The sequence below is a fragment of the Acidobacteriota bacterium genome, assembly GCA_016713675.1.
Classification (GTDB): Bacteria; Acidobacteriota; Blastocatellia; order Pyrinomonadales; family Pyrinomonadaceae; genus OLB17.
This window is the reverse complement of the sequence record JADJOS010000001.1, coordinates 1,382,768-1,440,438: the sequence shown is the minus strand read 5'-3', so window position 1 is coordinate 1,440,438 and position 57,671 is coordinate 1,382,768. Positions and strand designations below refer to the sequence as shown.

General features: G+C 52.3%; 53 protein-coding genes and 1 pseudogene (2 of these 54 running past the window's edge). 33 read left to right on the top strand and 21 right to left on the bottom strand.

Annotation, left to right across the window (positions count from 1 at the left end; translation table 11 throughout):
* From ribB to IPK01_06535, 3 genes and pseudogenes are all read left to right on the top strand, one after another.
* Positions 1–109 (top strand): annotated as a pseudogene (ribB, locus tag IPK01_06545) (3,4-dihydroxy-2-butanone-4-phosphate synthase); it begins 880 nt to the left of the window's first position.
* Positions 110–124: 15 nt separating this feature from the next.
* Complete coding sequence (locus tag IPK01_06540; protein ID MBK7933150.1) at positions 125–5,260, top strand: translocation/assembly module TamB domain-containing protein; 5,136 nt, start codon at positions 125–127, stop codon at positions 5,258–5,260.
* 9 nt (positions 5,261–5,269) lie between these two features.
* A complete protein-coding gene (locus tag IPK01_06535) occupies positions 5,270–8,605 on the top strand; it encodes a BamA/TamA family outer membrane protein (protein MBK7933149.1) in 3,336 nt (1,111 codons plus the stop codon).
* 3 nt (positions 8,606–8,608) lie between these two features.
* On the opposite strand, the gene IPK01_06530 is transcribed toward IPK01_06535, so the two are convergent.
* Positions 8,609–10,621, bottom strand: coding sequence for a diguanylate cyclase (locus tag IPK01_06530; GenBank protein ID MBK7933148.1), 2,013 nt, complete (start codon positions 10,619–10,621; stop codon positions 8,609–8,611).
* Between the two features lie 218 nt (positions 10,622–10,839).
* Positions 10,840–11,052, bottom strand: a complete 213-nt coding sequence (locus IPK01_06525; GenBank protein ID MBK7933147.1) for a hypothetical protein — start codon at positions 11,050–11,052, stop codon at positions 10,840–10,842.
* Positions 11,053–11,202: 150 nt separating this feature from the next.
* Between IPK01_06525 and IPK01_06520 the strand changes: the two genes are divergently transcribed.
* The 5 genes from IPK01_06520 (at position 11,203) to IPK01_06500 (ending at position 17,398) form a co-directional block, all read left to right on the top strand.
* Positions 11,203–12,141, top strand: a complete 939-nt coding sequence (locus IPK01_06520) for a carbohydrate kinase family protein (GenBank protein MBK7933146.1) — start codon at positions 11,203–11,205, stop codon at positions 12,139–12,141.
* A 116-nt stretch (positions 12,142–12,257) separates the two neighbouring features.
* Complete coding sequence (locus IPK01_06515; GenBank protein ID MBK7933145.1) at positions 12,258–13,469, top strand: GGDEF domain-containing protein; 1,212 nt, start codon at positions 12,258–12,260, stop codon at positions 13,467–13,469.
* Positions 13,470–13,827: 358 nt separating this feature from the next.
* Positions 13,828–14,232: a hypothetical protein gene (locus IPK01_06510; GenBank protein MBK7933144.1), complete on the top strand. Its 405-nt coding sequence runs from the start codon at positions 13,828–13,830 to the stop codon at positions 14,230–14,232.
* Between the two features lie 175 nt (positions 14,233–14,407).
* On the top strand, positions 14,408–14,794 hold the full coding sequence (locus tag IPK01_06505; GenBank protein MBK7933143.1) for a hypothetical protein: 387 nt from the start codon (positions 14,408–14,410) through the stop codon (positions 14,792–14,794).
* Between the two features lie 213 nt (positions 14,795–15,007).
* Complete coding sequence (locus IPK01_06500; GenBank protein ID MBK7933142.1) at positions 15,008–17,398, top strand: DUF4132 domain-containing protein; 2,391 nt, start codon at positions 15,008–15,010, stop codon at positions 17,396–17,398.
* Positions 17,399–17,401: 3 nt separating this feature from the next.
* Here IPK01_06500 and IPK01_06495 read toward each other — a convergent pair whose 3' ends face one another.
* From IPK01_06495 to IPK01_06480, 4 genes are all read right to left on the bottom strand, one after another.
* On the bottom strand, positions 17,402–18,067 hold the full coding sequence (locus IPK01_06495) for a dienelactone hydrolase family protein (GenBank protein ID MBK7933141.1): 666 nt from the start codon (positions 18,065–18,067) through the stop codon (positions 17,402–17,404).
* Positions 18,068–18,079: 12 nt separating this feature from the next.
* Positions 18,080–18,772: a hypothetical protein gene (locus IPK01_06490; GenBank protein MBK7933140.1), complete on the bottom strand. Its 693-nt coding sequence runs from the start codon at positions 18,770–18,772 to the stop codon at positions 18,080–18,082.
* A 61-nt stretch (positions 18,773–18,833) separates the two neighbouring features.
* On the bottom strand, positions 18,834–21,017 hold the full coding sequence (locus tag IPK01_06485; GenBank protein MBK7933139.1) for a TonB-dependent receptor: 2,184 nt from the start codon (positions 21,015–21,017) through the stop codon (positions 18,834–18,836).
* A 122-nt stretch (positions 21,018–21,139) separates the two neighbouring features.
* A complete protein-coding gene (locus tag IPK01_06480) occupies positions 21,140–21,529 on the bottom strand; it encodes a hypothetical protein (GenBank protein MBK7933138.1) in 390 nt (129 codons plus the stop codon).
* Positions 21,530–21,687: 158 nt separating this feature from the next.
* Between IPK01_06480 and IPK01_06475 the strand changes: the two genes are divergently transcribed.
* The 4 genes from IPK01_06475 (at position 21,688) to IPK01_06460 (ending at position 24,792) form a co-directional block, all read left to right on the top strand.
* Positions 21,688–22,185, top strand: coding sequence for a histidine phosphatase family protein (locus IPK01_06475; protein ID MBK7933137.1), 498 nt, complete (start codon positions 21,688–21,690; stop codon positions 22,183–22,185).
* 118 nt (positions 22,186–22,303) lie between these two features.
* On the top strand, positions 22,304–22,990 hold the full coding sequence (locus IPK01_06470; protein MBK7933136.1) for a response regulator transcription factor: 687 nt from the start codon (positions 22,304–22,306) through the stop codon (positions 22,988–22,990).
* On the top strand, positions 22,990–24,042 hold the full coding sequence (locus tag IPK01_06465; GenBank protein ID MBK7933135.1) for a PAS domain-containing protein: 1,053 nt from the start codon (positions 22,990–22,992) through the stop codon (positions 24,040–24,042). The genes IPK01_06470 and IPK01_06465 overlap by 1 nt, the downstream gene beginning before the upstream one ends.
* Positions 24,043–24,339: 297 nt before the next feature.
* On the top strand, positions 24,340–24,792 hold the full coding sequence (locus IPK01_06460; protein MBK7933134.1) for a hypothetical protein: 453 nt from the start codon (positions 24,340–24,342) through the stop codon (positions 24,790–24,792).
* 85 nt (positions 24,793–24,877) lie between these two features.
* Here IPK01_06460 and IPK01_06455 read toward each other — a convergent pair whose 3' ends face one another.
* Complete coding sequence (locus IPK01_06455) at positions 24,878–25,165, bottom strand: hypothetical protein (GenBank protein MBK7933133.1); 288 nt, start codon at positions 25,163–25,165, stop codon at positions 24,878–24,880.
* Between the two features lie 525 nt (positions 25,166–25,690).
* Between IPK01_06455 and IPK01_06450 the strand changes: the two genes are divergently transcribed.
* Positions 25,691–26,152: a hemerythrin domain-containing protein gene (locus tag IPK01_06450; protein ID MBK7933132.1), complete on the top strand. Its 462-nt coding sequence runs from the start codon at positions 25,691–25,693 to the stop codon at positions 26,150–26,152.
* Between the two features lie 71 nt (positions 26,153–26,223).
* Here IPK01_06450 and IPK01_06445 read toward each other — a convergent pair whose 3' ends face one another.
* Positions 26,224–26,544: a hypothetical protein gene (locus IPK01_06445; GenBank protein MBK7933131.1), complete on the bottom strand. Its 321-nt coding sequence runs from the start codon at positions 26,542–26,544 to the stop codon at positions 26,224–26,226.
* A gap of 306 nt (positions 26,545–26,850) precedes the next feature.
* Positions 26,851–27,027 carry a hypothetical protein gene (locus IPK01_06440; protein MBK7933130.1) on the bottom strand — a complete coding sequence of 59 codons (177 nt, stop codon included), beginning with the start codon at positions 27,025–27,027 and terminating at the stop codon, positions 26,851–26,853.
* Positions 27,028–27,201: 174 nt separating this feature from the next.
* Between IPK01_06440 and IPK01_06435 the strand changes: the two genes are divergently transcribed.
* The gene (locus IPK01_06435; GenBank protein MBK7933129.1) at positions 27,202–27,939 is read left to right on the top strand and encodes a Crp/Fnr family transcriptional regulator; all 738 of its coding nucleotides are present in this window, start codon (positions 27,202–27,204) and stop codon (positions 27,937–27,939) included.
* 162 nt (positions 27,940–28,101) lie between these two features.
* Positions 28,102–28,812 carry a Crp/Fnr family transcriptional regulator gene (locus IPK01_06430; protein ID MBK7933128.1) on the top strand — a complete coding sequence of 237 codons (711 nt, stop codon included), beginning with the start codon at positions 28,102–28,104 and terminating at the stop codon, positions 28,810–28,812.
* On the opposite strand, the gene queF is transcribed toward IPK01_06430, so the two are convergent.
* Together queF and IPK01_06420 are read right to left on the bottom strand one after the other, a co-directional pair.
* Complete coding sequence (gene queF / locus IPK01_06425) at positions 28,790–29,140, bottom strand: NADPH-dependent 7-cyano-7-deazaguanine reductase QueF (GenBank protein ID MBK7933127.1); 351 nt, start codon at positions 29,138–29,140, stop codon at positions 28,790–28,792. The genes IPK01_06430 and queF overlap by 23 nt on opposite strands.
* 49 nt (positions 29,141–29,189) lie before the next feature.
* Positions 29,190–30,026, bottom strand: coding sequence for a 3'-5' exoribonuclease (locus IPK01_06420; GenBank protein MBK7933126.1), 837 nt, complete (start codon positions 30,024–30,026; stop codon positions 29,190–29,192).
* 69 nt (positions 30,027–30,095) lie between these two features.
* Here IPK01_06420 and IPK01_06415 point away from each other — a divergent pair, with 69 nt between their 5' ends.
* The 11 genes from IPK01_06415 (at position 30,096) to IPK01_06365 (ending at position 38,983) form a co-directional block, all read left to right on the top strand.
* Positions 30,096–30,668 carry an orotate phosphoribosyltransferase gene (locus IPK01_06415; GenBank protein MBK7933125.1) on the top strand — a complete coding sequence of 191 codons (573 nt, stop codon included), beginning with the start codon at positions 30,096–30,098 and terminating at the stop codon, positions 30,666–30,668.
* Positions 30,665–31,519 (top strand): hypothetical protein, encoded by an 855-nt coding sequence (locus tag IPK01_06410; protein MBK7933124.1) that lies wholly within the window; start codon positions 30,665–30,667, stop codon positions 31,517–31,519. The genes IPK01_06415 and IPK01_06410 overlap by 4 nt, the downstream gene beginning before the upstream one ends.
* A 5-nt stretch (positions 31,520–31,524) precedes the next feature.
* Positions 31,525–31,986 carry an ASCH domain-containing protein gene (locus IPK01_06405; GenBank protein MBK7933123.1) on the top strand — a complete coding sequence of 154 codons (462 nt, stop codon included), beginning with the start codon at positions 31,525–31,527 and terminating at the stop codon, positions 31,984–31,986.
* Entirely contained in the window at positions 31,983–32,735 is a 753-nt protein-coding gene (gene truA, locus IPK01_06400) for a tRNA pseudouridine(38-40) synthase TruA (protein ID MBK7933122.1), read from the top strand. The genes IPK01_06405 and truA overlap by 4 nt, the downstream gene beginning before the upstream one ends.
* Before the next feature lie 50 nt (positions 32,736–32,785).
* Complete coding sequence (locus IPK01_06395; protein ID MBK7933121.1) at positions 32,786–33,130, top strand: DUF952 domain-containing protein; 345 nt, start codon at positions 32,786–32,788, stop codon at positions 33,128–33,130.
* A gap of 62 nt (positions 33,131–33,192) precedes the next feature.
* Positions 33,193–33,966, top strand: coding sequence for an isoprenyl transferase (locus IPK01_06390; protein ID MBK7933120.1), 774 nt, complete (start codon positions 33,193–33,195; stop codon positions 33,964–33,966).
* Positions 33,967–34,089: 123 nt separating this feature from the next.
* Complete coding sequence (locus tag IPK01_06385) at positions 34,090–34,929, top strand: phosphatidate cytidylyltransferase (GenBank protein ID MBK7933119.1); 840 nt, start codon at positions 34,090–34,092, stop codon at positions 34,927–34,929.
* 44 nt (positions 34,930–34,973) lie between these two features.
* Positions 34,974–35,696 (top strand): hypothetical protein, encoded by a 723-nt coding sequence (locus tag IPK01_06380; protein ID MBK7933118.1) that lies wholly within the window; start codon positions 34,974–34,976, stop codon positions 35,694–35,696.
* A gap of 260 nt (positions 35,697–35,956) precedes the next feature.
* Positions 35,957–37,768, top strand: coding sequence for an aspartate--tRNA ligase (aspS, locus tag IPK01_06375; GenBank protein MBK7933117.1), 1,812 nt, complete (start codon positions 35,957–35,959; stop codon positions 37,766–37,768).
* 105 nt (positions 37,769–37,873) lie between these two features.
* Positions 37,874–38,515 carry a hypothetical protein gene (locus IPK01_06370; protein ID MBK7933116.1) on the top strand — a complete coding sequence of 214 codons (642 nt, stop codon included), beginning with the start codon at positions 37,874–37,876 and terminating at the stop codon, positions 38,513–38,515.
* Positions 38,516–38,518: 3 nt separating this feature from the next.
* The gene (locus tag IPK01_06365; GenBank protein MBK7933115.1) at positions 38,519–38,983 is read left to right on the top strand and encodes a zinc ribbon domain-containing protein; all 465 of its coding nucleotides are present in this window, start codon (positions 38,519–38,521) and stop codon (positions 38,981–38,983) included.
* Position 38,984: 1 nt separating this feature from the next.
* Here the strand turns inward: IPK01_06365 and IPK01_06360 are convergent, their stop codons facing one another.
* Positions 38,985–39,353 carry a hypothetical protein gene (locus IPK01_06360; GenBank protein MBK7933114.1) on the bottom strand — a complete coding sequence of 123 codons (369 nt, stop codon included), beginning with the start codon at positions 39,351–39,353 and terminating at the stop codon, positions 38,985–38,987.
* Between the two features lie 12 nt (positions 39,354–39,365).
* A complete protein-coding gene (locus tag IPK01_06355; protein ID MBK7933113.1) occupies positions 39,366–41,066 on the bottom strand; it encodes a carbon starvation protein A in 1,701 nt (566 codons plus the stop codon).
* A 129-nt stretch (positions 41,067–41,195) separates the two neighbouring features.
* On the opposite strand from IPK01_06355, the gene IPK01_06350 reads away from it, so the two are divergent.
* The gene (locus IPK01_06350) at positions 41,196–41,672 is read left to right on the top strand and encodes a PaaI family thioesterase (protein ID MBK7933112.1); all 477 of its coding nucleotides are present in this window, start codon (positions 41,196–41,198) and stop codon (positions 41,670–41,672) included.
* Positions 41,673–41,687: 15 nt separating this feature from the next.
* Complete coding sequence (locus tag IPK01_06345) at positions 41,688–42,233, top strand: DinB family protein (protein MBK7933111.1); 546 nt, start codon at positions 41,688–41,690, stop codon at positions 42,231–42,233.
* On the opposite strand, the gene IPK01_06340 is transcribed toward IPK01_06345, so the two are convergent.
* The gene (locus IPK01_06340) at positions 42,193–42,789 is read right to left on the bottom strand and encodes a hypothetical protein (protein ID MBK7933110.1); all 597 of its coding nucleotides are present in this window, start codon (positions 42,787–42,789) and stop codon (positions 42,193–42,195) included. The genes IPK01_06345 and IPK01_06340 overlap by 41 nt on opposite strands.
* 52 nt (positions 42,790–42,841) lie before the next feature.
* Here IPK01_06340 and IPK01_06335 point away from each other — a divergent pair, with 52 nt between their 5' ends.
* Positions 42,842–43,498, top strand: coding sequence for a YceH family protein (locus IPK01_06335; protein ID MBK7933109.1), 657 nt, complete (start codon positions 42,842–42,844; stop codon positions 43,496–43,498).
* Positions 43,499–43,535: 37 nt separating this feature from the next.
* On the opposite strand, the gene IPK01_06330 is transcribed toward IPK01_06335, so the two are convergent.
* Positions 43,536–44,510, bottom strand: a complete 975-nt coding sequence (locus tag IPK01_06330; protein MBK7933108.1) for a hypothetical protein — start codon at positions 44,508–44,510, stop codon at positions 43,536–43,538.
* 146 nt (positions 44,511–44,656) lie between these two features.
* A complete protein-coding gene (locus tag IPK01_06325; GenBank protein ID MBK7933107.1) occupies positions 44,657–45,985 on the bottom strand; it encodes a hypothetical protein in 1,329 nt (442 codons plus the stop codon).
* Between the two features lie 207 nt (positions 45,986–46,192).
* Here IPK01_06325 and serC point away from each other — a divergent pair, with 207 nt between their 5' ends.
* Positions 46,193–47,281, top strand: coding sequence for a 3-phosphoserine/phosphohydroxythreonine transaminase (gene serC, locus IPK01_06320; GenBank protein ID MBK7933106.1), 1,089 nt, complete (start codon positions 46,193–46,195; stop codon positions 47,279–47,281).
* A gap of 60 nt (positions 47,282–47,341) precedes the next feature.
* Here the strand turns inward: serC and IPK01_06315 are convergent, their stop codons facing one another.
* Positions 47,342–48,715 (bottom strand): L-seryl-tRNA(Sec) selenium transferase, encoded by a 1,374-nt coding sequence (locus tag IPK01_06315; protein ID MBK7933105.1) that lies wholly within the window; start codon positions 48,713–48,715, stop codon positions 47,342–47,344.
* A gap of 146 nt (positions 48,716–48,861) precedes the next feature.
* Here IPK01_06315 and IPK01_06310 point away from each other — a divergent pair, with 146 nt between their 5' ends.
* Positions 48,862–49,182, top strand: coding sequence for a hypothetical protein (locus tag IPK01_06310; protein MBK7933104.1), 321 nt, complete (start codon positions 48,862–48,864; stop codon positions 49,180–49,182).
* A gap of 9 nt (positions 49,183–49,191) precedes the next feature.
* Here IPK01_06310 and IPK01_06305 read toward each other — a convergent pair whose 3' ends face one another.
* A complete protein-coding gene (locus IPK01_06305; protein ID MBK7933103.1) occupies positions 49,192–52,590 on the bottom strand; it encodes a carboxypeptidase regulatory-like domain-containing protein in 3,399 nt (1,132 codons plus the stop codon).
* Positions 52,591–52,920: 330 nt separating this feature from the next.
* Complete coding sequence (locus IPK01_06300; GenBank protein MBK7933102.1) at positions 52,921–53,130, bottom strand: cold-shock protein; 210 nt, start codon at positions 53,128–53,130, stop codon at positions 52,921–52,923.
* Positions 53,131–53,477: 347 nt separating this feature from the next.
* Here IPK01_06300 and IPK01_06295 point away from each other — a divergent pair, with 347 nt between their 5' ends.
* Positions 53,478–54,272 carry a tryptophan 2,3-dioxygenase gene (locus IPK01_06295; GenBank protein ID MBK7933101.1) on the top strand — a complete coding sequence of 265 codons (795 nt, stop codon included), beginning with the start codon at positions 53,478–53,480 and terminating at the stop codon, positions 54,270–54,272.
* A 10-nt stretch (positions 54,273–54,282) separates the two neighbouring features.
* Complete coding sequence (locus tag IPK01_06290; protein ID MBK7933100.1) at positions 54,283–55,794, top strand: 5'-nucleotidase C-terminal domain-containing protein; 1,512 nt, start codon at positions 54,283–54,285, stop codon at positions 55,792–55,794.
* Here IPK01_06290 and hemW read toward each other — a convergent pair.
* Entirely contained in the window at positions 55,791–56,948 is a 1,158-nt protein-coding gene (hemW, locus tag IPK01_06285) for a radical SAM family heme chaperone HemW (protein ID MBK7933099.1), read from the bottom strand. The two genes, IPK01_06290 and hemW, sit on opposite strands and share 4 nt — an antisense overlap.
* Positions 56,949–57,143: 195 nt before the next feature.
* Positions 57,144–57,671 carry the end of a phosphoribosylformylglycinamidine synthase subunit PurL gene (gene purL, locus IPK01_06280; protein ID MBK7933098.1) on the bottom strand. It continues 1,737 nt past the right edge of the window, so 528 of the gene's 2,265 nt are visible here — the last part of the coding sequence; its start codon lies beyond the right edge, outside the window — the gene reads right to left on this strand; it ends in the stop codon at positions 57,144–57,146.

Sequence of the window (57,671 nt, the reverse complement as noted above, 5' to 3'; positions counted from 1 at the left end):
CCTTAAAGATCTAGGAGTGTCGCAGATACGGCTGTTGACCAATCATCCGCCACGTATCAACGCGATCGAGGCATTTGGATTAGAGATCGTCGAGACGGTCAGCGTCTAACTAACAAGTATTTTGATGGCGAAAGACAAGCAGGAAAAATCAGAGGCCGAAATACCTGAAACGGATGCAAAGAAAAGCGTCTTTTCCCGCAGGAATCTGTTTGTCTTCATGGGCGTCTCTGCAATTTCTCTGATCCTCATTTCCCTCATTACTTACGGACTTTACCGCTTCGGAGTTTTTGACCGGTACATCAAGGATCAATTCGTCGCGAAGATGGAGGAGATCGGAGTCGAATTCAAAGCCGAGACCCTTCGGGTCGCTGCATCGCCCCTCGAACTCGTACTTCGTGAAGCGACATTTAACGACAAACTGACCGGCGAAAAACTCTTCTATGTACGTGACGCACGGCTTGGGCTCAGTGTTCTTGATCTGTTCGCTTGGCGAACAAGCCGCGATATCAGCATCGATTCGTCGGATATTAACGGAGCAGAGATTTGGGTAAGGTTTGACGAAAACGGCAAGTCCAATTTTTCGAATCTCAAGTTCGTTGAGGATGAAAAAGGTGGTGCAGTCAATTTCAAATACGAGTCAGTTAACGTAGCGATCCGCGATAGTATCGTCCATTTCGGCGACATTTCGCGAAGCATTTCCGGAAATGCCAAAAATCTCTCGATCTTTCTATCGCCGACCGATATCAAAACAGCTGAGGGCGAAACCAGATACGAATTTGACCTAACCTCCACGGACTCAAATTTTGTCTATGACGGGAAAGAGGTCGAAAAGATCGATCTGCGTGCGGTCGGGATCGCCGATAACAAAGGTGCCGAGATCAAGAGCTTTGATATTCGTACACCTCTCGGCAATACCTCAATGAGCGGCACGCTGACAGACTGGGCCGCTCTGAAATATGAGCTCGACATTACATCGATGGTCGATCTGACCCAAACGTCGACGACCTTCTCAACCGGAACCGCACTTCGCGGCGTTGGTAACTTCACGGGTCATGTTAGCGGACAAGGTGAGAATTATCGTATCGAGGGCACCGCAGCTTCCGAAGCTCTCCGTGCCGACGGAGTCTATCTCAAGGCCGTTAACGTTGCAGCCACCGTAGAGGGAACAAATTCAAATTACAACGCAAACGGCACAGCCGTTGCGGAGATGCTCACTTTTGACGTGTTTCGCGTCGATTTTTTACGGCTGAATGGAAATGTACGTGGTACAGGAACTGATTTTCGCTGGGTCGGCGACTTGCAGGCGATCGCGGCGAAGTCGCCGGGATTGACGCTCGGCGGGCTGTTTCTCGCTGACGCTGTTGCTGAATACAAGGATAAACAACTAATGGCTTCGGTCGGAAATGGCCGGGCGCAGAAATTTGCGATCGGCGATTCCGAGTTTGCTGACCTTCGCACCCGCAACCTTAAATTCTCAATGCCGGGCGACAAGATCGATATCTCCGCCGCAAGCGCCACCGCACAGGCTTTTGTCACAAAAGACTACCGTCTCGATGGTGTGACCGGTCAAAATTTGCGGGTTCGGAATTCGAACGGCAAGACTGACGTCGATGCTTCAAACCTCCGTTCAAACACGGCGAAAATTGCTGGAGCGAATATCGACGACCTCGCGGCCGGGAAATTTGAACTTCGCGATCGCCCAAATTCGACCGGCGTGAGCTTAAAAGATATCAAAGCTCGCCGGGTCGAATCAGACGGCACATACATCGATGGAGTTGAGTCGCCCGAAATAATTATCGACCACGCCGACGGAACCACCGTCGTTTACGCCGATAAATCGCGTGTCGCAAAGATCGATACGGGCTCGGCCGTCCTGGGAAGTTTGAATATTGCGGGCGTTCGCATGACCATTCGCAACGGCATGATCGAGGGCAGGTCGAACGACATTGATGCCGGAAATATCGCATTGACCAGAAATAAAGAAAACCCTGCAGGCGGCAATCTCGAAGCCGTGAAGATCAATCGGCCGGTATTTATCGTTGAAAGATCAGGTCGCTACCGCGCAACCGCTGACATGAGCATCGGCGGTGGCATGTTGGGAAGTGTCGCACTCGGATCTGCTACAGCGAAAGTTAACATCAACAACGACCGTGCCGAACTCAGTGACATTGCAGCAAATGTGATGGACGGCAAACTCGATGGGGTCATAACCGTTGCGTTCGACAATCGTACCCAGTCAAAGATCGACGCGAAATTTGCGGATCTCGACATGTCAAAACTTGCCGCATTGCAAAGCGGGCGTATCATTCCGATCGAAGGAAGCACGACAGGCGAAGCTCATTTTACATTTCAGGGAACCAACCTTCGCTCGGCCTCGGGGACGCTCGACGCCGCTATAACAGCAACCGCGGGGAAAGATGAACGTGCACGCATTCCGATAAACGGTGAGGTCAATCTGAGGGCGGACGAGGGTCTGTTCGAAATTGAAAAGGCCGAATTTTCAACCGGAAAAAGCACCTTGACCGCATTGGGTCGGTTCGATCTGAATGACGACGATTCGAACTTAACGGTTGCACTTCGTTCCGACGACGCAAACGAGGTCCAGAGGGTCGCTGAGGTGACGGAGATCCTGCCCGAACTAGATCGTCAATTCAAGATAATGGAAATGCAGTTTGCCAGGAAACTCGTGTTTGACGGAACGATCACCGGCAATCTCTACGATCCGTCGGTTACCGGAATTGCTTCAGTCGGTTCTTTGATAATGAGAAACCGAGATCTCGGTAGCGTCGCAACAAATATTAGTGTCTATCCGGAGGACATGACCGACGCCGACCGAATTTTGCATCTCGCGGGAGTAGAGCTGCGAAATGGAAAACTCAATGAGACTCTTGGCGGAACCGCAATTTTTGAGATCCTGATCCCTTCCGGCGGTTCAAATAATGTAACGGTGATTGCCGATCTCCGTGGAATTGATGCCGGAAACCTTCTCGCTGCGCTGCCGATCGACCTGCCTTCTCGGATCAGCGATCTGAGCGGGAAAACTACAGGAACGGTCAATATCACCGGTCTGCCAGATAACGCCAATGGTGCGATCGATCTGTTGGCTTTGAAAGGCACGGTCGCGGGGCAAAGCTTTGACAATTTGAAGATCGATGCCACCTTTCGGGGATCGGGAATTATCATTAATACTGTCGAAATGCGAATCGGTGTCGGGCAGGTCACCGCAAAAGGCACGTACGATCGCAAGAGCACCGCTTTCGACCTCGATCTTGCGGGAAAACAGGTTCCGATGCCTCTCTTGCTCGCTTTTCTTCCACCGAATGAAAGCATTCCCGTCATAACAGGAACTGTCGAGGTTACTGCCAAGGCAGTCGGTTTGGGAGAAAATAGTTCAACTTATGATTTCGCATTCGATGGAATCGCCAGGACCGTAACTGTAGGCGAAAATGCTATCGGTGACGTGATATTCAAGGGAGAAACCGTAGATCAGATCTTGTCCGCAAAACTCACGGCGAATCTCGAAGGCAGTACGCAGGTCATTGACGGGACGTTGCGGTTTCGCGACGAAAATTTACCCTATTCTGTCACTACGGTATTTGACCAGAGTCCGCTGTCGCCTTATATTGCGTTCGTCCCGCAGCTAAAAGGGTATCCGATCACCGGAACCGGTACCGGCAGAATCGAACTTAACGGCACACTTCGTTCGCGTAACAGCAAAGGCGAGTTGGTTTTTAGCACTTCAAGCGCGAACGGATCAGCCCAATTTTCACAGCTTGCATTGACAATACAGGATACGCCGCTCGCCGCGGCCGAGCCGATCTCGATCGTTTTTGATCGTAATAAGGTTGTTTTTGAGAACGCCAAATTTGCTGGCGGCGGTTCGAACATGACCATAAGCGGCACAGTAGCTCTGACCAAAGAATCCTCAAGCAACCTCACAGTTGATGGCCAAATCAGCCTAAATTTGCTTAATCTGGCAACTAAAGACACATTTTTTGCCGGCACCGCAGAAGTGGCTGTTCGGTATATTGGCCCATTCGAAACAGCTCGTTTGTCGGGTACGGCTTATACTGAAAACGCTTCGGTAGCGGCGTTTATCGGCACCGACCGGCTTACACTCGAACGAATTAAGACGCGGGTTGTATTTACGGCTGACCAAGCAGAGATCGAAAATGCCACGGGATATCTTGGCGGCGGCAGGTTTAACGCGACCGGTGGAGCATTATTGAACGGCCTCAGCGTTTCGACGTTTCGCTTGTCGCTAAACGGTGACAATGTCACAGTTCCATTGCCGCAGGATTTCCTCACGACCGGCGACGCACGGCTTGAGATCACAGGAATTCGCAATGTTCAGAAAGACAGTTTGCAGATCACTATTGGCGGCCGCGTATTTGCGAAACGAAGTTTATATTCGAAAGACATAGATCTTGCAAATCTTGTCGGGGCCCGCCGTCCAAAATCTCTGTCGGGCAGCAACGGAACTGCCAGCCCACCGCGTTTCGACCTCATAATCGAAGGACGCGATGCACTTATAGTGCGTAATAACATCGCAGACCTAACGGCGTCCGCTTCGCTCGTTTTGACCGGTGACGCCAATGAACCGCGTCTGTCAGGACGAATTACAGCAAATAGCGGAACACTTTTCTATCGAAAGGATAGGTATGAGGTACAGAGGGGAACGCTTGAGTTTCCGCCCGATTCTGAGATCGAGCCTATAATCAATCTTCAGGCGGAAACCGAGATCGGTGGTTATCAGATCTTTATCAATCTTGCAGGCCCGCTCAAAGATACCGAGCGTTTGACCGCCACCGTACGTTCGAGTCCCGCACTGCCAAGCGACGACGTAGTTTCACTAATTACGACCGGCAGTTTGTCGAATACTGCCGGCGGCATTCCCACGCTTGCCCAGTCCGGCATCAATACTGCAGCCGAAATCCTGACCGATTCGATAATCAACAATCCCGCACGTAAGGCAACAGATAAACTTTTTGGCCTAAACGTTTTTGAGATCGACCCGATAATTTCCGGCCAACAGATCAATCCCTCGGCCCGCCTTACGGTCGGACGTCAGATAAATAACAATCTTCGGGTCACGTATTCGACGAATCTTTCACAGGATCAGAATCAGGTACTTGCGTTAGAGTATCGAGTTTCAAACAAACTCTCATTTGTCGCTCTATACGAACAGCGGTCTATTTCGAACGTAACCCGCAACCGTGATAATTTTAGCTTTGAGATCCGTTTCCGGAGGAGGTTCTAATTGCCACTGATGGATCGATCCGCAGTTAAATACATCTTTGTTCCAACCGAAGCTCCGCAGAAGCTCATCGGCCAGTCTTCAGTTGTTTGGATCTTTCTGCTGGTTTGTTCATTTGTTTGCACCTTGGCACTCACGACATCCGCACAAAGCAAATTCGAGGATAAAAGAGTTGATAAGATCGACGTCAGTTACGGAACCGACGAGCTAAACCCTCCTTCGTCGGAGGAGTATCAAAAGATCGTTCGAAGTTTGGTCGACTCCACATATTCGACCCAAAAGATCCACGATTCGATCGTCGCACTTTACAACACAAAAAAGCTGGCGACGGTGACCGTTTCAGCCTCGCAAAACAGCAAAGGCGGCGTTGATCTTCGGTACGAGATCAAGCGAAAGCCCCGCGTCGAAAAGGTCTCGATCGTGGTCGGCAGCCAAACCGGCGATAAGATAACAGAACAAGATCTATTATTTAAGCTCAATCTTCTCACCTCGGGAACGACGATCACGGATCAAACACTTCGAAGCAATTCCGACCTCATCCTCGATTACCTTCGTGAACGGGGCTTTTATAAATCGGACGTAACGTTCACCCAGCAACCTCTTACCGCTGACAATGAGATCGGTGTGGTTTTCAACGTCGCACCGAATGATCAGGCAAAGGTCGCGCGATTTAATGTCAATATCGTTGGTATGACCGAACCGATTACCCCGAAGCAGTTGGAGTTAACCCCCGATGCTTATTTTTCTCGCGAAAAATTAACAAAAGATATCGCGACGATACGCAAATATCTGAGAGAGAGGGACTTTGTCGCCCCCGAACTTAACGAACCACGTGTCCTATACGACAACGAAAAAAATACGATCGAGATCGAACTTATCGGTAAAGTTGGCCCTGTCGTTCGTGTCACGCTCGATACTGAAAAGGAAAAGATCGGCGATTCGACGTTGACCAAGTTACTGCCGATCAAACGCGAAGGTTCGCTCGATTATGCAGCCATCGTCGAGGGCGAACGACGCCTAGAGACATATTACCAGGAACAGGGCTATTTCTTCGTCGATGTTACGTCCGTTTGTTCGGTCGATCCGTCGATAACCGACGGTCAGACAGTTCCGATCCCAAACGATAGTGAATTCTTGTGTTCCGCTCTCGGAAGTGCCGAATTACTGAATCGAACAGTTGACGTAAAATACAAGGTCTCTTTAAACCGCAAACTTCGTCTCGTTAGCATGCGTTTGCGCGGCACCGAATCTCTATCGATAGAAGATGTCCGCCCAGTCCTTGAAACGCAGGAAGCCAATATGCTTGGCATCATTCCCCTTTTCGGCTACGGACGCGGCTATACGAGTCTCAATACGCTTGAGGCCGATGCTTCTACGATCGGTTCGTTGATGGCCGAGCTCGGATATCGCAATGCTGAGGTTCGGGTCAACCAAGGTGTTGCCCCTAACGGCGAGGACCTGATCATTACCTTCGAAGTCGAAGAAGGCCCAAGGACCGAGATCGGCGAGGTAAGCATCGTCGGGAATTCAGCAATCACTAGTGACGAACTGTTTGCTCAGCTGCCTGATCTCAAAGGTACAAGTTACTCGAGGGCAAGGTTCCGCAATTCGGTTCGAAAGCTGGCTGAATTCTATTCAATAAAAGGCTACTACAACGCTCGCGTCTCGTATTCCATAACCGAGCCGCCGGTCGACCCAAAGGCGGATAAACAGATCGTCAAGCTGGAATTCAAGGTCGAGAACGAAGACAAACGGCTTGTGATCAACCGTATACTGATCACCGGCAACGAAGACACCAAAGAATCAGCGGTCTTGAAAGCTTCGCCGCTCCGGATCGGTGAATTCCTTCGCTCGGTCGACGTATATTCGACAGAACAAAATCTCTATGCGACTGATGTCTTTGATCGTGTCGAAGTAAAGCCGGTGCCCGTGGGGGATAATTCCGTAGGCGACCGCCTAACTGACATTGTTATTAACGTGAATGAACAGCCTCCGCGATTGATCACGTATGGCGGAGGCTTTTCAACTGATCTGGGGCTAAATGGATTCTTTGATATTCGCCATGTAAACCTTCTCGGCAATCTCTGGCAGGGCGGTGCCCGCCTTCGAGTTAGCCAGCGTCAACAGCTCATACAATTTGATTTTATCAATCCGCGATTCATTCCCGACGGAGAGAAGAAATTTGCACCACTCACTTTCTCGGCTCAATATCAGCGTGATTCAACGGTAACGCGGTTTTTCAGATCGGCATTTGATAAGGGAACATTTGGCATTGTGCAGCGGATCGATGATAGCGGCAATCCGATCGATCAATTCGGTAACGATGCAGGTAGCCCGACGATCAACCGCCTTACACTTTCGGTTGAAACGAGCCGGACACTAAGTCGCAAAAACCGCAGCATCATCTTTGCTCGCTATCGATTTGAAGATGTACGGCTAGTCAATATTGAAAGCCTTTTGATCAAGGACCTGATCCGGCCCGATGCCCGTGTTCGAATCTCCGGGTTTGGATTCACTTATGTCCGCGACACTCGCGAAAAATGTTCGGCCCAGTTTTCGCTTCTTGAACTCATTGCGAAGGGCGAACCCGGCGATCCGTGCCGTTACAACGCCAGCGATCCGACGCGCGGCAGTTATCTAACTTCGGAATACAACGTTTCATTACCGCAACTAGGCGCCAATATCGGCTTTAATAAGCTCCAGCTCAGCTATAATATCTATTACACTTTCAGACAATTGAAAAACACGACATTTGCAGGTAGGGCGATTCTTGGCCTGGCCCATGTGTTTTCGTCAGCCAACCGCTTTACTGATCCAAATCTCACAGGCCTAAACGGGATCTTGCCCATCAGTGAGCGATTCTTTGGCGGCGGTTCAAATACTATTCGTGGATTTGATTTTGAAGAGGCCGGCCCTCGTGTGGCGGTGGTTCCTCAGGGAACTTTTCGAAATAGTGCTGGCGATCAGGTCTACCTCGACCCGTTCACGATCCCATTTGGAGGAAATGCTCTCGCAGTCGTCAATCTCGAAGCTCGAATTCCGCTTACAAAATCTATTCGTGCCGTGCCGTTCTATGACGGCGGCAATGTTTTTCGCCGAGTTAGTGATATTTTCAATCCGCCCGACGTGCCGCCGAACGATGTGCTTAGGCAGAATCTTAGGGCTCTGTGGACCCATACAGTCGGCTTAGGTCTAAGACTGAAAACACCGGTGGGAGGCGAGTTCGGCGTTGATTACGGATACCTTCTCAATCCGCCGCGGTTCGTGATCCCTCAAACGGTCGGGCCGAACACTATTTACCAATTGCGTAAGGACCAGATCCATTTTCGTTTTTCGCAAGCATTCTAGCGGTCAATTTATTGCCGCCGAATGAACAACGTGGGATTCGTCGAGCTCCACGATCAAGCCTTCACTCGAAACTCTTTCCGGCAATACCATGTTTGGTATGCCGGCAAGCATTTCCTTCGAAACAAATTCGGACAGCGGAGCGGAATGGGGTTGACGGACGGCGGCATTTAACAATTTGCGGCGAGTCTTCCGTTCATACATGGCTTTGTCCGCGGCAACGATCATTTGGTCAAAAGTACTCCCATTACCGTCATATCCGGCAGCACCGAGGCTGACCCCAACCTTCGCGACTTTTCCATCACCGGCGGGCAGTTCAAACTCACCAACAGCTCTCTCAATTCGGCTGCAAAGATCGATCACATCGTCCGGACCTGCATCTGAGATCAGGGCGACAAATTCATCGCCGCCATAGCGCGCCAGAAAATCATATTCGCGAAGCTGTTCAAGGATCACCTGTCCGATACTGTTGAGCATCCTATCGCCGGCTTTATGGCCAAACGTATCATTGACAGCCTTAAATCCGTCAAGGTCAAGCATAAGTACCTGAAATCCATTTCCACCGCGGCCGGCTCGGGCCACTTCGCGTTCGAATTGCATTTGCAGACTGCGGGCATTGGGCAATCCTGTCATCGGATCGGTCAGGGCATGAATCTGTGCCTCGTCGTGCTGTTTTGATTTGGCGATCGCGTCGGCCGCGATACGCGACACCGTTTCGAGAAGACGGATATGTTCATCTGCGTAGTGCGTCAGTTGATGTGAATAGATCGACACCGCTCCGATCAACTCGCCATTGGCAATTAGCGGAAGCGACGCCATCGTTGAATACTCCTGTGCCAGTTCGATCTGGGACAACGCAAAATCAAGATCGGGGTTCACATTGATGATCGTCTCCTTCGTTTTGAGGACGAATCCGGTCGCTCCTTCATTTATGCCAATACGCTTGGCGAGCAGAAGTTCGGAATTTTCGCCTTCGGCGTGGATCACATCGGCGTAACGGGACGACTCATCTACGAGATAGATCGCACATGTATCAAATGGCACAAATTCTCGGATCTTCTTTGTGAACAAAGCTAGAGTTTCCTCTATCTGCATGGATGAACCAAACTCCCTTGCAAGTTCGTACAGAGTAAAAACTTCTTTATTCGCGAGTTTGATCTGCTGGACAAAGCCTTTTGAAATTCCAGTTTCCGAGCTGTGTAGTAATTCACGGCTGTTCGAATACGACAATCCGAGCTGTTCGATCTTTAATTCAAAGTTCGTCAAATGCTTGAGGAACACGTGAACAATATTCGGGTCGAATTGTTTGCCCGCATTAGTCAGCAAGTGCCTTCGAGCTTCATCGCGCGAGAATGCGGCCCGGTATGGGCGATCGATCCGGAGTGTGTCGTAGGCGTCAGCGATCGTAAGGATCCTTGCCGTGAACGGTATATCCTCGCCGGCCAGCTGTTCAGGATAGCCGCTCCCATCCCAAAACTCGTGGTGGTATTTGATAGTTGCGACTACCGGATAATTGAAATCAATTCCCTCAAGGATCGCTGCTCCAATGGTCGAATGGATCTTTGTCTTTTCAAGTTCGGCCGGCGTTAGTGTGGCGGTCTTGCTCAGGATATGATCCGGGATAGCGAGCTTGCCAATGTCGTGAAGTAATGCACCGGTTCGAAGCGCGTTTAATTCATCATCACAAAGCTTGAACAATTCGCCCAAGCTAACGGCGTAGATCTGTGTTCGTCTGACATGTCCGGCTCCTATCTGGTCGCGGGCATCGATTGCGGTCGCAAGGGCCTCGACCGTTGCAAGATGCATGCGGCTCGCTTCCATTATTTGTGCCGTCTTGATCTCAAGTCGGCGAAGGTGAATTCGATACGCAGCGAAACCGACAACGAACATTGGAACAAACACCCAGGCGATGGCAGCTCCGAAATACAAAAATCCAATCACAGCGATCGCAAGCACTGCGAAGGCGCTCGCGATCATCTTTGTCGAGCTTTCGTAATTTGATAATCGTAATAACTTCATCGCAAATGAAACCGGAGGGAAAACACACGCGGCGCAACTGTCGCCGTAATTGACATACAAGTTGCGTGCCAATCAAAAAAGGTCAATTGGGTGTTGGTTTTATTGCAAACTAAATAGTTGTGAGAGGTCAACCTCGGAGGGGCTCGGTCATTTTGCAAGTGCGCAGTGAACGAATTCGGTCAATGTGACGTATTGTGGCGCAAAAGCGCCGGATAGTATCAGTAGCTGTCGTCAAACCCGTAAGCGTCGAAATCGTCACTTGGGTCACGTCCTTCGGCCTCCTCGTCAGGCCTAAGATCCAGTTCGATGGGGTCAAGGCCGACAACAACTAATGTCGCTCCGCATTCGTCGCACGAGACGGTGTCGCCCTGTTCGGACTCGGCATCAACAAATACGTCTTCGGTACATTCGGGGCAGATGGTCGTCGGCATTCTACAATTCTCCAAAAATCATAAGATTTTGTTTGCGTATCACTAATCATGCAAGTGAAAATGGATACGTATAACCAATCTATCGTGTAACGCGACAATTTGGCAAGATTTGAATTACAAATTTATATTGGCCGCCGACATTCGGCATTTATGCAATTTCCATTTCAGATTGATCCGTCAAAAGAGTTCGATTGCGTCGGTTTCGGCACCAATGCAGTGGACTTTTTGATCAGGGTCCCGCATTATCCGGCGTTCAATTCGAAGGTCGAGCTTTCTGGCTATACGCGTGCAGCCGGGGGCGAGATCGCGACGACAATGGCCGGTTTGACCCGACTCGGACTCAAGACCGCTTACGTCGGTCGATTTGGCGACGACGACCCGGGAGAGATCGGGCGGCGTTCTCTTGTGGACGAAGGCGTCGATATCACTTTTTCCGAATCGATCACCGACACTCGCACACAGATCGCGTTTATCATCATTGACGAACGAAACGGCGAACGCACCGTCATCTGGGAGCGCGAATCAAACCTCGCATACAGTGCGAGTGATGCTCCGGTCGAGATCGCGACACGGTGCAAAGTGCTGCATTTCACTCCGCACGACACTGATGCATGCCTCGAGATGGCAAAGGCGGCAAGGTCGGCCGGGGCGATCGTTTCGACGGATATCGACAATGTTTTTGACGGCATCGAGCTCCTTTTGCCTTATATCGACATCCTTATCGCGTCCTCCGATTTCCCTGAAAAGCTCACCAGTATTGCCGACAGGCGCGAAGCTCTCATCGAGATACATCGAAAATACGGCTGTGCTGTCACGGGCGTTACGCTCGGCGAGGCAGGCTCACTGCTGTATTGCGAAGGCGAATTTATCGAATCGAAAGGATTTGAGGTTCCGGGCGGCTGCAAGGACACGACGGGAGCCGGTGATTCGTTTCGTGTCGGTTTGCTCTACGGCCTGTTGACCGGCCAGTCTGTCGAAGAAAGTGCTCGTGCCGCAAATGCTGTTGCGGCGCTCAAATGCCGGGCGGTCGGTGCCCGAACGTCACTGCCTGACGCCGGCGAGCTGGATATGTTCTTAAAAAAAGTATAGACATACCGGTCTTGCATGTACTATCCTTGTTTAGAGGGTTCCCACCCTTGATCTCTCGCTATTCGCCCAAACATCCGTAAATACTAAGCGGTCCTCATATTTTCAGTATCCGATCTATGGACTCGAAGATAGGTTTAATCATTCAGCTCGCCGGAGTTTCCCTTATAACTCTGCTGACGCTATTTCTGCGTCGGTCGTTGAATGTCGTTGCATTAAAACACTGGACGATCGCCTGGTTGTTTTTATCGTTTTCACTATTCTGCCTACGGCTGGCGTTCAGTTATGAAACCTACTCGCTTCAGCTCTTCAGCTTCTATTTCTTAACGGAGTACTTCTTTGGTTTCCTGCTTATTGCCGGTATTCGAAGTCTTGTGGGAAACAATGAAATGAAGGTGCGGGCGGAGCTGTGGATCCTGCCGTTCATATTGGTTGCGTTCGGCCTGCCGTTCCTGGCTGATGATCTAAATCTTGTCCTAAATTCCCAATCGCTTATTCTAGCGGGCTTTTTCTCGATCGCCTTTATTGAATTGTGGAAGACGAAGATAAGGAGCTTTGGCGGAAAGGTGATGCTTATCGCCCTGGCTCTCTTGACTGTCAATTACGGCGGCTACTTTGTGATATTCATGATGGGCCGGTATGCGGATATCGAGACCTCATTCCTTGCTTTCAATTCGGTCATTGATCTTGTTCTACAGATCCTGCTCGGATTTGGCATGGTCATCGTGCTGCTCGAACAGGTCCTGACCGACGCCAAGATCGCCAACGAAAAGTTGCGAAAGGCCCACGAAAGGCTCGAAGAACTTGCACATATCGACCCGCTCACGACGGCACTCAACCGTCACGCGTTCCACGGCTATCTCAACCGCGGCGGCGACAGCGGAAGGGCCGCGACGGGCTGTGTCGGCTTTTTTGACATTGATGATCTAAAGGACATTAACGACCTGTATGGCCACGCCGCAGGCGACATGGCGATCCGTGCTGTGGTGCGTTCGATCCGCGATATCATCCGGGCGGAGGACCTGATCTTCCGCTGGGGCGGCGATGAATTTTTTGTGATAATGGTCGGCCTCGATTCCGACACGGCTCTCGATAGGATGTCGCGTCTCGAGGAAACGCTCTCAAATGTCCGGATCGATGGCCTCACCCGGCCGCTCGCGATCCGCGTTTCGCACGCGTTCGAAGATTTTAACGACCTTGCCAACCTCGAATCTACGATCGAAAAGGCCGACGCCAAAATGTATCTGCAAAAGCAAAAGCGTAAAGCTGTGTTCGCCGACAAACTGCTAACGCCATCGAGATCCATCCGCCACGACCTTTTACCTCGTTAGGTTTGCGACACTCAAATTAGCCGCTGTGTCAGTAACAAGGCCTCCTTGTGACAATAGAATCACCCCTTTGCAACGATCGAAAAGTCCTCTGCGATAATCAGAACATCGCTTGCGAAGCACCAAAAGCCCCCTAGCAACAACCGTAGAACGGCTTGCAACGACAACTCTAAGGCCGGAAATTAGGAAAATAGTAATCTTCACCGGCGTTGTAGTTTCAGTCGAACCTGTCGCCGTTGTCCGAAAGTGACGGCCGATCGCTCCGCATCGGCACAATAATTCACTTCCGATGTGTCGCACACTTGCAACAACCACCCATATATGTTATATTTGTTGTCCGTATTTGGAGGTAAATATAGAGATGGCGAGAAACTGGGAAAGATTCGAAGAGCCCGTGCCGCATGAGAAGAACGAAATTTACGTATCGATAAATTATTTGGGCGATCTGGTGATGAACCGGCACACGTTCGAATCTATGGGGCGGCCCGCAGCGGCATATTTGCTCTACGAAAAGGAAACGGACTCGATCGGGATCGAAAAGACCGAACCGCTAATGCCGAATGCGTTCAAGATCAAACCAAGAAGCGACTGCGGCGGCGCATATATCCGCGCCAAACCGTTCTGCAAAAAGCACGAGATCAAATACGACGGCACTGTCCGCTTCCTCGACAACAAGATCGAAGGCGACACCCTCGTCATCAACCTGTTAAAAACGATACCGGTGATCAGAAAACAAAGCCCGTTGGGACGGAAACGGCGTTCCTAAGATCGGCCTGGTATTCTCCGCTAACGCTCGCCGATGCGAAAAGAAAGAATTTCTCAAAAAGGGCTTAAAAAATCAACGAGAGTTTGGTACATTTGATTGACCGTAACTTCTGCGGTAATCGACCACAATTTGTAAGCGTAAAGGACGGGGAAAGACCATAATCAATACGTTAAGGATAAGAGACGCATTGTCCTTTGATTTCTCGAAAGCGGAAACCAATTTCATAACATTGAATTTTCCGACAGATTTCGTGACTACACGCGAGATAATTCGTGAACGAGTGTTTTCGGAAGTCCGGAATTACAACGAGGAGAAACCCGAAATATTTAGCGGGTTTGTTCAACCAACCGGAGCGGAAAAGCTCCTCAACGGCTTCAGAATGCGGGAAAGGAAGACGATCGACCCTCAGGAGCAGTATAAGAAAGCGGTTGAGGCATTTGAGCGGAACGGCTTCATCATGCTTGTCGACGGTCTCCAAATCGAAACTCTCGATGAACGGATCGAGATCGAGCCTGATATGGAAATTACGTTTCTTAAGCTGGTTCCACTCGTTGGCGGTTAGGTCATGATTCGAAAGATCTTCGAAATAGTTAATGATGTCTTAGGGAACCAAGCGGGAAAGACACGCTCTTCAACAACACCGCTACTTTTGTCCTCTTTGGCTGAAGACCCGGATGATTGGCAAAGGAACGCCTTAACCCTTAAAGCTTACGAGATCGGACGAGTGATACTGTCATCGCAGCCTCAAGAGCAAAAGGAGATCGCGTTATACCTGATGGATTGGCTAACTCGGCAGGAAATAGCGCTACAAGCTAAGCGTCGCAGTCAAAACTACATTCAATGGGACTATAAAATTTCAAGAGCACGAAACGCTCTGACTGAGCTCCTGCGCAAAAAGTTACCGGTTTCCGAGAAAGAACTGCTCCAGTTTCTCAACTGGTCGATGATCTACGATTCAAATTACTGGCGTGCAATACCTCAAATAATTAAACAGGTCGAAGATTTTCGAAAGAATAGTGAACTCAGCCCTCTACTAATCAAATCGCTTATAAGATACATTGAGATGATCTCATCGTCCCAATACCAAGACGCCAGCACTCGTCAACAGCTAATTCGGCTGAAGGAACTGGCCGGTCAAGGCAGCCGAAATCCGATAGTCTCGGGGGAAGCATGGTCGGATGCGGCTACAGATCAACTAAGTGGGCTTGATGAACACGAACGAGTTGCCTGGATCAAGCTGCTCAATGTTTGCGTTGCGGCTAAAGGTTCGGCACCTACGGCAAAGTGGCGGAAAGCAGCAGATGCGGCGCTTGAGAATGTCGGCTGGGACAATTTTAAGACCGCTGTATTGAGTTGGTTTCCACTGGTTGATAAACCTCGGACAAGCAGAATTTGGACATGGTCTGAGTGGGCGCCTGACCCAAATCTGTTGATAAACGATAATAACGCCGATATTTTGAAGGGGCTGATTTGGGTCAGCACGAAACATGCCGACGCCGATGTGCTTCGCTCACTCACGGCTCTCGCCATTTCGGCCTATCGCAAGGTTCCGCAAGTCGGGCCGCGTTGCGTTCGGGTCGGGAATGCGTGTGTCTGGGCACTCGGCGAGATGAACGATGCCGTCGGCCATTTGGCAGTATTGAAAGTTCGTATCAAATTTGGAACTGCCCAGAAGCAGATCGAAACGGCACTAGAGAAAGCGGCAAACCGGGCTGGCGTACCAAAGGAAGAGATCGAAGAAATGTCCGTGCCCGATTACGGGCTCCAGAAAGTTGGCTATCTAACCGAGAATATTGGTGAATACTCGGCGGAGATCGCTATAAAGGGAACGGATGACGTCATTGTTCGCTGGTTCAATGCGGACGGAAAGCAGCTAAAATCTACGCCCGCCAGTGTCAAGAAGGATTTTGGCGAAGACATTAAGGAACTTAATCAGACTCTGAAAGACATTCGTCAGATGTTGCCTGCACAGCGGAATCGGATCGATTGCTTATATCTTGAACAAAAAAGATGGAATTTCGATATTTGGCGCGAGCGATACCTTGACCACCCGTTGGTCGGGACGATCACCCAGCGTTTGATATGGAAGTTTACCGACTCGAAAGGTATATTTTCTTCCGGCATTTGGCTCGATGGCATGATAGTCTCGTCAACCGGCAACGAACTTGATCTGTCAAAGTCAGGAATTACGGTTGAACTCTGGCACCCGCTGGACGAAGCAACTCAAGACGTTTTGCGATGGCGTGAATTCCTGGAGCAAAACGTAGTTCGGCAGCCTTTCAAGCAGGCCCACCGAGAGATCTATCTTCTGACAGACGCCGAGCGGAATACGCGCGTCTATTCGAACCGGTATGCCGCTCATATTCTAAAACAGCATCAGTTCAACGCTCTGTGTGCGGCGCGTCAATGGAAAAACCGATTGCGTTTGTTGGTCGATGACGAATATCCTCCGGCAAGCCGATCACTTTTCAAGTGGAATTTGCGGGCAGAATTTTGGATCGAGGGAATTGGTGACGACTATGGTACGGACACCAACGACTCGGGCACATTTTTGTATTTGACGACCGATCAGGTCCGATTCTATTCAATAGATGCGCGCGAAAATGCCGCCCATGCCGGTGGCGGCGGCTACGGAACAAACGTTCGGGGTGCCGGAAATGCTACCGAACCGCTTGAACTCGAAAGTATCCCACCATTGGTATTTTCGGAAATAATGCGCGACGTAGACCTTTTTGTCGGTGTCGCCAGCGTGGGAAACGACGCGAATTGGCTGGATACCGGACCGGACGGCGCTCGACGTGACTATTGGTACGATTATTCGTTTGGCGACCTGTCCGTCTCGGCAAAAACGCGGAAGCAAATTCTCGAAACGATCATTCCACGATTGAAGATCGCTCAGAGATGTACCTTTGACGACAAGTTTTTGGTCGTTGAAGGTGACGTTCGGACTTACAAGATCCACCTTGGCAGCGGGAACATCTTAATGAAGCCGAACGACCAATACCTATGTATAGTGGCAAAGCAAGGAACCGCTGACACAAACAAGGTTTTTCTACCTTTTGAAGGCGACCAAAGGGTCGCTGTGATCTTAAGCAAAGCTTTCCTTCTGGCAGATGACAAGAAGATCGATGACGCAACTATACTGCGACAAATAAGAACTACGTGATATTTACAACTTGTCCTTAAAAAATCCGACTACCAGTGCCCAGGCGTCTTTGGCGGCGGTGGCGTCGTAGACTTCGGGGCGGGTGTTGTTGAAGAAGGCGTGGTCGGCGTCGTATTTGACCGAGTGGATCGGCAGTTCGAATCGTTCGGCGGCGTCCTCGAGGGCGGCGACCTTTTCGGGGTTGATCCAGGCGTCGCGGGTGCCCGAGATGAAGAGCGTCGGGACGTTAAGTTTTTGCAGAACGTCTTCGGGCGGCGTATCGCCATAGAATGCGGCGGCGGCACTTATCCCTTCGACCTCGCACGCCGCACGTAGCGCGTAAGTACCGCCCATGCAGTAGCCGGTGATGCCGAAATGCGATATGCCGTGCACCATGGCGGCGGCGGCGATCGCGGAGCTGATCGTGTCGAGGCCGTCTTCGATGGCGAGTTCGTGCATGAACTTGCCGGCTTCTTCAGGATCAGTTGCAAGACGGCCGCGATAGAGGTCGGGGGCGATGGCGATAAAGCCTTCGTCGGCATAGCGCCCGGCAATATCCTTGATGTGGTCATTGAGGCCCCACCATTCCTGTATCACAAGTACGGCCTTGTTCGTTTCGCCCGCCGGCAACGCCACAAAGGCGGTTGACGGTCCGTTCGCGGTATCAAAATGAAGTGTTTCGTTTGTCATGTTTTCTTCCGTTTAGAGGATGCGGCAAACCTCTTTGCCCCATGGCGTCGAGGTGGCACGTTTTATTGCATCTTTGAAATCGTCGTATTTCCAATCACGTCGGTTCAGCACTGAATCGTCAGCGAACTCGATACGGTTGATGATCACCTTTTCGTCAAAGAGTTTGTCGACCGCATTCTCGAGGCTCTTGACCGAGATCGTGTTGCTCGGGCCGAGAATGCTCGCGGCGGCAAGCTCGCGTTTATCGCCGGGCTTTATTTTAACACCGCAAAGAAAATGGCGGCTAGTGACGTTGGCCGGTGTTGCGATCTCGGTAAAGCGGTACTCCCAAAAGATGGCCACGACCGTCTTTTCATTGTCGTTTTTGACGTTCGCAAAATACGAATAGCCGACCTTGGCGTCGTAATTGGGCGTTCGAGACTCTTGTGTGATCTTTTCGAGCTGGGCGCTCCTTCCGTCGATAGTGTGTTCGTTAGGATCGGTCATGCCACGCTGCAGCATCTGATTTTCGCGCACATTGCGTTGAAAATTCTTATTCTGGGCGGTCATCTCAGGCACCTGCAGCGAACTCTGCGATTCGCCTTTTTTCGCTCCCTCACGGATGGTGTTCCAACCGCTGCCGATGACCGAGACCGTTCCGTTTTGAGCGATACAAACCGGAACGGCCGCGAACATCGTGATCAGCAAGAGATCAATTGCTCTCATCGTGCCTCCATCATCCCATGGCGTTGATGGTGACATCTTACATCAAGACCGAGCTCATTATCTAGAAAAATCTCACCGTGTAACTAAACCGCACATTGCGTCCGATCTCGGGCGAAATATCCTTGATGAACGAAATGTGATTGTAATAGAGCCGGTCGGTCAGATTGTTGGCGTTCACAGAAAAGATATGGGCCGCGTGTTTGGTCGGCAGCACATACGACCCGCCAATATTGAACACGCCGTATCCCGCAGTCGGCGATTCGTTGACAAAGACACGCGTTTGATCGCCAACAGCCGCAAATTCGGGCCGGACACTGAAATTCTTATAATGAACGTCGAGGCCGATACGGGCACGCATGGGAGCGATCCGCGGCAGCGGCGACCCGTCGATCAGCTTTGCATTCACATAATCAAATCCGGCGAGAACATTGAGAAAACTCGCCGCGGTATAATCAAGATTAAACTCAGCACCGACAAATCGCGTATGTCCCTGCAGATATCTGGCGATCGGGAAACCGCTGTCAGGATCGACAAGACCCGTCGGTGCCAGAAAGACATAGTCCTTTAGGTCGTAATAGTAAAAATTCGCGTCGGCCTTGATCCGCTTGCTCTGCTGCCTGAGGGCGATGTCGATGCCGTCGTTGGTCTCGGGCCTGAGCGTCGGGTTACCGATCTCGAACGTCAGAGTGCCGTCATGGGCGCCGTTATTGTAAAGTTCCTCGATCGCCGGTGCCCTGTACGAGTGCGAATAGTTTGCGACGAACGCCCCGCCTTTCCACAGATCGAACCTCGCCCCGACCGCACCAGAGAATCCGGTGAAATCACGCTGCTCGAGGTTCGGATTTGAAGGTCGGTAACGGTTATTCTCGATGCGCCCGCCGAATTGAAGGCTTACGCGCTCCCATTTCAGCTCCTGAAGCGTGAAAACCGAAAACGCCGACTGGCTAACGGGCCCGTCGATCAGCGTTTCGAGACCGACGGTGGAATAATCGCGGCCGTAGCCGTCAAAACCGAAACGACCCGTAAGCTTGCCAAATTTCTTTTGATCAAATACTGCTCGATACGAATTCACGTTGTTTCGAAACGTCGTACCGACAATGTCCCCTTCGATCTCCTGATGTTTGTAACGGCTGATATCGACCGTCACCTTTGCCGCGGTGATGAAAGAGTCGAGTTCGGTAAATCCGACATTGAATTTGATATTCCGGCGGTGTGTCGGTATCGAACGTTCCTCGGGGTCTGCCTCGCGAAAATCCATCGGTATGCCGAAACGGTTTTGGTAATAGCTGTAGTTGGTGTTTGCGTACCAGTGCTTGGCGTAATAACCGCCGCCGACATTGGCTGTGGCATTTCGTGTGAACGTATTTCGCACCGTGCCGAAATCGCCGCCGGCACGGTAATCGCCCGTTCGCTGGCCGCCGCCGTTGCCCCAGAACATCCAATTCTTGATGCCGTATTCGACGCCCGCACTGACCGCCGCCTGACTGCTGTTCGTGCCGCCGATCGTCGAAAAATATCCTCGCAGGCCCGGATGTGAGCCTTCGTCGTGGCCGCTGATCGCATTGACGACGCCGCCGATCGCGTTGCTGCCGTAGAGAAGTGTGGCGGGGCCTTTGACGACCTCGATACGTTCGACCGAAAGCGTATCGACCGGCTCAGAATGATCGCCCGACTGCGAAGCAAGCGAACCGACCGAAACTCCGTCCGTCGAGACCATTACACGGTCGCCGTCAAAACCGCGGATGACGGGACGCGAATTGCCGGGTCCCGAGGAGCGTTTCGACACGCCCGACTCGTTGTTGAGCACATCGCCGAGCCCAACCGCCGCTCGGCTCAATATCTGCGTTGAGTCAAGAGTGTTGACCGTTGCGATCGCCTCGAATGTTGATTGTTCGGTGCCGGTCGCCGTTATTGTTACGTTTTCTTTCAATCCGGCGAGCTGGAGCCGAAAATCCGCCGTGACCGCCGTACCGGCCGCGACTGTCACTTTCAGCGAAGCGTCGCCGAAACCTTCCTGATGCGCCGTGACCGTGTAGCGGCCCGGCGGCACGTTGGCAAATTCAAAATAGCCGCTGTTGTTTGTCGATGTCTTTATTTTTAGCTCGACGATCTCTACCGCGACGTCGTGCAGCACCGTCCGGTCGTCGCCGTAATTGACCGTTCCGCTGATCTTGCCTGTTGTTTGTGTGTAGCCGGCGACGCTCGCCGTAAGCAGTAATAATATAAAGACGAAAATCCTGTTCATGATAGAAACCTCCTGAAACTTCGGGCAATACTTGCCCGTGCCTGAAAATGTGCGCAACTGAGTGCGTTGGAAATATCGCGCGACGCATTAGCAGCGTCGTGCCGATGACCGATCATTGTCAGTTATGAAAGTTCCGGAGGATGAAAAGGCGGGCTTGGCGGCCGGAAAAGGTCGCTTGCGGATCCGTAAGGTATACGCGGATCGCGTTGGATTACGGTTTCGGTAATGAGATCTACAGGGCCGTCAAACAGTGCATTATGCTGCATCGAATCGTGGGAAAAACCGGGCAGCTGACGCTCATTCCGCTGGTTTTCGCGGCAATGGACATGCGTATCGCAAGGATCGTCCTGCCTGCCGTCGGACGAGGCGGCGAATATCTCATTACTCGATGAGTGATTTGAACAGATCAGTGCGTGCGAACCGGCCTCGGCAAGAAACACAATGAGGAACAACGCCGCCAAAAGGCTTCGTCGTGTCTCTTTCTTGACCAATGTCGAGGGCAGAAGTCGCATACTAATGATCTAGTGTAAGCATTTTTCCGGGCGCGCTCAAGGCAGTAGTACGGCACGTTTTTGGAAAAGGTTTTGAAATAACGCCAATGCCTTTCGATGGCCGGACGCCCGGGCAGGTTTGCCGTTTCCTGCGGTCGGGCGTAAAATCGCCCTCAAAGATGAAGACGCTCTACATACTCCGCCATGCAAAATCGAGTTGGGACGACCATTCGCTCACCGATCGCGAAAGGCCGCTCAACGCACGCGGACTACGTACGGCGCCGTTCATCGGTTCGCTGATGAAGGAGCGGGACCTGATGCCCGATGCGATCGTCAGCTCTCCGGCAGTTCGAGCGAAACAAACCGCCGAACTTGTCCGCGAAGCCGCCGGATTTGAGCCGGAGATCACATTCAATGAACGTATTTACGAGGCGAGTGTCGGCACGCTCGCCGCCGTCATCGCGGACCTCGACAACGAAGTTGATCGCGTCCTGCTCGTCGGACACAATCCCGGGGCCGAAGGGCTGATCTATTTCCTCACCGGCGAGATCGCCCCGATGCCGACCGCGGCCCTTGCGGTGATAGATCTCGACATCGAAACCTGGGCAGATACCGACGGCGGCTGCGGCACTCTCAGACATGTGATCCGACCGAAAGATGAGATGCCCGCGAAATGAATGGTTGATAGTCGAAAATATTTAACATCTTCGTAACATATATTTAATACCCAATTCACCCGCGTTACATAGACTTGTCGCAAATCGTCGTTTAATCGAATAGAATTTAGGACAAGCTATGCAGCAAAATATTCTCATCGTCGAAGATGATGCGGACATCGCCGAGAGTTTGCAGTACAATCTCCGCCGCGAAGGCTATCGTCCGACGATCGCCGAATCGGGCGAGAAAGGATTACGTCTCGCTCTCGACGAAAAGAACGCTCCGTCGTTGATCATTCTCGACCTGATGCTGCCCGGAATGACCGGAATGGAACTGTGTCGAAGGCTCCGCCGCGAATCTCAGACCAAACTGACGCCGATCATAATGCTTACCGCCAAGGCCGCCGAGGGTGATAAGATCGCGGGGCTCGAGGTCGGCGCCGACGACTATATCGTCAAACCTTTTTCGATCAAAGAGGTGATCGCCCGCGTCCGGGCCGTGCTCCGTCGATCTGAGAAAGAGACTGAGCCGAAATACAGCGACGACAAACTGACCGTCGATTTTGCCGATATGCGTGTCGTCTGCGAAGGAACGGACGTTCGCCTCACGCGCAAAGAATTTGCCCTGCTCACGCATCTCATCCAAAACAGCGGCCGCGTCGCCGCTCGTCAACAATTGCTCGACAACGTTTGGGGCTACAGCTATTTTGGCGACACACGCACGCTCGACGTCCACATCCGCCGCCTTCGGCAAAAGCTCGGCAACTGCGGCGGCTGCGTTGAAACCGTCGTCGGCATCGGCTATCGTTTTATTGGGTGTAAGTAATGATCTCTACCGGCGTTGAGTTGAGTGCAACGCAAAACTCAAATCAGATACTGCAAAAGATCCTCGACACGACTCGAGAGTGTGTGCTTGTGGTCGATGCGGATATGCGGATCGTCGGGTCAAACTCACCCGCGGCGGAGATCTTCGGCCGAGGTTCAGAAATTGACGGGAAACGCCTGAGCGAGGTGGTGCGCGACCTCGATCTGCATGAAGCCTTTCGCCGGGCGATATTTTCGAATGCGTCGAGCGAGATACGACTCGAACTGAACAACGTCGACCGCCGATTTGACGTACATGTCGCTCCGCTCGAACTCGACGGCAACACACAGGCGATCGGTTTTTTCTATGAGACGACGAAGATCGAACGGCTAGAGTCGATCCGTCAGGAATTTCTCTCGAACATCTCGCACGAACTCCGCACGCCGCTCACATCGATCCTCGCCTTTGTCGAAACGCTCGAGGACGGCGCACTTGACGACACCGAGAACAACCGCCGTTTCCTCGGCGTGATCCGACGAAATGCCGAGCGGATGCACAGCCTGATCGCCGATATTCTCGAGCTCTCTCTTATCGAATCGGGCAAGGTCTCGGTCGAGACGCGGCCGGTTCATGTCGGCGTGCTGACCGATGAGATCTTCGCGAGCCTGACGGCGAAAGCCAACGAACGCGAGGTCAAGCTCTTTAACGACATCGACAAAAGTACAACGGTTCTCGCCGATAACGTCCGGCTTGAGCAGATGCTCGTCAATCTGATCGACAACGCTATCAAATTCAATCGCGTCGGCGGCAGCGTAACCGTTACACATCGCCGCCACGAGGATATGGACGTTATCTCGGTCATCGACGCCGGCGAAGGCATCATGCCCGAGCATTTGAGCCGCATCTTTGAACGCTTTTACCGTGTTGATCGTGCCCGTTCACGCGAGATCGGCGGCACAGGCCTCGGACTGGCAATTGTCAAACACCTCGCCCGCCTCCACGGCGGCGAGGTCAGCGTCAGATCGGTCCTTAGCGAAGGCACCACATTCCAGATCGAGCTGCCGGCGAATTAGGTCTTCTTGGTCAGCGACCTCTGCATCTTCCTCTCTTGTCTCTGCGTGTAATTCTGTTCACGGGTTTTTCCACGCAGAGAACGAAAAGAAAGACGCGGAGTTCGTTAAGAAGCTTTTTACACACCAACGCTCTTTCAAACTGGCCGCCAACATCGAATTAAAATAACTTCCATTCCGTCCCGAAGGTGTGCTAAACTAGCATTATCTTGACAGCAGGATCTGCATGGCGGTCACGCGGCGTTGATAGGCGTTAACGTGTTAGACCTCTCGTCTTTACGTGTCGCGAGGGACATTTTTATGGAACTCAGTGTCGGTCAAAAAATAGCTTATCCGAATCAGGGCGTATGCCTTGTCGAAGAATTCAAAACCTACAAGGTCGCCGGCGGCACCATGAGCGGCTTTAGCTTGCGCGTCCTAAATGACAATTCCACTATTTTTGTTCCCGAGGCGAGTGCCGACTGCATCGGGCTTCGTCCGCTGATCAGCACCAAACAATGCAAATGCCTGATCGAGCTTCTGGGTGAGGATTTTGACGACGTCTCGTTGGACTGGAAGACCCGCTCGAAAGAGTTTATCGAAAAGCTCCGTTCCGGAGACCTTTTTGAGGTTGCGGACGTTCTGAAAAAACTGACCTACCTGAGCCACGAAAAGAAACTCTCGTTCCGCGAACAGACCCTAATGGAAAAGGCCCGGTTTCTCATCGTTTCCAGAGCTCTCAAACGCCGATTCCAAACACAAGAACCACATTGACTCAGAGGTAGCACGCCTTGTCGCCGCCGCCTGTGCCAAACACCAGGAAACACACCCTGACGCATTAGCAGCAGCACACTAGCCCTTACTTTAAGTATTTGATCAGCCGACGCAGAGCGATGCGCGAGATGAGCTGCTCTTCGTCGAGCCGTACCGTTGTGCCGCGCTCGGAATAGCGATAGATGTCGTCAAACATCTCGCGGGCGGCCGCCTCGGCCTCTTCGGTCGTGTTTGTGAATTTCAGTGCGAGTGCCTGGATGATCTTGGTATACGCCGTAGCGGTGTCGGCGGCACGCCGTTTCACACGTCCGGGCGAGAGCAAATTGCTTTGCCGCCGCTCGATCGTGTAGGTCTGGTCTGCCAATGCCGGCATATCGATAACTCCTCTATTTACAGGTCACGGTAACGTTTGTGGTTCCAACGCCAAATTGGCCCGAGCGGATAAGAGGTCTCGCGTTTGCCGCGGATCACGTCAAACAGCAATCTCGAATAGCTCTGGATGAATGCCACAAAGTCCATTTCTCTCACTCTGGTCAATAAGTTTTGAGGAGCGGCCGAACCCTAACAACCGCTCCTCGATGCGGCCGAAGCCGCGATCAACGTCTGAAGGTTATCAAACGAGCTGTAGCCAAATTAACGTCAACGACAAAGGAGATTTGTCATAAGTGCGATCTTGGTATGGCACCCATCTAACATCACATTTAGCTAAAGCTTAAATCTAAAATACCTCCGTTATCATGGACGCGTCTGTGCGATGTCGCACTAAACAGGAATTTCATTCATTCCTTTATTGATGTTCATATGTCATTGAGCGCACATACTAGTCCGAAGACACGTTGTTAGGCTATTTGAACGGCTGCACGTAGGGCTCAAAAATACATTCACATGAGGAGAGTTTATGAACGCTATCGAATTATTAAAATCAGACCATGAGGTCGTAGCCGGCCTGTTCGCCGAGGTAGAGAAAACCGGTGAAGACAAGCATCCGGCGATCTTTCAAAAGATAAAGGCGGAGTTGGACGTCCATGCTCACATTGAGGAAAAGGTGTTTTACCCAAAGCTAAAGGCTGACGGTAACAAGGAACTCGTGGACATCGTGCTCGAGGGCGTCGAGGAACATCACCAAGTGAAAATGTTTCTCCGCGAACTCGATGCGCTTTCAACCGACAGCGAAAAATTCGAGCCAAAGCTGACCGTCCTGATCGAAGACGTTGAGCATCACGTCAAAGAGGAAGAAAAAGAGATGTTTCCGCTTGTCAAAAAACAGTTTGACGACGCAACGCTTGAGGAACTCGGCGCCGAAATGGAAAAAGAAAAGGCAGCTTTCAAAAGATCGTATGCTGCCGCGGCCGGAAAATAAATTCGCGACCGATCGAAAAAGCGGCCTGAAACAGGCCGCTTTTCTCACTACATTTGCGTCATACGTGACGATCACACCGACTTTCGGCCGTTCCAGCGTTGTTTTACAATACTCCGAACAGCGATCTGCCGGATCAGTTCCACTTCAGGCTTTCGTGTGTTCATGCCGTTTTCGCTTCGGGCAAACGCGCGGATATCGTCAAAGATCGCTGCCGCGGCGTTCTCCGCCTCTTCCTGCGTAGACATATTGTAGTTAGCCAGCTCGCGAATATACGCACCGTATGTGAGAGTACAATCCTCAACGGCCGTTGGATCACCAATATAGATCCGCTGAAAGATGTCCATTCCATTATGAGGCTCGAGCTGCGGTCGCTGATCGTTTGTGTTGATCATCACCTTGTAGGTTCTCCGTGAATGTGACTCTCTGCCGCTCGGTTCAAACTTTTCGCCGGTTCTTGCAGCCGCTCCGCCGCTGCCGGTAGTTGCAGCGCCGAGTCAGACCCAATGGTCTTAACTATCCTATACTTGCTTCGCCTGGGTTGATACAGACCAAATTTACGCGTGTTGTGACGGAATGTATGTGCGTTATCACACCTCGAAGCATTTCCGGGGCCGGTTCGAACTTTAAAGAATCGTCACTGTGCGAAATCGCACATACAACTAAGTGCTGTATCGCATATAGTGGCTTTCATGGATCGCTTAAAACAGGTAGAAAATTTGGCCGAAATAGTCAGATGCATCTGGTGCGACGCGAGGATCGGTCTCGCCTATCATGTCAGCGAACGTGTTTGCGTAAAATGCTTTCGCCGATTGCGGAGCGAGAATGTGCCCGACACTAAAATATTCGGCCGCGAGGAAACGGCGGGCTCTACTCAAAGGGCTGCGACCTAACCTTCCGCCCTCAAGAAGAAACAATTCTGAAGTCTCCACCCGCCGAGCGGTAAGCATGCGGTCTGGATTTCTGTGTGTGATATCGCACACATGTGTGGTATAGTCGAGCCGTCCCAATTACCTCTGCTGCTGATACCTTCGTTGATCGTGAGATAAACAATGCGCGCTTTGGTCGATCCGATAGAGGTCAGTAAAAATCATTTGCTTGCGGAACTGCCGCATGTTGAGTTTGAAAGGATCCGTCCTCACCTCGAGGCGGTGAACCTGCCGCTTGGTAGGGTTCTGTACGAATCGGGCGACCGCCTCGATTACGTTTACTTTCCGACGACCTGCATCGTATCGCTGCTATATATTATGGAAAATGGCGCGACCGCTGAGATCGGAGTGGTCGGAAACGACGGCGTTTTGGGCATCGCATTGTTCATGGGCGGCGACACGACGCCGAACCGTGCGGTCATCCAGAGTGCCGGCAGCGCATACAAGATGGCGGCGAAAGACCTGATGAATGAGTTTTCGCTCGGCGGTAAGTTTCACAATCTGCTGCTCAGATACACTCAGGCATTGATCACACAGATCTCGCAGACCGCGGTCTGCAACCGGCTTCACACCGTCGAGCAGCAGCTCTGCCGCTGGCTGCTGCTGAGCCACGACCGGCTCGATTCGGATAAACTGGTAATGACCCATGACCTCATATCAAACATGCTCGGCGTCCGCCGCGAAGGCGTAACACTCGCCGCCCGCAAGTTGACCGCGAAACATTTGATCAAAAACGTCCGCGGGACAATGACGATCCTCGACCGCCCGGGTCTCGAAAAAGCCTGCTGTGAGTGCTACAAGGTCGTAAATGACGAATACATTCGCCTCCTGGGCAGCGGCATGTCGCGGGCATTCGCCTAAAACGTCTAGCTATTGACTCTCATACCTGTTACCGTTACCTTTCTTCATCATCACGCGAAGATCTCTTTGACATTACGATCATTCGACATCGGAAAGAATTAACCTGTCCAACTTGTGCCGTCTGTGTTTTACGAAGCATTACCTCGAAGGGAGACATTCAAGATGCCGATGTCCGCGATTTCGCCAAACAACCTTCTCGCCGCCTTGCCGGCTCACGTGTATGCCGAACTGATCCCGAAATTCGAACGGTTGGACCTGGATTTTGCAAAGGTTGTTTACAACTACGGCGACACGCTCACTCATGTCTATTTTGTCGAAAGCGGCATTATTTCCCTCCTGGTAGCAGCCGATGATCACTCGACAATTGAGGTCGGCATGGTCGGACATGAAGGAATGGTAGCCCTGCCGGTGTTTTTAGGCGTCAATGTCTCGCAAAACCGGGCAGTGGTACAAGGTGCGGGCCGAGCGTTGCGAATGAAGGCAGCTGAGTTTGGAAACGAATGTATGGCCGGTGCCGACCTCTCTCGGATAATGCGCCTGTTTACCTATTCGATATTGATGCAGGTCGCCCGTTCGGCCGTCTGCAACCGATTTCACTCGACCGATTCGCGCCTGGCCCGCTGGCTATTGATGACACAGGACCGCATGAATTCGAACCATTTTCAGATCACACAGGAATTCCTTTCATATATGGTCGGCGTCCGGCGCGAAGCCGTAAACAAGGCCGCCACCGGCTTTCAACGCCGCGACCTTATCAGCTACGTCCGCGGAAGTATGACCATTAATGATCGCAAAGGCCTCGAAGCGTTAGCGTGCAGCTGTTACGGGTTGCCGAATGGTGGTGTGCCGGCTATGCCGGCTTCGAATAACTAGCCCGAACCACAGTTTTGATGTTCCCGCGAACGTGATAGTCGCCCTCGATCTCGACCTTGAGCGGGTCGCAGGCCGCAACAAAATCCTCGAGAATGACATTGACGACGTGCTCGTGAAAGATCTTTACGTCACGGAACGAGTTGATGTAGAGTTTTAGGCTTTTGAGCTCAACGCACAGTTCATCAGGCACATATTTGAGCCGGATCACACCGAAATCCGGAAAATCGGAAAACGGACAGATCGCCGTAAATTCAGGCATTTCAAATTCGACCCAGATCTCTTTCCCGGCAAATTCATACGGAAACGCATCGAGCGGATACAGGCCCATTTCGCTTCGCGGCGTTGGCGTTATATTGAGGCCCTGGTTGTTCACACCCTCAGGCGCGGTGTTTGTGTCTGGCATAATTATTCTTTCGTGAGCTGAATCCGCGAACGGTCGTGAGGTCGCTCACGCCGTCGCTTCGCATTTGCGTCAGCAGATTTACAAAAATATGGGCTGTCGCTAACGCATCGGCGCTTGCGCGGTGGTGGTTGACGAGGTCGATCGAGTAATGTTCGGCGACCGTGACGAGCTTGTGGTTGCGAATATCAGGCAGCAATTTTCGCGAAAGCTGAACCGTGCAAAGGCACGGATTTGCGAGCTTATAATCAGGAAACACGCGCCCGATCTCGTGATTGAGAAACCGCATATCAAACCCCGAATTGTGCGCGACCAGCACCGAATCACCGATAAATTCAAGAAAATCGTGAGCGACGTCCGCGAACGTCGGAGCATCGGCGACCATCGCGTCGTTTATGCCCGTCAGGCCTACGATGAACGACGGTATCGGCGTTTGCGGATTGACGAGCGTATGAAATTTATCGAGCACCTCGCCGCCCTTGACGCGATAGGCACCGATCTCGGTAATTCGGCACGGCGGTGCTTTCGCTCCTGTTGTTTCAAGATCGAAGACGACAAATTCGGTATTCTCGAGCTCGAGATGTTCAAATCCGTCATTGGCGAGGACCACCATGTCATCGTCCAGCGTCAGCCGCGGGTCGCGTGCAATGAGATCTGCAACGAGCATTTTCGCGAGGTTTCGTTCCGGCTTTCTGATCTTCATCACAAAATCCACGACACTCACCGCCGACGCTTTGCCGTCGAAGGAACGCAGTAACGCGATCGTCTCGTTTATTAGCAATGACTCGGAAATTAAGTTAGGATACGGTGTCATCGAGTAGAGTTTAGCAGAGTTTGCGGAGTTTATTGAGTTCGCAGAGCGTTTTGGGTTAGTCTATTTCAAATGGATATCCTCGAAAAATTCAGGGAAACAAATGCGCTTCTAGAGGGCCACTTTGTGCTGTCCAGCGGGCTGCACAGCCCTAAGTATCTACAGTGCGCCTTAGCTCTTCAGTTTCCCGCAGACGCGGCGAAATATGGACGCGAGATAGCCGAGCACTTTCTCGACGCCGGCATTGATACTGTCGCCTCGCCGGCTATCGGTGGGCTCGTCATCGGTTTCGCGACAGCCGCGGCGATGAATATACGGTTTATTTGGACCGAACGGCAGAATGGCGAGATGACGCTGCGTCGGGGATTCAGCCTCAAAGAAGGTGAACAAATTTTGGTCGTCGAAGACGTGATCACGACCGGCGGTTCGACACGCGAGTGTATCGCGGCACTAACCGCAAACGGCGGAGATGTGGCTGCAGCAGCTTCGATCATTGACCGTTCGAATGGCACGGCAGATGTCGGCGTGCCGCGGATCTCTCTTGTAAGCATCGACGTACCGAGTTACGCGTCGGATGTATGTCCAATGTGCGCACAGGGCATTGAGGCCGTCAAACCGGGAAGCAGGACGGTGGCAGCACAATGACCCGACAATGCTGTTTTTTGTCGATGGACCACATGGGCCAATATGTCGCTGATGACGATCTGGCCATTGCTCCGCTCGAAGAGCTTGGATGGAAGGTCGAAACCGTTTCGTGGCGCGATGCCTCAGTCGACTGGAACCATTTTGAGATCGTCGTCATCCGCACGCCGTGGGATTATCAACGCTCACCCGACGAATTCCTCAAGGTCCTCGAAAGGGTCGATTCATCATCGGCTCGCCTCGAAAACCCGCTCGATGTCGTAAAATGGAATCTTGATAAACGGTACCTTCGCGATCTTGAATCTCGCGGTCTGCGGATCGTACCGACTATCTGGGACGGTATTTACGAGCAGCGGTCGTTCTATCGCTGGATGGCAGACCTAGGCTGTGAGGAGTTGATCATCAAACCCACGATCAGCGCAACGGCTGAACACACATACCGGCTGAACGAGTTCGATCCGCTGCTCGCCGAGATCTTTGCGACGCGTTCGTTCATGGTGCAGCCGTTTCTCGAAAATATCGTCACTGAGGGCGAGTATTCTCTCTTTTATTTCAACGGCGAATACAGCCATGCGATCCTCAAGTCGCCGAAAGAAGAGGATTTTCGCGTTCAGGAGGAACACGGCGGCCTGATCACAGCGGTCGAACCGACATCGGAACTGAGCGATGCGGGCCGGAAAGCCTTTGAGATGATATCGCCTTCGCCCTTATATGCCCGCGTCGATCTCGTCCGTGACGACGAAGATGAGTTTGCCCTGATCGAGCTTGAACTGATAGAACCGGCACTTTACTTGCGAATGGACGCGGATTCACCGCAGCGATTTGCGTCGGCGATCAATGAACTGATGTCGTAGTATCTATGTCAGAAAAGGCGGCCGAATTTTGGACAAGGTTTCGAGGCGAATTTCCGGGCGTCGAAGGCGGCGAGCGTTATCAGGTCTGGTATTTCGGCAACACGCCGGAAATGGCGTTGGATCTGGCAGGCTTGGTCCTCAGTGGAAACAAGACCGCGACGGCAAGCCTGGCAATTGTCAATGAGATCAAACCGGACGAGGCCCCGATAGAGAACGGCTACAGCGTCGTCACTGACCTTCATGGCGAACCAATATGCGTGATCCAGACGACGGAGATACGGCATTTACCGTTCATTGAGGTCGACGCCACTTTTGCTTTTGACGAGGGCGAAGGCGACGGGTCGCTCGAATATTGGCGTAACGTGCATCGCACTTATTTCGAACGCGAAGCCGCCGAACTCGGCATCGAATTCACCGATCGATCGGTCGTATGCTGTGAGCGTTTTAGGTTATTGTTTCCACGATGAATTACCGACTGTTAATACAATACGACGGCACCGATTTTCACGGCTGGCAGGTTCAGGAAAATTCGCGGACGATACAGGGCGAGCTCGAACGCGTGATCGGGATGCTCGAAGATGGTGACGTCAAGGTCACCGGTTCGGGCCGCACGGACGCCGGTGTTCACGCCGACGGACAGGTCGCGAATGTGTTTTTGAACCGCCCGTTCACGCCCGAAAAGCTCAAGAACGCCATCAACGGCAACATGTGGCGCGATATCCGCATTATGAAATGCGAAGAGGCTCCGGACGAGTTTCATGCACGATTCAATGCGAGATCGAAAACGTACATTTATCGCGTCGTTAACGCACCGGTAATGTCGCCGTTCTGGCGGCGTTTTGCCCATCACGAGACACGGCCGCTCGATGTCGGCCGTATGAATGACACCGCGAGATCGTTCCTCGGCGAACACGACTGGACAGCATTTTCGTCCGCTCAGGCAGACGGCGAGAACCGGGTTCGGAACGTGACGGATTTTACCATCGAATCCCGCTGGGACGATCGTGCCCAGGGCGTGATGATCGAGTTTCGGATCAGCGCAAAAGGCTTTTTGCGATACATGGTCAGGTCGATAGTCGGCACGATGCTCGAGGTCGGGCGTGGCGAAAAAGATTCTGATACAATTCAAACGGCAATTATCACAGGAGATCGCGACCTCGCCGGTAAAACAGCGTCAGCCCAAGGCCTGACGCTGCTGAAGGTCGATTATGACTAAGAATTATTGCCCGCTAAATGCGCGAAAAAGCTCAAAATACTAAATCTAGGATGTATATCTACCACATCGTATTGCCCGAAGCTTGGGAGGCGTTTGATGGCGACACTTACGAACACGCAAGCCTTGCGAGCGAGGGATTCATCCACTGCAGCTTTGATCGCCAACTCGACGGCGTGATCGAACGTTATTACGGCGGCGTGGATAAGGTGATCTTGCTTGAGATCGACAGTGACCGATTGACGAGTGAATTCGTCACAGAACCATCGACCGGGGGCGAGATCTATCCGCACATATATGGCCCGATCGGTCGTGACGCGATCGTTGGAATAACCGAAAGGGATTTGAACGCGGATAAAACGGATCGGGCAGATATGCGCGGATCTGAAAGATCTTGAATTTCTTATACCGAAGATCCGCTTGATCCGCCCGGTCAGTGTGCGAAATATACGTTGACGTTATGCACGAGAATTTTGCCGGAATCGTAAAACCTAACACCGCCGAGGCTGCATCACTGGCGGCGATCGATCCGGCACGTTTGCCGCGGCACATCGCCATTATCATGGACGGCAACGGCCGCTGGGCTAAGCGGCAGGGCAAACCTCGGATATTTGGGCATCGTGCCGGTTCTGATTCTGTCAAAGCGATCATCGACACCTGCGCACGCATGCAGATCGAGGCTGTCACGCTCTACGCGTTCTCGACCGAGAACTGGAAGCGTCCAAAGGCTGAGGTCTCAGGCCTGATGTCGATGCTCAAACGCGTGCTCAAACGTGAACTCGACGAGGTGCACGGCAATAACATCCGTTTTCAGGCGATCGGTGATCTTCACGGACTTTCGCCTGATGTTCAAAAAGAACTTGCCGCCGCGACCGAAAAGACCAGAGACAACACCGGAATGGTGCTCAGCGTCGCCCTCAATTATGGCGGCCGAGCCGAGATCGTCAGGGCCGCACGCCTTGCTTATCAGGATCTCGAACGCCGCGGCGACGTTATCGATCACCTTTCCGAAGCCGATATCGAACGCAATCTTTATACACACGCGTTGCCTGAGGTCGATCTGATGATCCGCACGAGCGGCGAGTTTCGAATTTCGAATTTCCTGCTCTGGCAGCTTGCTTATAGCGAAATATACGTCACGCCGACGCTGTTCCCTGATTTTCGACGGCCGCAGATATTTGAGGCGATAATCGATTACCAAAAACGCGACCGGCGATTTGGCGGTGTGAAGTAGGACGGTTAGGCTGAATTCAAACAGGATGAGCAGGATAGACAGGATGTTTTTGAAAGCAACTTGATCCATCATTCGATTTATCTTGTTGATCCTGTCTATCCTGTTTATTTTATCTGATTAGCTATGAAGACCCGACTATTAACAGCAGCTATCGCACTTCCGATCATCATCGCATCGATCGTGCTGCCGGCATATTTTCCGGACACGGTTTGGCTGTTTGTCGCCATCGCGGGTTTTGCGTTGGCTGCCGGATTGTTCGAGTTCTATTCGCTGACCAAAAAGCTTGAGCTGAAAGCAGATGCGGCGATCGGTTATTTGGGAGCGGCTGCTCTTTTCATCGGCTTTGTTTTCGATGCTCCCGCAAAAGCTCCTGATCTGCTTATCGCGACGGTCGGCGTGATAGTCATCACGGTACTGATCTCACAGACTTTTCGTTTTCAAAAAGATTTTACCAAGATGCTGACAGGCGTCGGCGTGACGCTGCTCGGCGTGTTTTACGTAGCATTCTTAGGCGGGTTTCTGGTCGCGACGCGTATCGGTTTTGAGACGCCTGCGAACCTCTCGACGCATCTGCTCGCATTCTTTTTTCTGGTGATCTTCGGTTCGGACGCCGGAGCATATTTTGCCGGCAGGGCTCTGGGCAAACACAAGCTTGCACCGGCCATCTCACCGGGCAAGACGGTCGAAGGACTCGTCGGCGGCATCCTTGCGGCCGCCGGCTTTGCGGCACTCGCGACGTGGTGGTTCTTTCCCGAACTGCCGTACAAATGGTCGATCCCGCTGGCGATCGTCCTCGCGGTCGTAGGTGTCCTTGGCGACCTGTGCGAAAGTGCGATGAAGCGCGGATCAAACACCAAAGACGCCGCGAGCATTCTCCCCGGCCACGGAGGCCTGCTAGACCGGCTCGACAGCTTGCTTTTCGGTGCACCGATACTCTATTATTTCGCACGCTTTTATTTTTAGCTTTACCTAAAATCAATTACCAAAGACAAAGGAGAAACGAACGCATGAGTGAAGAATCAGAAAGACAAGCGATGGTGGACCGGTTTGAATTTTTTGCCGCGATCCTGCTCGGCCTTGCCGCAATTTGTACGGCATTGTCGAGTTTTCAAGGCGGGCTGTGGGACGGCAAACAGGCCGAAGCGTACGGCAAAGCAAATACCGAAGCGACCGCCGCTGCGGCTGAACGGGCCAAGGCGATAGTCGAAATGTCAAAAGACGCCCAGATCGAGATCACGGCCTATCAGTTGATCGAAGAGGGTTTGAACACTGTGGACTCCAATCCAAGTGTTGCAGCCAGCTCATTTAGGATCGCCTCGTACCTGTACACCCGACAGATCAGCGACGCCGGTTATAAGGCACTGGGATTACCGCCGGAAGTCAGGAAAAATGACGATGAAGACGATGAAAAGACGGAAACCCTCAAATCTGAATTGCTCGATAAGGCGAGCGAACTAGATCTGGTTGACAACCAAACTTATCAGAAAGAGATGATGGCGAAGGCCGACGAATTGAATACTCAATCGGCGGCGACCTTTAAGGAAGGCAACGATGCGAACGAAATGGGCGATAAATTTGAGCTTGCAAACGTAATGTTTGCAGTGGCCATGTTCTTTATGGGTATTGCTCTGGTATTCAAGACCGATATTAAATGGAAGGTCCTGATCGCGGGCGGCGTCATGCTGGTCGTGCCGTTTGTCTATACACTTACGCTGAAATGGACATTCTGACGATGCTTTGCCGCCGTTAAAATTTGCGTTTTGTCAGGCGCGTCTAGTATCATTCAGGTTTGTTATGAACGCAGTTCGATTTGACGACAATAATTGAATGGCGAGTACGTTGCTACCGAGCGTGCCGCCTTTCGTTTTGTCACAAAATCGAAAGGCGTTTTTATTTTGGAGTTTTGTGCCGGCGAAAAACACAAAACGATCGAAAAATTGGAATAGAATATTTTCGTGTCTTTAGAGTGTTTCGTGGGCAAACGATCTTTATGCTTGATGTATTAGGAAATTTGGAGAGGACCCACACATGCGGCGAGCTTCGCGAAAGCGATGTCGGACGACAGGTCGTGCTGATGGGCTGGGTTGCGAAGAAGCGCGATTTCGGCGTTTTTACGTTTGTCGATCTGCGCGACCGCGAAGGCATTACGCAGATCGTCGTCAGCGAGGAGGAAACGCCTCTCAGCCATGCCAAGGCGAAGAATCTGCGGGGCGAGTTTGTCGTCGCAGTCAAAGGCGAGGTAGTCTCTCGTGCCGAAGGAACGCATAATGCAAAACTCGCGACCGGCGACATCGAGGTCAAGGTCAATGAGATCTTGATCCTCAACGACGCGAAAGTGCCGCCGTTCCAGCTCGAGGTCGCCGGCAGCGAAAACCTCGCTGACGAATCGACGCGTCTCAAATACCGCTACCTCGACCTCCGACGTCCGCAGCTGCAGCACAATATTCGTATGCGTGCTAAGGCTGTCGCGGCGATCCGCGAGTATTTTGACGAACGCGGTTTTATCGAGATCGAGACGCCGATATTGCTTAAATCGACGCCCGAAGGTGCACGCGATTTTATCGTGCCGTCGCGCATTCACACCGGCAAATTTTTTGCGTTGCCGCAGTCTCCGCAGATATTGAAGCAGTTGACGATGATCTCCGGTTTCGACAAGTATTATCAGATCGCCCGTTGTTTTCGCGACGAAGATCTCCGCGCCGACCGTCAGCCTGAATTCACACAGCTCGATATGGAAATGTCGTTCGCCAATCCCGAGATGGCTTACCGCGAGATCGAGGGTATGTTCGGCCATGTATTCAAGCTGATCGGCGTCGAACTCCCGGCCCAATGGCCGCGAATGACGTACGCCGAAGCGATGCGCCGTTACGGCAGCGACAAGCCGGATCTGCGATTTGAAATGGAACTAACAGACCTCAGCGGCGAACTCGCCGGAACCGATTTCGCTCCGTTCGCGTCCGTGCTCGAAGCCAAAGGCGAGATCAAATGCATCACCATCAAAGGCAAGGCCGATTACTCGCGCAAACAGCTCGACGACATGCAGGATTTTGCCAAACGCTACGGCGCAGGGGCACTCGCGTGGATCAAGGTCGGTGAGGAGATCACGTCATCATTGCTCAAGGTCCTTGGCGAAGAAAAGATCGGACAGTTAGCCAAAACTGCCGGCGCCGAAAAAGGTGACATTGTTCTGATCATCGCGGGTCGAAAATCGGTCGTTGCGGCGGCTCTCGGAGCTTTGCGCGTCGAGATCGCGAAACGCGAAGACCTAATCGACCGCACTGCATACAAACCGCTCATCGTCACCGAATTTCCGATGTTCGAGCACGACGAAGAGACCGATAGCTATACGGCGGCGCATCATCCGTTCACGTCGCCGATGGACGAGGACCTTGAGAAATTCAAGACGGCGGTAAATGACGAATCGCAGCATCACCTGCTCGGCAGCGTCCGGGCTAAGGCGTACGACGCCGTCATCAACGGCTACGAATGCGCCGGCGGCTCGATCCGTATCCATCAAAAAGAGATACAGGCTTTGAACTTCAAAGCCCTGGGATTGTCGCTCGAAAAGGCCCGCGAACGCTTCGGCTTTTTCCTCGACGCCCTAGAATACGGTACGCCGCCGCACGGAGGCTTTGCCGCCGGTGTTGAACGCACGTGCATGATCCTCTGCGGCACCGAAAACATCCGCGACGTCATGGCATTCCCCAAGACCGCATCGGCACAAGACCTAATGATGGATTCGCCGGGCGAAGTTGACGGTTCGCAATTGAAGGAATTAGGAATAGACGTTAGCCACGAATAACACGAATTTCACAACTGTAAGAAATTATTCGTGACATTTGTGTAATTCGTGGCAAAATCTTGTTTTGGGAACAATAACGGTGAAGCGGTCGTAAATTCAGTAGCGATGGCGACAAAGTACGATACAAATCCGCTTGATCCGGAATTTCCGGAGAAAGCAAAGGCGGCGGCTGAGGCTAACGCTACTCAATACTTGCCCAATCAAGGCGGCGAAACGCGGCAGTTTGCGCCGACAGCTCTTCCGACCGAGGAGCAGACCCGACGATTTGCCGAACCTGACGTACAGGGCGACTCGGCTCCGTATGCGAATCCGTACAACGGCCAGTATGTTCCGGCAAATTATCAGCCGGTGAGCTTTGGGAACGTTGACAGTTCTACAAACCGCAAGGTCGCCAAGATCGGCCTGCCGGAAAACATCGTCACTGCATTGCCGTATTTTCCATGGTTTCTCGGCCTTGTCGCCGGTCTTTTGATGCTGGTCTTTTTGCCTAGAAGTGAAGCCAAGGTCCGGTTTCACGCGGCTCAGGGCCTGGCGGCCCATATCGCCATTCTAATTGTGGCAACGATCCTTGGTGTTCTCAGCGAATTGACGGATTTTGCGGGCATCGGCAACGGCATCTTCAATCTCGTGACGACGATCATGCTGATAGTCTTCGCGTACAAGGCCTGGAAAGGCCGCCCGGTCCATATTGAATCGATCGAGGAACTGACCAACTGGCTCGAGGAAAAGATCAGCCCCAAACAATAACCAATGTTTTGTCCAAAGTGCGGCACAACTGTAGGCAAGGATCTCAAATACTGCAAAAATTGCGGTGAGCAATTGTTCAAGGCTGCCGAGTTTGACATAGACGGCACGCCGGGCAAGATGCTCGACAACGTTCTGACGACGTTATTTTTAGTCGTGATGTTCGGGCTTGGAATTCTCGTCGGCCTCGTCGCCGTACTGTTGGGCAACAGCATCGAGCCGAAATTCGTGGTCATGATCGCTATCGCATATCTTGCCGCTGTTTTCGGGATCTGTTACACACTCTTGAGCCAGGTGCCAAAGCTGATCGACGCCCGGCTCAAATCGGGCATGAACGTCCACGAGACCAGCCAGCCGCAACAATTACGCCCGCTAACGACGGCTCAACTCGAAGAATTTCGCGAACCCGCGATGAGCGTCACCGACCACACCACAAGGGCACTCGAAGAAATGCCTTTAAAGCGAAGCTAGCCTATTTACATTTGGCATCAGGACTCATCGTCGCGACGCACCGTTTACTGCAGGTTTCTGAAACAAACTTCATCAATGCCTCGTCCTTGAATATCGCTTCCTGTTTCGATGGAGAACCGGCGGATTTGCCTTTGGGCGAATCGAGCCAGATGCGGTACATCGCGTCATATTCAGGATCTGCATCGCGGCAGTAATTGTTGCAGGCGTTGCCTTTAGCTTCGTCGGCCGTCTTTGCTTTACCTTCTAATGTCTTGCCTTGATAGGTCACCGTTCCGACACATTCGGAACCGGCACCGCCGCACCCAAGTACGACCGCGATCAGCACCGTTGAGATGATCGTGAGCGTCAGATATGATCTTCGCGTCTTCATTTTTTCCTCCCGTCAAAAACTTTCGGCCTCGACCAATTCGCCGCTTTCATCGCGTTCTCCGCGGAGCTTTAGCAGACCGATGATGACGAGATAGATCGCAAGTACGATCAGTGCGAGCGACGTGACGCCGTTGACGAGCTTGATGTCGAAGCCGGTCGACGCCTGAAAATTGCCTATCACGAGCGACGACAAAGCCCACAGCGTGATCGCTAAAACGAATAGCATCGGCAGCAGCGTAAACGCGATGCGGCGTCTTGCCTTATACAGCCAAACCGTGATCGAAAGCAGCGTCAACGCGGCGAGGAGCTGGTTTGACGCACCGAACAGCGTCCAAAATTCAAGATACGATCCGGGGGGCGCAAAAAATATCAGAAGGAACGGAAGGGCGACGGTCACAAGCGTTCCGATCAGCGCGCCGATGTGCCCCGGCATTCCGATCAGTTCCTGCACCAGATATCGCCCGAGCCGCATCGTCACGTCGAGCGTGTCAAAAACAAACGTCGAAAACGCCATCGCACCAAACGTTATAGCAAAAGCGAGATACTCTTTACCGATCACCAGCGAGAGAAAATTGCCGATGCCGTTACCGTAGATCTTGCCGGCTGACAGGCTCTTGCCATCGGGACCGACAAGTGCGTCGCCGGCGGCGATCATTACTGTCACAAGGGCGATAAACGCGACAAATCCCTCGGCGAGCATTGCCCCGTAACCGACCGGCCGGGCGTGTGATTCCTTGTCCAACTGCTTAGACGTCGTACCCGAACAGACCAGCCCGTGAAAGCCCGAACACGCTCCGCAGGCGATCGTCACGAACAGGAACGGGAACAACATACCGGTCATTCCGCCGACGTCAAATGATTTGAACGCCGGCTGTTGGATCGAATAGCCGCCAAAGAAAATGCCGATGACACCGACCGCGATCGCCGCATAAAGCACAGATCCGCCAAGATAGCCTCGAGGCTGCAGTAACGCCCAGACAGGCAGCAGTGAACCGATGATGCAATAGACAAGTATCAGTATCGCCCACGTCTGATGGCTAAAACTCAGGACGTTCGAGAACTGCGTTCCAACATAGGAAAGCGCAAATGTCGCGGGAACGAAGATCACTGTGGCGAGCCAGAGCGGCGGCTTAAGATAACGCTCGACAAGGCCGAGAATAATTGAAAGTCCTAGATACAGTACGCTCGCCATTGCGACGGCACCGCCGGGGTTGAACTTCGTCTCGCCTGCCAACGCGTCGTCGCCCGCGACAAACGTCCCTGCCGTAATATCGGTGAACGCAACCGTCACGTAAACAAGCGCGATCCAAATGAATCCCATTAATGCCCGCCCGGCCTTTCCACCGAGCTTGTCACGTGTGATCTCGGCAACTGATTGTGCACCGTGGCGGACGGACGAGGTCAATGCCGAAAAATCGTGAACCGCACCGATCAGCACCACGCCCAACGCTATCCATACCAGACACGGCAGCCAGCCGAATGCGATACATGCAATGATCGGCCCCGCGATCGGCCCGGCCGCCGCGATCGCGGAAAAATGCTGGCCGAAAAGGTAAAACGGCTGAGTCGGCACAAAATCTTCGCCGTCATTGACCTTATTCGCGGGAGTGACCCGGCTGTCGTCGAGTTTGAATTGCTTTGCGACCCAACGGCCATATGCAAAATAACCAAAAACGAGCCAGGCGATGACACCAAGTGCGAGTAGCGTAAGCATAGATCTTGTGTTCGAGTAAACTGTTCGATAATTTACGCTATTTTTGTGTCGATGAGCAAACTCGGCATTCGGAAGGTTGGCCTGACAAAGACAGTTGTCAGCTGATCTTCTATTTGCAAAAGTAGTAAAATGGCAGCTATGGAAAACACGAAGTCGTTACAGCAGCAATATTCGCCCGAGAGCATTTGCTTCGGCTGCGGCCCGGCAAATGAGAAAGGGCTGCATGTCAACAGTTATCCTGAGGGCGATGAGGTCGTTGCGGTGTGGCACGCTGAACCTCAACACCAGGCGTTTCCGGGAATGCTGAACGGCGGTATCATCGGCACTTTACTCGATTGTCACTCGAACTGGGCGGCGACGTACTTCCTGATGAAACGCGATGGCAAGGCCGAGCCCGATTGCACCGTTACCGCCGATTTTCACGTCAAACTGCTACGCCCGACGCCCTTCGACGTCGCGATACATCTGCGAGCCCGCGTCGTAGAATCAAAAGAGGACCGCGCGACAGTCGAAGCCGAGTTGATCGCCAACGACAAGGTCTGCGCAACATGCCGAGGCACTTTCGTCGCCGTCAAAGAAGGTCATCCGGCATATCACCGTTGGTAAATGGAGAACGAACAGATGGATAGATCCGCGATGATCGCCGAATTGAAAAACAAATACAACGCCTTTACTGACTTTATCGGAGGGCTGTCCGAGGATGATTTCCTGTTTTCGCTAAATGGTGAGAAATGGAGTGCCGGCCAGCAGATCGACCATCTGTGCCTTTCGGTCAAACCGCTGAACAGAGCGCTCAGTGCTCCTGCGTTTACGCTAAAGGCGATGTTCGGAAAGGCAGATCACCCTTCGATGAGCTATGACGAATTGGTTGCCCGCTATCGAGCTGAACTTGCCGCCGGCGGAACTGCAACGGCGGCGTTTCGGCCGGAAGTTATACCGTTCAGCCGTAAAAATGAGCTTGTAAATACCTTGACAGAACTTGTTTCGAAGCTCTGCTCGAAGATCGAGAAATATGACGAAAGCGAACTCGACGTTCTCGTGCTCCCGCATCCGCTGCTCGGAAAGTTGACGTTTAGAGAGATGTTCTACTTCACGATCTACCACGCCGAACATCATCATCAGCACTCTAAGCAGAATCTCGCCGCAAGGCCGGCACAAGGGTCTTGATTTGTTTCTCGTAACTCTCTCTCAGATCAAGCCGCTCCATCCATTCGGACTGCTCGTGCATCAGACGAGGCAGATGAATTACGTCCGACAAGGCGTAGTCGACCAATTCGTCCGTCCAAACGCCATCCCATTTTCGATTGAATTTCGCACGCTGTGATTTGTCGAGATCGACGGCGAAATAGCGGTACAGCGTCTCGGCAAGCGACGCGGATTGGCCGGCACCGCGGGTCAGTACCTTTTCGGCGATCATTGTGTCGTAGACATTTTCGACCGCGTAGCCATTCTCGCTAAGGAAATCGAGGTCGAACTTGGCGTTGTGAAAGATCTTGACGATCGATGAATTCATTAGAATTTCGCCCAACACACCAAGCGGCACGCCCTCACTAATTGGAACCAGAACGTTAAATTTGCCATCCGAAAACTGCACCGAAAACAATCGTCCGTGCCGCGCACTTAGGCCCGACGTTTCAGTGTCGCAGCCGAGCACTGAGGCCAACGAAAGAACGTCAAAGGCCCTTTCGATCTCAGCATCGGTGCGAGCGACTAGAATATCCATTGCTTAAATTGTAAATTACTTAACAGAAAAGAAATAACAGCAACATCTGAATATGCCCGAAATACTAACCGACATCGAAGCCCGCGTTCTAGGATCCTTGGTTGAAAAACAGCTGACGACTCCCGAATACTACCCGCTCACGCTAAACGCGCTCATCAACGCCTGCAATCAAAAGAGTAACCGTGACCCGATGGTCAATTATGACGAAACGACCGTCAATCAGTGCCTCGAAACTCTGCGCGACCGCAATCTCGTCTATGTCTTTTACGGCAGCACCAGCCGCGTGCCCAAGTACAAACACATGCTGCCGACCGTTTACGAACTCGACCCTGCCGAAACGGCCATTATCGATGTTATGTTGCTTCGCGGGCCGCAGACGCTGGGCGAATTGCGCACGCGGACCGAGCGTTTGCACGGGTTCTCAGGCCTCGGTGAAATACAGGAAACGCTTGACGGCCTCGCTCGCCGCGACGACCCGTTGGTTGTAAGATTGCCCGTCCAGCCCGGCCAAAAAGAAGCACGATTCGCTCATCTCTTATCAGGCGAGATCGACATCGAGGCATTTGCGGTCGCCCAGGCAACACGTTCGACCCGAAGCAGCGTCGACGCAGAACGCGTCGAGACATTGGAAGAAGAAGTAACGAGTTTGAGAGTCGAGGTAGAGGAATTGAAGCAGACCTTCCAGGAATTCAAGAAGCAGTTCGAATAAATAAGAGCCGCCCGCTCACGCAGGCGGCTCTCACAAGCTAGTTATCGTACTTCACCTTAATGCGGTGAACGCCGATCTTCATCTGAACGAGTTCCTCGACGGTCACATTCGGATTTTCCTGCTTAGCGCGTCGAATATACTCGGCACCGATCTTGAAGATACGGAGCTTCACAATATCTTCCGAATCGAGGTTTGTCAGACCTTCGGCCTTGATCTCACTCAGAAATTCCGGTGTCACCTTAAAGATCCGGAACTTTACAAGCTTCTCAAAATCTTTCTCCGCAAAGCCCATGTCGTTTACCTGACGAACGTATTCGGCATCGATCTTGAAGATGCGTGCCTTAACGAGATCTTCCATTGTCAGGTTTGGAAAACCGGTCGCTTTCATCTCGGCCATAAAGCGTGAATCGATCTTGAATATCGCCGCCTTAAAGAGATCGTCAACGTCGAGATCCCCAAATCCGACTGATTTGAGATCGTCGGCAAGTGCGGTCGTAACGTTGATCAAAGCAGCCGAAAGAAGACGCTCATCGACGCCGTTATCGTGCTTGGACGAAGATCTTTCAAAATCGAAGCCGCGAGCTTTCATTCCCTGCAGATATGACGTGCTTGGCGTAAATCGGAATGTTCCCGAACCCTTGCCGTTCGTAAATGTGCCCTCGCAATCGATTGTTCCTGCTTCTCTCACGATGCGAAAGCTGACGGTTCCGTTCAGCGTCTGCTCGCGGGTCAAACCTTGCAGATCAGCGTATTCAAAGCCCGAACCAAACTGATTGCGGTTACGCCCGTCCGTATTGCTGCTGAATGATAGATGCAGTTTGTTCTCGTCCTTTTTGAGGATGGTATTATCGAGGACGTCGTCGCCGTCCTTTTTATGCTTGTCGGACCAGGTATCCGACTTCCAGGTTCCGGTCACGACCGATTGGGCCACGATGGTGATATTGCCAATTACAATTATTATTATTGCGATGCTCGCGAGGCCCGACAACAGGCCGTATGAATATTTCCGCATGAAAACCTCCGATTTTGTCTAAATTTTGGTAGCAACAAATGCGTTACAAAATAAGAACACCGCGCCGTTGGGATTTGTGACAAAAAGAAAAAGGCCGAACTCGCAAACTTGCGAATTCGGCCTCTTTGATCGAAAATTCCGGCGTATTACGGCTTCTTTTTAGGCGTTGCTGCCGGCTTTTGCGGAGCGACGTTTGAGAGTGTCTTCAGCGTCGTAATAGCCTCGGCGGCGTTTGCTTTGTATTTGTGAGTGTCAGGTGCGACGCTGACAAACTTCTGCAGATAATTTGCGGCTTCCTGCAGCATGGCCTTGTCTTCCTTGACGTAACCTTCATTTACCAAGCTCAGACCTACGCCGGCGAGAGCGTCAGGATTTTCCGGCGATGTTTCAAGGATCTTTTTGTATTCCACGATGGCGTTCGGCGAATCACCGACCACACGATACAGATCTGCCATTATAAGCATCGCACCGGCCTTCTTCGCCGCGTCCGGCTCGAGTGCAACGTATTGCGGAATCATCACCTTTGCAGCCTCGATCACGCCTGGATCGACCTGTTCGGTAGCAACTGCAATACGAAACGCCTCTTTCGCCTCACGGGTGGCATTCAGTTTGTTGCCGTCATTGAATACCGGATCCTTTATCTCAGTTGCCGGAGCTTCGCTGGTCATTTTCCAAGCACGCATATGCGAATCCGCAGCATCAAGAATATCTTGTTTCGCTTTGTTATAACCGGCTATTTTTTCAGAAACCTCGGTCAGTTTTACGGATTTGTTGTAGGTCTCGACCGCCCGAAGTCTAAGCGATGTACCGCGATTGTTCAGCAACACGGGCGTACTTCCGACAAAATTAGGTTCGATCGCTATACCTTCGTCATATTTTGCGATCGCCACATCGTAATTCTTTGCATTTACGGCGTCGGCACCTTCTTTTAACAGTTGGTTCACTGCATCATAGTTTTTTGCCGCTTTCTCATTCTTGGCTGTTATCTCAGCGACCTTTGCCTCGTACTCGAGCTGTTCTTTTGATTTTTCACCCTTTTTTTCACCGGAGCTCGCGGTGCCCGGATCGCCGGCCTTTGCGGGGTTTGCAAGTGATTCACGGACCTCGGCTTCGGTAAGCTTTCTGCCGTTGCCGGGCTGCATCGTGAACAAGAGTTTCTCCTGCCCTGCTCTTACGCCCGGAAATATCTTTGGTTCACAATTTGGCGCACTGACCGATAAGGCATACGTCGCACCGAGAAGCAGGCCCGCAAATGCAAAATCGCCTTTCTTGCCAGTCTTGTTCGACGGGAATCCCGATTTTACATCTGTACGGTATACCTCAATAACGGCTCCGGCAACGGGTTCACGAGTACCATCAGCTTTCAGCAGTTCGACCTTCCCGCTGGTTGCCGCCGTCTGGCCAAATGCATTGACACCGCCCATTGCAGCAACGGCAAAAATAATTGCGGTCAAAATAAATGATTTCCGAAACATAAGTTCCTCCAAGTTTGCACGTCTGTTGTTGCAGACACGTGTATGATGTAGCCCTTAAAAAAAGGGTTTGTCGCTATTACATTATTCTAACCCAAACTACCGCATTATTTGAAACAAAGAGCTTGACTTACCCAGGTTCAAAATCACTCGCCGTTGTGATATCTTTGCCTTTCGCATGACCTTCGCAGACGCAGATCGGATCGTTAAATGAGTCAACAAGTCTATAATTTCAGTGCCGGCCCTGCGGTGATGCCCGGCGCGGTACTAGACCGTGCCGCCGCCGAAATACGCTCAGTTAACGGTATCGGCATGAGTGTGATGGAGATCAGCCATCGTTCGCTGCACTTTGAGAAGATACTGATCGATGCGGAACAAGGCCTGCGCGATCTGCTCCGCGTTCCCGATAATTTCCGCATCTTGTTTCTGCAGGGCGGGGCGTCGATGCAATTTTCGATGGTGCCGATCAATTTCCTCGCTGCCGATGAAACCGCAGATTACGTGATCACGGGATTCTGGGGCCGCAAAGCCCTTGCCGAAGCGAAAAAATGCGGCAGCATCAATGTCATCTACAACAATGCCGATGGAGGCTACAAATCGCTGCCCGAGCAAGGCGAATTAAATTTCAGCCCCAACGCCAAATATATCCATTACGTCGCGAATGAGACTATTGAGGGCGTCGAGTTCAAATACGACATCGACGGCGGCGGCATTCCGGTCGTCTGCGATATGTCGTCTAATATCTTGTCGAAACCGATCAATTGGGACAAATATTCGCTCGTCTACAACGGTGCACAGAAAAATATTGGCCCGAGCGGCGTTGCGGTCGTTTTCATCCGCGACGAAATGCTCGAAAAGGTCCCGCAAGGGCTGCACACGCTGCTCGATTACCGTGCGATCGCCGAAAACGTTTCAATGGCGAACACACCGAACACCTGGGCGATCTACATGATCGGCCTGGTGTGCGAATGGCTTAAGGGCGAAGGCGGCGTGGAGGCGATGGAGCAGCGAAATGTCGAAAAAGCGGGCCTTCTTTATAAAGCGATCGACTCAAGCGACGGTTACTACACCGGCCACGCAGGTCGCGATGTGCGCTCAATGATGAACGTCTCATTTCACCTTCCAACGCCCGAGCTCGACGAACAATTCTGCGCCGAAGCAACAGAAGTCGGCCTCGACGGCCTTCGCGGCCACCGGTCTCTCGGCGGCGTCCGAGCGTCGATCTATAACGCCATGCCCCGCGACGGTGTCGTTAAATTGGTCGATTTTATGCAGGAATTTTCACAAAGGAACAGTTGACCGACAGCGATCAATTTGGATCCTGACAGTCCGGTTTAACAACACCGCCTCCGCTTTTGATTAGACTCGGCTCAACACGTTCAACAATTCTTCGTCAGCCTCACCGACCGTCCGCAGATCGAGCAAGACCTTGTCATCCTCGATCCGCCCAATAACCGCCGGAGTCGAGTTGCGAAGCCGCTCACCTAATTCTGCTGCAGAATATCGCGAATCCGAGATAGCGAGCACGACCGTCTCGGGCATCGCCAGTGGTGCGGCACCGCCGCCGACGGCGGATCGGGAGTCTAAAATTTCGAAATTCAAAGTTGAGCTCTCACCGACCCGCGAACGCAATGCGGCAGCAAATCTGATGGTCTGTGCGTTGACCTCGTCCTTTGTCGCCGACAGCATCGTGAGTACCGGTATCTCTTCGATCGCCGCCCCTCGCCGATAGGACAAAAGCGTCGCCTCAAGGGCCGCATACGCAAGTTTATCGACCCGCAAGGCCCGATAGAGCGGATGTTTTCTAATGCGTTCTATTAATTCACTCCGTCCGGCGATGATGCCGGCTTGTGGACCGCCGAGCAGTTTGTCGCCGCTGAACGAGACTATATCGGCACCATCGCGGATCGAATCAGCCACAACTGGTTCATCCGCGAGTCCGTATTTGCTGAGGTCGATGAGCGCACCTGAGCCGATATCATCGTAGAGCACAATGCCGTTCTTATGGGCGAGATCCGCGAGTTCGCTGACCGCGGGCATTGCCGTAAACCCGACTATTCTGTAATTTGACGGGTGGACACGCAAGATCAAACGCGTGTTCTCGCCGATCGCTTTTTCATAATCGGCAATTTTCGTGCGGTTCGTTGTCCCGACCTCGCAAAGTGCGGCACCTGATTGTTCTAAAACATCCGGCACACGAAAATCACCACCGATCTCGACCAGTTCACCGCGAGAAACGATCACTTCGCCGCCCTTTCCAAATACCGACAGCACCAAAAATGCAGCCGCCGCACAATTATTGACGATCAACGCCGACTCGGCTCCGGTCAGCTCGGCGATCATCGCCTCGGCATACGAGCCGCGACGCCCGCGGTTGCCGGTCTTGATATCGTATTCGAGCGTGCAGTAACCGGCGGCCACCTCGCTGATCGCCCGCTTTGCTGCATCGGAATAAGGTGCACGGCCGAGGTTTGTATGAATGATCACGCCGGTCGCATTGATCACACGGCATACGGCATCACGCTGAGACCGCTGCCACAATTCGGCAAGACGTGATTCGCATCGCTCTAAAACATCCGCCGTATCTTCATCGCCAGCAAGGATCTGGTTCCGCATTTCATCGACCGCACCACGGGCCAGCACAGTCAAATACATCGGCCCGGCAAGCGGAAGCAGCGATACGCCCGTGGCCGAGCGCAGCAATTCATCTATTGACGGCAGCTCACGAAGCATTGCCTCACGTGATATGGCCTCTACAGCTTTCATGCGGTTATTTTATATTAGAAAGCGGGGAAAATTGCGGAAACTTTCGTCCTTTAGCGATTTTCTTTAAATAGGTGCCGCCCAGGCCCTTTTCCCGCCTCAAGGACAATACAACCATGGCAATGATCGGCAACAAGCTCTACCGCAACCTGAATTCGCAGCAGGAAGACGCTCTTGCGGTCGACCAACAGCTCTCGCGGCTCGAGGACGATATCCGCAAACTAAAGATCGATTTCGACATCTATTTCAACGGTGCGACCAAACGTCCGCCCTTCGAGGCACGTGCCCGCATGGAAGCGAACCTCAAACGAATCGCCGACAACCGAAGCCTAAGCTACTCTCAGCGATACTATTTCAACACCCTTACTTCCCGTTTCACCTCTTACCGCGAACTCTGGCGAAGAATGCTCAAGGCAAAGGGCGAGGAATTGCTTTAGTTCCGGCCGTTACTGCTCCGCCGCAAAATCAATATCCCCGACACTATCGTTCAAGCTGATGACACGGCTCGGCACTGAGAATGTGTAGCGTTTCGAATTGATCGTCACGACATATGTCTCTCCGGCCTGCAGGCCATCGATGAAATAGTATCCGAACGACGATGTCTTGACGCGCTTGGGCTGCTGCAGGCTGTTGCCTGTGATTGTGATCGCGGCGTTCACAATACCTCTGCCGTCTGCCGTCGTCACGCGGCCTGAGATCGACGCACCCGCTGCCGTCGGAGCCATGGGTGCATTGACCGGGCCTACTATATCAAAATCATCAACGGCAACACCGGCGGCAGGGACGGTAACATCCGATCTAAACTTGAAACGAAATGCAACACTAGCATTCCCCGCCAAAAATGAGACGTCCCGTGTCTTAAGAGCATATACGGCTTGGGACCCTGAAAAGAACGCTTCGTTGGCCGGAAACGACGTCGAACCGGAGTTGTTGGCGTTGTTGTACCAATTAGCGGCAACCGCCGTGCCGAGAGTTGTCCACGTTGCTCCCTTATCAAGCGTGTATTCGACCCGAAAGCCATCGAAGCCTGTTTCGGTCGCAAATTTTGTCGAGAATCGCAATGTATAGGTTCCGGCCGCTGTGAAATTATAGTTTGGCGTCAACAGGCTCGAATCCGAATTATCTACATAGTTTCCGACAAGCCCCGTGACCCATGCACTGCTGCCGCCGTTCGTTCCATTTTTGCCGGCAACTGCACTATTGCCTCGCTGCCAGGCTGTTCCCGCCACCGTGTTGACGCCAAAATCGTCCGGGTTAGTTTCGAATCCGCCGCCGTCCGATGGGGCATATGGTGTTCCGCGGTTTGGCAGGACGTGAATATACTGTGTCTTTGTTACCGATGAAGCACCGCCGTTGATGGTCAACGTTACCGTAAATTTTCCGGCGGTTTGATACAGATGTCCCGGGTTTTCGAGCGTATTTAGGGCCGAGCCGTCGCCAAAATCCCACGACCACGAGGTCGCCTGGTAGCTGCTGCTATTAAAATATACCGGCTGCCCAACATAAGTGACCCTATTGTTCGAATTGAAAAGTGCCGTCGGCGACGTAAACAGATCCGAAGCGTAAAGCCCGCGGCCGTGGGTCGCGGCGATCACATATTTGTCGCTCTGACGGACCTGCAGCATATCGACCCGCACGTTAGCGAGTCCCGAATTTGAAGCTCCCCAGACCGTAGAACCGCCATTCAGGTTATCGGTTGACCAAACGCCGAGTTCGGTCGCGATGATCGCCTGATCGCTGTTATTTGGATTAAACAAAACCCAGCGGATCGGCATATCAGGCAGGTTGCCTTCGACCGAGGTCCAACTGGTGCCGCCGTTCGTGCTTTCCCATATGCTGTTGACGCCGTAATTACTATATGTCACCAAGAGGTGGTTATCATTTCCCGTTTCAACCTCGACACTCGAGACATATCCCCCGGCAGGCAGACCTGTACTTATGTTCGTACTGGTCGGAGCTCCTGTATTGGCCGAATCTACTCGTACAACACGTCCGGCTCCGGTTCCGAAAAAGACTACGTTTGCAGTGTTTGGCGAAACCTTTACCGCCGAGACGTAAGAGTTGAATGCGGCAACGGCAACTGTCACGAACGTACCGCCTGTTTGAGGATTATCCCATCGCAAGTAGTTGTTGTTGCCGTTGGAGGCATAAAGCTTGTCATTCACATCGTCGTAGTCCGTCGGGTTGATGAACTGTCCGCCTCCCGTACTGAAATTGGTCCATGAGGCCCCGCCATCATTCGAACGATAGTAATCGTTGTAAACATACTGCGTAAATTGAAACTGCGGCTCGTCCTGGTCAATGTGAGTAAAGGCCCCGTCGCCACCGGTGACCTCGACCGTCGCCTGCGGCCCCGACGTATTGAATTGCTGAGTTCCATTGTCCTGTGCACCGGCGAGATAATATGTGGTCAGTGCCGTCGGATGCATCGCTGCAGCATAGAATTGAGCAGTTCTGTAGTTACCGCTGCGGGCGTCGATCGTTGGCGCAGCCGTTTCAGCGTTCGTTGTACGATAGACACCTCCATCATTAACAAAATAGGCGATCGACGAACTACCGTTCTGAAAAACGATATTGTGCTGGTCGGCATGAACGTATTGAAAACCAAATCCGCCGTACCAATGAGCGACCTGCGTCCATGTGCCGGCACCGTCACCGCTGACAAAAAGGTCGATGCCGCCGACGTATAGTCGATTACGATTGTTTGGGTCGACCGCTATCGCGAGGTCGTACCACGCCTGCCCCCGAGAAAAATCCGTTGTTCCGACTCCCGGATCGGCATCCGCCGGCTCGGTCCTCGAAGTCCACGTCGTGCCGCCATCCACAGTTCGCAAGATGCCGTTTACCGCACTACCGTTTTCGACAAGGGCGTAAACGTAATTTGAATCGTTCGGCGCACACGCAATTTCGATCCTCGACCCTGCGATCGGCAATGTTTGTGCTGCTGCAAACGTAACTCCGGCATTGGTCGACTTATGGATCGAACCATCGAGTGATCCATAGACGTCGCCGTTGCTCGCTACTTCGACATCATATGATCTATTACTGGCGGCACCGGTGATCCCAAGGCCAGTGCCGAGAACTTTAGTAAAGGTCGATCCGCCGTTTGCCGAACGCTGAACGCCGCCGGTTCCGGTCGCCACAAATACGATTCCGGTACTGTTGACCACCACTTTATGGCAAAAGTTGAACGCGGCTCCCGTCGTTGATGCCAACTGTACCCAGGACGTACCGCCATTTGTGGTTTTCCACACACCAAACCCCTGAATGGCGTCAAGGTTGAAATAGCCCTCGCCGGTGGCGAAATACATTACCTGTGTATTCGACGGGTCGTAGGCAATTGATGTCACAGCCAGATTGCCGAACAGATCATTGACCGGAGCCCAATTGGGCGTTGCGGAGTTCATGTTCGTCGTCTTCCACAGACCGCCGCCGACGCTGCCCGCCCAGACCGTGTTGCCTGTGCCGTCATTTGGGTCGACCATGATCGCACGAGTTCGCCCGCCTACGTTGTTCGGCCCCTGTTCTTTCCAGGTCACACCGCTGATCGGTGCGATGTTGTCGCGCATCAGCGCATCCTTATACTCTTTCGCCGCCAGTAACCGCTCCGTAGGCACATATCCGAGCGCAGGATCTTTCGTCATCCTGATTTCCTGCTCGAGCCGCTCTGCCGGGCCGTCCTTCTTCTTCCCGCCTTCGCCTTTTTCCTTTTTGAGAAACTTTGACTTAGGATCGGCCGGCCGCGTTAGAACTGCAGCGAGCGTAAATACACCGATCGAAAGAACTGCACCGGCGAGAAAGAGTGAACGGATTGACGGAATACGTAGCGACTTTAGCTTTTTCATGATTTTAGATCGTTAATGGAAAATGTCGGACCTACCTAGATCCCAGCCTCCTGAGAGATGTTCGGCGCCCACAGTAGCGACGGTTCGGATCAAACAGTCTCGAGCTGCCCAAACTATGTGTCCGGTTTTGAATATTGTTTCTGGCGCTTCCAATTAGAATTAAGTGCGAATGGATTTTACACCGATTTGAACCAAAAACCTAGGATCTGTCGTCAGACGAATTCATTGCCTTTTGTTCGCGAATTCGACCATTGCCATATATGCAGAAACAAAAGCTGCTCCCGAAACCTTGTTTCCGGAGCAGCTCTGTGATGGTAAATAGTGTGATGTTTAGTCGACCGTCGCGACGTTCTCGGCCTGCGGGCCCTTCGGTCCGTTGGTCACTTCATATTCGACATCTTGGCCCTGTATCAGGGTCTTGTAGCCGTCCCCCGTGATAGCACTGTAATGGACAAATATGTCCTGTTCGCCGGGCTGCTCGATAAATCCGTAACCCTTGGCATTGTTAAACCATTTGACCTTGCCTATTGCTTTCGGCATTTTGTGTAATTCCTCCTAAAACTGCAAATCATGATACAAAACCCTTGTCGGTCGGCGGTGTCGGAAAACGCTTTCGTCCAAGTAAAGCAATCAATGGGGACGCTCAAGGTCGGGAGAATTTACCGACTCGCGAGGCAATCGAGTCAGTTTGCTCGGTTGCGTCGGTAAAAATCTTAAACTGCAAGATCTTCGGGATAAATTCGAGAGTGTTATTTGATTGACGAAGGAAAATTTAACCAATAAGGGCGGTCGTGTCAAGAGGTTTTGCTCCAATTTGTCGAAAATTGACATAAATTAGGCTATAACAGAAGATAAAGCTTGGTTTTACAGCGCTCGACCCCTCAAAAATGGCAAACGAATACGGACAAGACAGCCTGCTTTCTTACAACGAATATCTCAAGGTTCCGCAGCTCATCGATCTCCAGACGACGCTTTCGGAACCGACCAGCCACGACGAACTGCTCTTCATCGTCATTCATCAGACCTATGAGCTCTGGTTCAAACAGATACTGCACGAGCTAGACGCGACGATAAAATGGCTCGGCGAAGGCCGCCCGTTCCGCGTCAACCACAGCCTCAGGGCGGTGACTTCGATCGAAAAGGTGCTGGTCTCGCAGATACACATTCTCGAATCGATGGCGCAGATCGGCTTTCTTGAGTTCCGCGACAAACTCAATCCGGCCAGCGGTTTTCAGTCGATGCAGTTTCGCGAAGTTGAGTTCATCTCCGGGCAAAAGGACGAGAAGATACTTGAGTTCTTCAAGTTTGATGAGTACGCCTATTTGAGGCTGAAGGAACGTTTTCACCAGCCGAGCCTCGGCGACGCATTTTGGGCATTGCTCTCGCAGCAGGGATTTGCGGTCGCCGACCGTGACGAGAAGGTCGCCTCGATCGTCGAGATCCTGACGCATCCTGAGCAGAACGCCGATCTTTTTATCATGCAGGACCTTTTGATCGACCATGACGAGAACATATCGCTCTGGCGGTATCACCATGTCCTGATGGTCGAACGCATGTTGGGGATGAAACGCGGCACCGGCGGCAGCGAAGGCGTCGGCTATTTAATGACAACACTCACAAAGAAATTCTTTCCCGAGATCTGGGAAGCCAGGACTCACTTGAAAGCCGGAACACCGGCATAAGGCGGCAAATATGTTTAATAGATCAGCGATCGTCATTTTTGTATTCCTCCTTTCGTCATTCGCATTCGGGCAAAACGTCCGTGTTACGTTTCTCCACGTCAATGATGTATACCAATTCGCACCTGTCGAAGGCGGAAAAAAAGGCGGCCTCGCGCGGCTTTTGACGCTAAGGAAACAGGCGATTGCAGAAAATCCGAATACGATCTTCACGCTTGGCGGCGATACCGTTTCGCCATCGGTCGAAACGCGAACATATAAAGGAGCACAGATGATCGACGCCTGGAATGCGGTCGGTCTCGACTACGCGGTTTTCGGCAATCATGAATTCGACATCAAGACGCCTGAACTGCTCGCCCGGATGAAGGAATCGAAATTCACGTGGCTTGGCGCGAACATCATTGATACCAAAACCGGCAAGATCTTTGGAGATACTCCGCCATTTGTGGTCAAAGAGATCGGCGGTATCAAGATCGGCATAGTCGCGTTCTTGCTGCCTGAAACAAAGCAAACATCGTCAATGGAGGATAGCCTGGCCGTCACCGATTATTGCAGCCTTGCCAAAAAGCTGGTCACGGAAATGCGAAAAAAGGCAAAGGTCAACGCCGTGGTCGGCCTGACGCATCTTTCGATGACACAGGACAAGGAACTGGCGAAATGTGCCCAATTCGACCTTATTCTGGGCGGCCACGAGCATTCTCTTCTTCAATCATCGTCGAACGGTACACCGATCTTCAAAATGACCGCCGATGCCCGTGAAATGGGCAAATTCAATCTGAACTTTGACTCCCGGACAAAGCAGCTCGTTAGTCTGGATTGGGAGATCATACCCGTGACGGACAAGATCGCCGATGCACCGGAATTCGCACCTGTATTTGAAAAATACCGCGGCCTGCTCGAACAGCTCGCTGTCAGGGTCGGAGCGACATCAGTGCAGCTTGACGCTCTCTCGCACTCGAACCGGCAAAAGGAGACGAACGTCGGCAATTTTATCGCCGAAGCATATCGCAACGCGGCCGGTGCTGATATCGGTTTTGTTAACGGCGGTTCGATCCGGGCCGATCTGACCTACGAGCCCGGCGTGCTGACAAAACGCGACGTTCTTTCGATATTGCCGTTCAACAATCCGATCGTTAAGGTCGAGATGGCCGGCAAGGTTCTCAAACAGATCCTCGAACACGGCGTCGCCCGCAGCGGCCCCGGCGAGGATTCGGAACCGGAAAGGTTTCCGCAGGTTTCGGGCGTAAGGTTTGAATACGACACCACCAAGCCGGCCGGCAGCCGTGTTGTTTCTGTCACGGTCGGCGGAGCACCGCTCGACGAGGCAAAAACATACACGGTCGCAACGTCCGATTTTCTCGTGTCTCGATCGGGCGACGGCTATACGATGTTCAAGGATGGCAAGCTGTTGACCAATGCCGCAACTGCTCCGAAAGACTCGGACATGTTCGAGGCCGCGATCAAATCATCGCCGAATGCAACGATCTCACCGGTCCTCGACGGCCGTATTAAGCGGATCAACTAGACAAAAACACTAAAAACTTCGTTCGAATAAAGCTTGCCCTTTCGGGTGAGCTTTATTTTTGTTTTCCCGACCTCGACAAGGCCGTCGTCGCTCAGCTGTTTGATCTCTGTTCGGTATTTGTCGGAAAGATCGATCCCAAACCTCTGAGAGAACTCACCGAGATCGACGCCTCGTTCCAACCGGAGGCCGAGAAATGCCGACTCCGAAGCCAGATCGATATCCTCACGAAACACCTCGGCAGAACCTGAATTTTCCGCCATTGAGACATATTTCGCCGTATCGCGTTCGTTTGCGTACCGCTGTCGGCCGTCAAATGAGTGTGCCGAAACGCCAAATCCAAAAACGGGATCGAGCATCCAGTATTTCGAATTGTGCCGCGATCCGAACCCCGGCCGAGAGAAATTTGAGATCTCGTACTGCTCGTACCCGGCCGCTGCCAAACGGTCGAGCATCATTTCGTACATTTCGGCCGCAACTTCCGGATCAGGCTGAGGTTGCCGTTTGCTCCGAACTTGTTCGGCGAGAGGTGTCCCTTCGTGTATTTCGAGAAGGTAGAGCGACATGTGCTCGGGCGACAGATCGATCGCCTTATCTAGATTTTGTTCCCAATCCTGAAGGGTTTGGCCCGGCAATCCGGCGATAAGATCGAAACTCACATTTTCGAAACCGGCATCGCGAAGCATCGCAAACGTTGCCCTTGCGTCATTTGCGTCATGTCCGCGCGCCAAGAGTTTGAGCGCACGGTCATCAAACGTTTGCACCCCAAAGCTGGCACGATTGACGCCCAGTGAGCGAAACGCTGCAAGTGATTCCGGAGTAACGGTCGCCGGATTCATCTCCATCGTAATTTCAGCCGAAGGTTCAACGCTAAATTTTGATCGAACAGAAGTCAGAACCGTTTCGAGCTGTTTGGGTGACAACAGAGACGGCGTACCTCCGCCGAAATAGACCGTGTCGATGGTCGGCACGAGATCCGACCCGTAACGAAACGGGGCTTTGCCGTGGATCGGTCGAAACGACTCGATCTCGAGGCACAACGCTCTGACGTATCTTTCTACTCCCGCATCACTTCGCCAGACGTCTGTCGCAAAATCGCAGTACGAACACCGCGACTTGCAGAATGGAATATGAATATAAACGCCGGCGAGACTCATTGTGATAAAGACTAAGCCCCGCGGGCTCAGGTATCAAGGCCGACGTTAGTCAAACGTATTCGGATCGGGCCATGCATCCGGTTTTGGGTCTTTGACCGAAGCCGAATTAGGGGGCCTCCTGGTCGATCTTTCGCACTCCGATCAAAAGGGCATCCATAATTTTTTTTCGATCGTTCTATTAGAAATGTCTATTTCTTACGATTCGAGCGTGTCCTTAAGACGATTTGCCCAAGCCGATTCGAGTTCGTCAACGGGAACGCTGACCTTGTCTTCCCCTGCGACCGCAATTCGAAGTTCTTTGCCGGTAACAGTACCGATCACTTCGAACGAACAATCGGATACGGTGTCTTTGACGGCTTCGAGATGTTCGGCAGCAAAGCTGATGACGATCCGTGACGGTGATTCGCCGAATAGAATAGATTCGGCCGAGAGCCCATTATCGGAGATATCAATATTGGCACCAATTGTGTGTCGTCCGAGCGACGAAAAGCAGCTTTCGGTGATAGCAACGGCGAGGCCGCCGTCCGAGCAGTCGTGAGCAGACGAAAGCAGCATTTTGTCAGCGAGTGTGAGAAGAGTGTCCTGAACAAGGCGTTCCCGGGCCAGATCGATCTTCGGCACTTCACCGTTTTCGATCAGTTCATCGGTTGTCCGTCCGAGAATGGTCTGTGCATATTCACTGGCGGCAAGATCGTCTTTCGTATCACCTAGTACGGCAATGAT

What these genes read in the sequence shown, in the direction of transcription:
- IPK01_06540 (MBK7933150.1), top strand. Translation starts at nt 125, where the DNA reads ATGGCGAAAGACAAGCAGGAAAAATCAGAGGCCGAAATACCTGAAACG.
- IPK01_06535 (MBK7933149.1), top strand. Translation starts at nt 5,270, where the DNA reads ATGGATCGATCCGCAGTTAAATACATCTTTGTTCCAACCGAAGCTCCG.
- IPK01_06530 (MBK7933148.1), bottom strand. Translation starts at nt 10,621, where the DNA reads ATGAAGTTATTACGATTATCAAATTACGAAAGCTCGACAAAGATGATC.
- IPK01_06525 (MBK7933147.1), bottom strand. Translation starts at nt 11,052, where the DNA reads ATGCCGACGACCATCTGCCCCGAATGTACCGAAGACGTATTTGTTGAT.
- IPK01_06520 (MBK7933146.1), top strand. Translation starts at nt 11,203, where the DNA reads ATGCAATTTCCATTTCAGATTGATCCGTCAAAAGAGTTCGATTGCGTC.
- IPK01_06515 (MBK7933145.1), top strand. Translation starts at nt 12,258, where the DNA reads ATGGACTCGAAGATAGGTTTAATCATTCAGCTCGCCGGAGTTTCCCTT.
- IPK01_06510 (MBK7933144.1), top strand. Translation starts at nt 13,828, where the DNA reads ATGGCGAGAAACTGGGAAAGATTCGAAGAGCCCGTGCCGCATGAGAAG.
- IPK01_06500 (MBK7933142.1), top strand. Translation starts at nt 15,008, where the DNA reads ATGGATTGGCTAACTCGGCAGGAAATAGCGCTACAAGCTAAGCGTCGC.
- IPK01_06495 (MBK7933141.1), bottom strand. Translation starts at nt 18,067, where the DNA reads ATGACAAACGAAACACTTCATTTTGATACCGCGAACGGACCGTCAACC.
- IPK01_06490 (MBK7933140.1), bottom strand. Translation starts at nt 18,772, where the DNA reads ATGAGAGCAATTGATCTCTTGCTGATCACGATGTTCGCGGCCGTTCCG.
- IPK01_06485 (MBK7933139.1), bottom strand. Translation starts at nt 21,017, where the DNA reads ATGAACAGGATTTTCGTCTTTATATTATTACTGCTTACGGCGAGCGTC.
- IPK01_06480 (MBK7933138.1), bottom strand. Translation starts at nt 21,529, where the DNA reads ATGCGACTTCTGCCCTCGACATTGGTCAAGAAAGAGACACGACGAAGC.
- IPK01_06475 (MBK7933137.1), top strand. Translation starts at nt 21,688, where the DNA reads ATGAAGACGCTCTACATACTCCGCCATGCAAAATCGAGTTGGGACGAC.
- IPK01_06470 (MBK7933136.1), top strand. Translation starts at nt 22,304, where the DNA reads ATGCAGCAAAATATTCTCATCGTCGAAGATGATGCGGACATCGCCGAG.
- IPK01_06465 (MBK7933135.1), top strand. Translation starts at nt 22,990, where the DNA reads ATGATCTCTACCGGCGTTGAGTTGAGTGCAACGCAAAACTCAAATCAG.
- IPK01_06460 (MBK7933134.1), top strand. Translation starts at nt 24,340, where the DNA reads ATGGAACTCAGTGTCGGTCAAAAAATAGCTTATCCGAATCAGGGCGTA.
- IPK01_06455 (MBK7933133.1), bottom strand. Translation starts at nt 25,165, where the DNA reads ATGCCGGCATTGGCAGACCAGACCTACACGATCGAGCGGCGGCAAAGC.
- IPK01_06450 (MBK7933132.1), top strand. Translation starts at nt 25,691, where the DNA reads ATGAACGCTATCGAATTATTAAAATCAGACCATGAGGTCGTAGCCGGC.
- IPK01_06445 (MBK7933131.1), bottom strand. Translation starts at nt 26,544, where the DNA reads ATGATCAACACAAACGATCAGCGACCGCAGCTCGAGCCTCATAATGGA.
- IPK01_06435 (MBK7933129.1), top strand. Translation starts at nt 27,202, where the DNA reads ATGCGCGCTTTGGTCGATCCGATAGAGGTCAGTAAAAATCATTTGCTT.
- IPK01_06430 (MBK7933128.1), top strand. Translation starts at nt 28,102, where the DNA reads ATGCCGATGTCCGCGATTTCGCCAAACAACCTTCTCGCCGCCTTGCCG.
- queF (MBK7933127.1), bottom strand. Translation starts at nt 29,140, where the DNA reads ATGGGCCTGTATCCGCTCGATGCGTTTCCGTATGAATTTGCCGGGAAA.
- IPK01_06420 (MBK7933126.1), bottom strand. Translation starts at nt 30,026, where the DNA reads ATGACACCGTATCCTAACTTAATTTCCGAGTCATTGCTAATAAACGAG.
- IPK01_06415 (MBK7933125.1), top strand. Translation starts at nt 30,096, where the DNA reads ATGGATATCCTCGAAAAATTCAGGGAAACAAATGCGCTTCTAGAGGGC.
- IPK01_06410 (MBK7933124.1), top strand. Translation starts at nt 30,665, where the DNA reads ATGACCCGACAATGCTGTTTTTTGTCGATGGACCACATGGGCCAATAT.
- IPK01_06405 (MBK7933123.1), top strand. Translation starts at nt 31,525, where the DNA reads ATGTCAGAAAAGGCGGCCGAATTTTGGACAAGGTTTCGAGGCGAATTT.
- truA (MBK7933122.1), top strand. Translation starts at nt 31,983, where the DNA reads ATGAATTACCGACTGTTAATACAATACGACGGCACCGATTTTCACGGC.
- IPK01_06395 (MBK7933121.1), top strand. Translation starts at nt 32,786, where the DNA reads ATGTATATCTACCACATCGTATTGCCCGAAGCTTGGGAGGCGTTTGAT.
- IPK01_06390 (MBK7933120.1), top strand. Translation starts at nt 33,193, where the DNA reads ATGCACGAGAATTTTGCCGGAATCGTAAAACCTAACACCGCCGAGGCT.
- IPK01_06385 (MBK7933119.1), top strand. Translation starts at nt 34,090, where the DNA reads ATGAAGACCCGACTATTAACAGCAGCTATCGCACTTCCGATCATCATC.
- IPK01_06380 (MBK7933118.1), top strand. Translation starts at nt 34,974, where the DNA reads ATGAGTGAAGAATCAGAAAGACAAGCGATGGTGGACCGGTTTGAATTT.
- aspS (MBK7933117.1), top strand. Translation starts at nt 35,957, where the DNA reads ATGCTTGATGTATTAGGAAATTTGGAGAGGACCCACACATGCGGCGAG.
- IPK01_06370 (MBK7933116.1), top strand. Translation starts at nt 37,874, where the DNA reads ATGGCGACAAAGTACGATACAAATCCGCTTGATCCGGAATTTCCGGAG.
- IPK01_06365 (MBK7933115.1), top strand. Translation starts at nt 38,519, where the DNA reads ATGTTTTGTCCAAAGTGCGGCACAACTGTAGGCAAGGATCTCAAATAC.
- IPK01_06360 (MBK7933114.1), bottom strand. Translation starts at nt 39,353, where the DNA reads ATGAAGACGCGAAGATCATATCTGACGCTCACGATCATCTCAACGGTG.
- IPK01_06355 (MBK7933113.1), bottom strand. Translation starts at nt 41,066, where the DNA reads ATGCTTACGCTACTCGCACTTGGTGTCATCGCCTGGCTCGTTTTTGGT.
- IPK01_06350 (MBK7933112.1), top strand. Translation starts at nt 41,196, where the DNA reads ATGGCAGCTATGGAAAACACGAAGTCGTTACAGCAGCAATATTCGCCC.
- IPK01_06345 (MBK7933111.1), top strand. Translation starts at nt 41,688, where the DNA reads ATGGATAGATCCGCGATGATCGCCGAATTGAAAAACAAATACAACGCC.
- IPK01_06340 (MBK7933110.1), bottom strand. Translation starts at nt 42,789, where the DNA reads ATGGATATTCTAGTCGCTCGCACCGATGCTGAGATCGAAAGGGCCTTT.
- IPK01_06335 (MBK7933109.1), top strand. Translation starts at nt 42,842, where the DNA reads ATGCCCGAAATACTAACCGACATCGAAGCCCGCGTTCTAGGATCCTTG.
- IPK01_06330 (MBK7933108.1), bottom strand. Translation starts at nt 44,510, where the DNA reads ATGCGGAAATATTCATACGGCCTGTTGTCGGGCCTCGCGAGCATCGCA.
- IPK01_06325 (MBK7933107.1), bottom strand. Translation starts at nt 45,985, where the DNA reads ATGTTTCGGAAATCATTTATTTTGACCGCAATTATTTTTGCCGTTGCT.
- serC (MBK7933106.1), top strand. Translation starts at nt 46,193, where the DNA reads ATGAGTCAACAAGTCTATAATTTCAGTGCCGGCCCTGCGGTGATGCCC.
- IPK01_06315 (MBK7933105.1), bottom strand. Translation starts at nt 48,715, where the DNA reads ATGCTTCGTGAGCTGCCGTCAATAGATGAATTGCTGCGCTCGGCCACG.
- IPK01_06310 (MBK7933104.1), top strand. Translation starts at nt 48,862, where the DNA reads ATGGCAATGATCGGCAACAAGCTCTACCGCAACCTGAATTCGCAGCAG.
- IPK01_06305 (MBK7933103.1), bottom strand. Translation starts at nt 52,590, where the DNA reads ATGAAAAAGCTAAAGTCGCTACGTATTCCGTCAATCCGTTCACTCTTT.
- IPK01_06300 (MBK7933102.1), bottom strand. Translation starts at nt 53,130, where the DNA reads ATGCCGAAAGCAATAGGCAAGGTCAAATGGTTTAACAATGCCAAGGGT.
- IPK01_06295 (MBK7933101.1), top strand. Translation starts at nt 53,478, where the DNA reads ATGGCAAACGAATACGGACAAGACAGCCTGCTTTCTTACAACGAATAT.
- IPK01_06290 (MBK7933100.1), top strand. Translation starts at nt 54,283, where the DNA reads ATGTTTAATAGATCAGCGATCGTCATTTTTGTATTCCTCCTTTCGTCA.
- hemW (MBK7933099.1), bottom strand. Translation starts at nt 56,948, where the DNA reads ATGAGTCTCGCCGGCGTTTATATTCATATTCCATTCTGCAAGTCGCGG.